Here is a 46,103-nt window from a genome sequence, read left to right as displayed (position 1 = left end):
CTCGAGGCGCTGCTCGCCGTGATGTCGACGCTCGACGACACGTGCCTGCTGCACCGCGGCGGGCCGCGCGCGCTCCAAGTCGCCCAGCGCGGCGCCGCGGCGGCGCTCCGGGCGGGCGGACCCGGCACCGCGGCCGGCCGGGCGGCGCTGCTCGCGCTCGACGCCGAGCTCCTCGCCCTGAACGTCTCGCCCGGCGGGAGCGCCGATCTGCTCGCCGCGGTCCTGTTCCTCGATGGCGTCGGCGCCGAGCTCGCGCCGCCGCGGAGGTGATGCATGGAGACCCTCGAGTTCCGCTACCCCGCCCGCGATCCCGTCGGGCGCCGCGCGCACGTCGGCGTCGTCGGCTCGGGCGACCTGGAGGTGCTCCTCGAGCCCTCGGGGGACGGCGAGGCGCGCGTCCGGATCCGCACGACCGTCGACGGCTACGGCCAGGTCTGGCGGAACGTCCTCGACCGGCTCTTCTCGCGCTACCACGGCGCGGCCGCCATCGAGGTGAACGACTTCGGCGCCACCCCGGGGATGGTGCTCCTCCGCCTCGAGCAGGCCATCGAGGAGAGCGCGCCATGAGCGCCCCCGTGACGGAGCCTCGACCCCTCGCCCGCGAGAGCTTCATCGAGCTCACCGCGCGCGAGCGCGTGCGGGCCGTGCTCGACGCGGGGCGTTTTCGCGAGCTGCTCTCGCCCTTCGACCGGCTCCACTCACCGTGGCTGGAGCGGCAGGGGGTCGTGCCCCAGGAGGACGACGGCGTGGTGCTCGCGCGCGGCCGGATCGACGGCGAGCCGGCCGTCGTGGCGGCGGTGGAGAGCGGGTTCCAGGGCGGCAGCATCGGCGAGGTCGCGGGCACGAAGATCGCCTGCGCCCTGGAGCTCGTGGCGCGGGACCACGCCCGCGGCGTCCCGACGCGCCCCGTCCTCCTGCTCGAGACGGGCGGCGTGCGGCTGCAGGAGGCGAACCTGGGGCTCGCGGTCATCGCGGAGATCCACGCGGCCATCGTCGCCCTCCGTCCTCGCGTGCCGGTGGTCGGGGTCGTGGCGGGGATGGTCGGGTGCTTCGGCGGGATGTCGCTCGCGGCGGCGCTCTGCAGCCACCTCGTCATGACTCGCCAGGCGCGCCTCGGCATGAACGGCCCCGAGGTGATCGAGCAGGAGGCCGGGCTCGACGAGCTCGACGCCTCGGACCGCCGGCTCGTCTGGAGCCTCGTGGGCGGCGAGCAGCGCCACGCGACGGGCCTCGCCGACGCGCTCGTCGAGGACGACGTCGCCGCAGTCGCCGCCGCGGTCCGCGCCGCGTTCCGGAGCGGGCGCCCGGCCCGGCACCGCACCGAGCAGGTGGAGCTCTTCCTCGATCGCCTCGCGGCGATCGACCCGGCCGGACCGCCGGAGCCGGCGGCGCTCCGGCAGGCGTGGGGAAACGAGGAGGGCGCATGAGCGGATCGAGCTGCAGCGCGAGCCGCGGCGCGACGTGGCTCGCGGCGCTCACCGGCGCGGACGGCGCGGTGCAGGGCGGCCCCGCGTCGGTGCGGGTGGTGGACGCGCCGCTCGGCGAGGAGCGCGCGCGGTTCCTCGCCGTGGTGCCGGACCCGGGCAGCCGCTTCCCGCGCGCGCGGAGCGGCGAGGTGGGCCTCGCGGAGGCGTGGGCGCTCGCCCGCCACGTCCGCGAGGCGATCGCCGCCGACGCCGACGGCGGGCGCCGCCCGCTCGTCGCGATCGTGGACGTGACGAGCCAGGCGTACGGACGGTGCGAGGAGCTGCTCGGGATCCACCTCGCCTGCGCGGCCGCCGTCGACGCCTACGCGACGGCGAGGCTCTCGGGCCACCCCGTCGTCGCGCTGCTCGTCGGGTCCGCCATGTCGGGGGCGTTCCTGGCGCACGGGTACCAGGCGAACCGGATCGTGGCCCTGGACGATCCGGGCGTCCTCGTGCACGCCATGGGCAAGAGCTCGGCGGCGAGGGTGACGCGCCGCTCCGTCGCGGAGGTGGAGGCGCTCGGGGAGAAGATCCTGCCGATGGCCTACGACGTCCGTGCGTTCGCGCGGCTCGGCCTCGTCGACGAGCTCGTCGGCGGCGTGAACGCCGACGCACCGACAGGCGACGACGCCGCGCGCGTCCGGCGATCCCTCGTCGCCGCCGTCGCGAGCGCCCGCTCCGGGGCGCGCCACCTCGGCTGCAGGCTCACCTCCGCGGCGGCGCGGGAGACGCGCGCCGCGTCGATCGAGGTGCGGCGCAGGCTCGTGGAGCAGTGGTCGGGTGCATGAGGGGCGCGAGGCCCGCGAGGTGGGAGGCATGAGTCACGCCGAGCCCGGCGGGCGAGCCGGCCCCGCGCGCCCCGAGGGGTCGGTGCTCCCGCACGATCTCCTCGTGCTCGCGCGCCCGGACGCCCTCGAGCCCGAGTCCCCGCTGCCGCCGTGGGCGCCGGCGCGCCTGCGCCTCGCGCCGCTCGTCGTCGTCCGGCGCGCGGCTCCACGCGGGACCGCGATCCCCGTGGGCGTGCGCGGCGCGGAGCGTCGCGAGCGCTTCGCGGCGTGGCTCGCGCCCCAGGCCGTCGCGGCCCGGGTGACGCCCGAGGAGCTCGCCCGCGCGGCGCGCTGGCGCGAGCGGCGTTCACGCCTGCCCGCGCTCGCGGCGCTCGACGCCGCCTTCGAGATCCTTGCGGCGACGGGGCTCGGGTGGGGACCCGTCGGCGCGGTCGGGTTCGAGCTCGCGAGCGGCGTCCCGTCCGTCTCGGCGACGAGCGACCTCGACGTGCTCGTGAGGGCCCCTGCGCGCGTCCCCGCGGCGAGCGCGCGCGCCCTGCTCGCCGCGCTCGCCGGCCTGGCGGCCCGCGTGGACGTGCAGCTCGAGACGCCCGCGGGCGGCGTGGCGCTCGCGGAGCTCGCGGCGGAGCCGCGGACGGTCGTCGCCCGGACCGCCGCCGGGCCGCGCCGCGTCGCCGATCCCTGGCAGCCCGGCGCGGGCGCGGAGCGCCTCCCGTGAGCATCGCCCTCCTCTGCCCGGGCCAGGGGGCGCAGTCGCCGGGGTTCCTGGATCGCCTCCCCCGCCACCCGGCGGTCACGGCGACGCTCGACGAGGCGAGCGCGGCGCTCGGGCAGGACGTCCGCTCGCTCGACGACGCGGCCGCGCTCGAGTCCACGGTCGCCGTCCAGCTCACCACGGTGGTCGCCGGCGTCGCGGCGGGCCGCGTGCTCGCGGCGGAGGACGGCGCGCCCGACGCGGTGGCGGGCCTGTCCGTCGGCACGTTCACCGCGGCGGTGCTCGCCGGCGCGCTGCCGCTCGCCGAGGCCGTGCGCGCCGTGCGCCTCCGCGCCGAGCTGATGGAGGGCGCGTTCCCGCGCGGCTTCGGGCTCGCCGCGGTCGTCGGTCTGCCCGAGCGGCGCGTCGCCGCGCTCGTCGCGGAGGTGACCGGGCGAGGTCCTTTGCACGTCGCCAACGTGAACGCGCCCGCGCAGATCGTCCTCGCCGGCGCCGACGCGGCGCTGGACGAGGTGCTGGACCGGGCCCGGGTGGCGGGCGCGCGCAGGACGGAGCGGATGGCGGTCGCGGTGCCGTCGCACTGCGCGCTGCTCGCGCCGGTCGCTGCGCGACTCGCCGCAGCGCTGCGCGACGTCGCGCTCTCCGACGCGCGCGTGCCGTACGTCACCTCCGGCCGCGCCCGCCCGACCCGCGACCGCGAGCGGATCCGGGACGACCTGGCCCGGAACGTGATGGAGCCCGTGCGCTGGCACGACGCGACGACGGTGCTCGTCGAGCTCGGGGTGCGGCTCTTCCTCGAGGTGCCGCCGGGGCGCACCCTCGCGACGCTCGCGGCCGAGGCGTTCCCCGAGGCGCGGGCGGTCGCCGTCGAGGACGCCGGCGCCGCCGCGGCGGCCGCGCTCGCCCGGCGCGAGCGCCGCCTGGAACCCCTCTAGCCTGGCACCTTGCGCGCCGCGCTGCGGGCCGCGGCCGCCATGCTCGCGACGACGTCCGCGAAGCGCGCGCCCTGGATCTCCACGTGGGCCCGGACGTGCTTCGCCGCGAGCTCCCCGTCGCCTCGCCCGATCGCCTCGACGACGAGCTGGTGCTCCGCGAACGACGACTCCATCCGCCCGGGCACGCGCAGCTGCAGGCGCCGGAACGGGCGCAGCCGCCGGTGCAGCTGCGTCGCCTGCTCGGCGAGGAACCCGTTGTGGCAGGCGGCGTACAGCGCGAGGTGGAACTGCTCGTTCAGCCGGTAGTACGCGTCGGGATCGTTCGCGCGCATCGCCTGCTCGCAGGCCGCGTGCGTCGCGCGGAGCACCGCCCGGTCCTCGTCGCTGCTGCGCCCCGCCGCGAGCCGCGCGCAGGCGGCCTCGAGCTCGGCCATGACGTCGAACATCTCGCGCAGCCGCTCGGGAGGGATCTCCGCGACGACGGAGCCCCGCCGCGGACGCATCTCCACGAACCCCGCCGACGCGAGCTGGATGAGCGCCTCGCGGATGGGGGTCCGCGACACGCCGAAGGTCTTCGCGAGGTCCATCTCGTCGAGGCGCGCGCCCGGCGGGTACTCGCCGACGACGATCCGCTCCTCGATCCGCTCCCGGAGCTGCTCCGAGAGCTTCGTTCCGATGACTTGTTCCAATGCGCCCCTCTCGCCGTCCACAGCATACAGAATACACGAATGGACGGGCGCACGTGAACTGCGGTGTCCGCAGCGCCACGCTCGGGGCGAGCTCCGCTCCCGGGGCGAAGCGCGCTCACTCTCCGTTCGCCGTCCCCGTCCGCGGCGACGGCGCGATCGCGGGCTTCTCCTCCGCCGCCTTCACCACCTGCCCCGGCGCCGGCGCGGCGACGCCGCTGCCGGGCTCGATCGTCGGAGCCGCCGGCTGCGCCGCCGTGGCCGCCGTGGCCGCGGGGACGCACTCCGGGACCTTCGCCGCGATCACCGTCTTCTTCGACGTCGCCTTGCGCTTCGTCGCGGTCGTCGCCGGCTGCGACGGAGCGGGCGCGCACGCGAGGGCGGCGGGCTCGGCGGGCGTGGCCGGGGCGGCGAGCCAGGGCGTCGCGTTCGCGAACGCCACGGGCGCGGTCGCCGGGCTCGCGCGCTCCGTACGCTCCTTGCTGTCCATCTGCGCACGCCCGTCGCTCGAGGCGGTGGCGGTCGCGGTCGCCGGCGGGGAGGCCTTCTTCGCCGCCTCGCCGAGCGCCGCGGCGAGCTGCTCGTGGCTCGCGTACATCCGGTCGTGCTCGAGCTCGGAGCGCTTGCGCAGCGCGTCCCGATCGCCGGCGACGTCCGCGAGGCGCTCCTTCGCGAAGGAGAGCCGCTCGTCCGCGGCCTCGAGCCTGCCCTTCAGCGCGTCGTTCTCGGCGAAACCGGCGCGCGCCGCGTCGCTCGCGCACGTGGCGAGCACGTTCGCCTCGCGGTCCTGCGGCATCGGCTCGCCGCGGCTCCACGCGGCGAGCGCCCGCATCTGCCAGCGGTAGTCCTCGCGGGCGACGCACTCCTGCACGAGGCGGGTGAGGCGGTCGTCCGACCAGGGGGACGCGGTCCGCGCGCAGGGGCCGACGTCCTCGCGGACCTGGCCGAAGATCTTCTCCGTCCGGCGCACCCAGCAGCCGTCCCGCTGCGTCACCTTCACCGAGGTGCAGCCGCTCACCGCGGCGACGAGCACGATCGCGCTCAGAGCCCTCATGTGCGCCCCCCATCGGCCGACCCGGACGGCAGCCGGCATTCATCTTAGGGAGCCGCCGGCACCCCGGGCAGCGCTCGGACTCCGCGTGAGACGCCACGGGCCCCACCGCGGACGCGCGGGCGCCGCGGCGGGGGAGTTGCCCGGAGACCCCCGCAGGCGGACGCGGCCGCGAGCGGGCAGTGCTCCGGCGAAAGAGTCCCTCCGGCCGACGGCTCGTCGCTCCGCCTGGTGAATCAGCGTCCGAGCTCGCAGCCGGGCCAGGCACGCGAGGTGTCGGGCCTCGCGCATCCAGGTCTCCTCCAGCCCGAGGCTGCATGACAGCGTGGCCAGGGAGGTACTCGGACGGGGCGACGGGCGGCGGAAAACCTGCTACCTTGAGGTGCTTCACATGCAGCGCCCCATCCTCGAAGCCGCGCTCGCCCCCGCTCCCGCCGTCCGGGAGATCCCCTTCAACTACACGTCCGCCGACGACCGGGCGGCGATCTCCCAGCTCCTCGGCCCGGAGCTGTGGGCGAAGCTCGAGGAGCTCCGCAGCCTCCGCGTCACCGGGCGCAGCGCCCGCCTGCTGATGCGGTTCTTCGGCGAGCTGCTCATCCATCGGCGGAACGCGTTCCTCTTCCAGGAGCTCGTGGACTCGGGGGCGCGCCGGCGCCGGTTCTTCCGCAACATCGAGAAGGACCTCGGCCTCGTCGGGCGGAACGCGAACGGCGAGCCGCGCGTGACGGAGGTGCTCGGCGCCTGCCGGAAGCTGCTCGTCGCCTTCCGCGCGGACGTCGAGGGCGCGGGCGAGCTGCGCGGCCGCATGCTGCGCGTGCTCGGCGCGGTGGTCGGCAAGGACAACGTCCTCTTCGACCCGTTCACGCTCGTCTCGCACGCGACCGACGCGACCGACTGGCGCCTCCACCTGCCCGTCGCCGTCGTGATGCCCGACGACGAGCGGCAGGTCGCGCCGCTCCTCGCCGCCATCGGCGGCCTCGGGCTCAAGGCGATCCCGCGCGGCGCCGGCACCGGCCTCACCGGCGGCGCCGTCCCCCTGCGGCCCGGCTGCGTGGTCGTGAACACCGAGAAGCTGAACCGGATCCGCGGGATCGCGGACCGGCCCTTCCGGCTCGGCGACGGGCGCGAGGCGACCGCCAAGGTGGTCGAGCTCGAGGCGGGGGTCGTCACCGAGCGCGCGATGGAGCACGCCGGCGAGCGCGGCCTCGTGTTCGCGACCGACCCGACGAGCGCGTGGGCCTGCACCATCGGCGGCAACATCGCGGAGAACGCGGGCGGCAAGGACTGCGTCCTGTGGGGCACCTGCATCGACAACCTGGTGTCGTGGCGGATCGCGATGCCCTCGGGCCGCCAGTGGACGGTGCGCCGCGTCGATCACCGCCTGCGCAAGATCCTGCCGGAGGACCCCGTCACGTTCGACGTCGTCGAGGACGATGGCCGGCTCGTGAAGCGGATCGCCCTCACCGGCGCCGACATCCGCAAGAAGGGGCTGTGGAAGGACATCACCAACAAGGCGCTCGGCGGCGTCCCGGGCCTGCAGAAGGAGGGCACCGACGGCGTCATCACCTCCGCCGAGTTCGTCCTCTACCCGGAGTACGAGGCGAAGCGCACGCTCTGCCTCGAGTTCTTCGGGCCCGACTTCGACGAGGCCTCGCGCGTCATCCTCCAGCTCGCCCGGGCCTTCCCCTTCCCCGACGGCGGCAAGGAGGCCCTCACCGCCCTGGAGCACTTCGACGACGAGTACGTCCGCGCCATCGACTACAAGGTGAAGGCGCCGCGGCCGGAGACGCCGAAGGCGGTGCTGCTCGTGGACGTGGTGGGCCACTCGGGCGAGGAGGCCGCGCGCGGCGTGGACCGGATCCGCCGCATCCTCGACGAGCACCCGAACACCGAGCTCTTCGAGGCGCGCGACGCGGCGGAGGCGAAGCGCTTCTGGGCGGACCGCAAGAAGCTCGGCGCGATCGCCCGCCGGACGAACGCCTTCAAGATGAACGAGGACGTCGTCCTCCCGCTCGAGGCGCTCGCCGAGTTCGCGCGCTTCATCGAGGCGACGAACGTCGAGGAGGAGCGGCACGCGCAGCGGCGGTTCGTCGAGCGCGCCGAGGAGATCCTGCGCGTCGCCCCGCCGCCGAAGGACGACCCCGAGTGGCTCGCGCGCAAGATCCCCGCGGCGCTGGCGCGCTGCGCCGCCGCGATGGCGGCCCTCGACGGCGCGGACGCGCGGGCGCTCCGCGCGCTCGAGGCGATCGAGGCCCTCAGGCGCGAGCTCGGCCAGCTCGTCCGCGGCTACGCCGGGCTCCTCGCCGCGCTCGACAAGGCGCACCGCGAGGTGCGCGACCGGCTCGTCGTGCTCGCCACCCACATGCACGCCGGCGACGGCAACGTGCACGTGAACGTGCCGGTGCTCTCGAACGACCGGCCGATGCTCCGCCGCGCCGAGGAGGTCATCGACGGCGTGATGGCCAAGGTGATCGCGCTCGGCGGCGTCGTCTCCGGCGAGCACGGCATCGGCGTCACGAAGCTCAAGTACCTCGAGCCCGAGCGCATCCGGGAGCTCGCCGCCCACCGCCGCGAGGTCGATCCGGGCGGGCTCATGAACCCCGGCAAGCTCGAGGACCTCGACGTCCTCGGCCAGGTGTTCACCCCCTCGTTCAACCTCCTCGAGCTCGAGGCGCGCATCCTCCAGCACGGCCAGCTCGAGGCGCTCGCGAAGGCCATCGCGCACTGCGTCCGCTGCGGCAAGTGCAAGGCGGACTGCTGCGTCTACCACCCCGCGCGCGGGATGTTCTTCCACCCGCGCAACAAGAACCTCGCCATCGGCGCGCTCATCGAGGCGCTCCTCTACGACGCGCAGCGCGAGCGCTCGACCCAGTTCGAGCTCCTCCGCTGGCTGGAGGAGGTGGCCGACCACTGCACCATCTGCCACAAGTGCGCGAAGCCCTGCCCGGTGGACATCGACTCCGGCGAGGTGTCGGTGCTCGAGCGCGAGATCCTCGCGAGCTGGGGCTACAAGCGCACCAGCGTGGCGACGCGCGCGACGCTCGCCTACCTCGACAGCCGGTCGCCCGCCGCGAACGCCGCCTTCCACGGCGGTCTCGTGCGGCTCGGCGGCGCGATCCAGCGCGCCGCCTGCGCCGTCGCGGCGCCGCTCCAGCCCGAGGACGCCCGCCGCGCCCCGTACGCGCTCCAGGTGCTGCGCTCGCCGGTGCCCCCCGTGCCCGCCGAGACGCTGCGCGACGTGCTCCCGCCCTGCGAGCAGGATCAGGTGCTCGTGCTCGAGCCGGAGGGCGGGGACGCCGAGCGGAGCGTCTTCTACTTCCCGGGCTGCGGCTCGGAGCGGCTCTACTCGCACGTGTCGATGGCCGCGCTGCACGTGCTCGTCTCGCTCGGCGTGCGGGTCGTCGTCCCGCCGCCGTTCCTGTGCTGCGGCTTCCCGGCCCACGCGAACGCGAAGGCGGAGCAGCACTCGCAGACCGTGCTCCGCGACACCATCCTCTTCAGCCAGATCCGCGAGATGTTCAGCTACCTCGCGTTCGACGGCTGCGTGGTCACCTGCGGCACCTGCCGCGAGGGGCTCGAGGCGATGGAGGCCGGGAAGCTCTTCGGCGGGCGCATCGTGGACGTCGCGCGCTACGCCGCCGAGCGCGGCCTCTCGCTCGCGCCGGCCGCTCCCGGCGAGGCGCCGGTCCTCTACCACGCGCCCTGCCACGACTCGCTCGACGGCGAGGCGGGCGCGGTGCTCGCGCGCATCGGCGGGTTCGGCAAGGTGGAGGCGGTGCCGCACTGCTGCTCGGAGGCGGGGACGCTCGCCCTCTCGCGGCCCGACATCACCGACGCCATGCTCCACCGCAAGCGCGAGGCGATCGCCGAGGCGATCGAGGGTCGCCCTCGCGGCGCGGTGGTGCTGACGAACTGCCCCTCCTGCGTGCAGGGGCTCGGGCGCAACGCCGCGCTCGGCGTCGAGCCGAAGCACCTCGCGATCGCGCTCGCCGAGCGGCTCACCGGGCCGGACTGGCGCGAGCGGTTCCGCGCGCAGGCGGCGCGGGCGGCGGCGGTGCATTTCTGACACGGGGGGACTGCGTCCCCCGCCCCTGCTCGGCGGGGCCCGTGAACCTGCGCGCCCGCTTTCGCGGGTGCGCGCAGGTTCCCCGCCGGAGGGCTTCGCCCCTCCCGCGCTTCGCGCGGGGCCCTCCCGCGAATTGTCCTGTGCTGCGTCCCCGCGGCGCCCGGCTCGGCTCGGGTGCGCTCCAGCGCGCACCGCTGAGCACGCACGCTTTGCATTCTCGCGGCGTGACCCCGGACACAGAGTCCGTGGTCGCCGCGCCTGCGATTCGGGCAGACTGCCTCGCTTCCGGGCAGGGATCGCGCCCAAGCCCCAAGGAGCAGTCAAATGGTCATGAAGGACGAGAAGCTGGAGTCGATCTACCAGGACGTGCTGCGTCGCAACCCCGGCGAGGCCGAGTTCCACCAGGCAGCGCGGGAGGTCCTCGAGTCGGTCGGACCCGTGCTGGCGAAGTACCCCGAGTTCCGCGAGCGCAAGATCATCGAGCGGATCATCGAGCCCGAGCGGCAGATCATCTTCCGCGTGCCGTGGCAGGACGACAAGGGCGAGGTCCACGTCAACCGCGGGTTCCGCGTGCAGTACAACAGCGCGCTCGGCCCGTACAAGGGCGGGCTCCGCTTCCACCCGTCGGTCTACCTCGGGATCATCAAGTTCCTGGGGTTCGAGCAGATCTTCAAGAACGCGCTCACCGGGCTGCCCATCGGCGGCGGCAAGGGCGGCTCGGACTTCGACCCGAAGGGCAAGTCGGACGACGAGATCATGCGCTTCTGCCAGAGCTTCATGACCGAGCTCTGGCGGTACATCGGTGAGCACACCGACGTCCCCGCCGGCGACATCGGCGTGGGCGGCCGCGAGATCGGCTACCTGTACGGTCAGTTCAAGCGGCTCACCTCGCGGTACGAGGCGGGCGTCCTCACCGGCAAGGGGCTCGACTACGGCGGCTCGCTCGTGCGCACCGAGGCGACGGGCTACGGCGCCACCTTCTTCGTCGAGGAGATGCTCAAGGTCCGCAAGGACTCGTTCGACGGCAAGCGCTGCGTCGTCTCCGGCTCCGGCAACGTCGCGATCTACACCGTCGAGAAGATCCACCAGCTCGGCGGCAAGGTCGTCGCCTGCTCCGACTCGAACGGCTACATCCTCGACGAGAAGGGCATCGACGTCGAGCTCCTGAAGCAGCTCAAGGAGCAGGAGCGCCGGCGCATCAAGGACTACGTCGAGTACCGCAAGCACGCGCGCTACGTCGACGGCGGCAACATCTGGGAGGTCCCCTGCCAGGTGGCCATGCCGTCCGCGACGCAGAACGAGATCAACGGCAAGGACGCCGCCCTGCTCGTGAAGAACGGCTGCATCGCCGTCGGCGAGGGCGCGAACATGCCGACCACGCCGGAGGGCATCCAGGTGTTCCTCCAGGCGGGCATCGCCTACGGCCCGGGCAAGGCCGCGAACGCCGGCGGCGTCGCCACCTCCGCGCTCGAGATGCAGCAGAACGCGTCCCGCGACTCGTGGACCTTCGAGTACACGGAGAAGCGGCTCGCCAACATCATGAAGAACATCCACCAGACCTGCTTCGAGACGGCCGAGGAGTTCGGCGCCAAGGGCAACTACGTCGTCGGCGCGAACATCGCGGGCTTCATCAAGGTCGCGAAGGCGATGGTGGCGCACGGGTTGATCTGATCTCACGGGGGCTGCGCCCCCGCCCCGTCGCCGGCTGACCGCCGTCGACGGGGTCCCCACCCCTGCTCGGCGGGGCCCGTGAACGGTCGCGCCCGCTTCGCGGGTTCGCGACCGTTCCCCGCCGGGAGGGACTGCGTCCCTCCCCGTCGCTTCGCGACGGGGCCCCTCCCTGCGGTCGTCGACGGCTGACCGCCGTCGACGGGGTCCCAGCGGTCATGCCGGGGGGACGCACGAGGCCGCGTCCCCCCGGTCCCCCGCTCGCTCCGGCGCAGCCTCATCCGGCTGCGCCTGCGCTCGCCAGTACCCCGGCCTTCCGCCCGCCGCGAAGGCTCCCGGCCGGGAAGCGCCCGTCGTAGACCGCCGGGAGCGGCGACGCTCACCCGGCGCGCAACGGCTCCTCGACGACGAGGACCCCCACGCCCACGATCGCGCCGCCGACGCGGACCGGGAACCAGCTCTCTCGCCAGCGGCGGCTCGTGCCCGGCGCGGCGGGGGTCTCCCCCAGCGTCACCGACTCGATCGACCGCCCGGTCTCGAGCACCGTCCTGAACCTGACCGCGAGCTGCTCTCCGGGGAGGCCCGGCAGCACCTGCAGCGGCGTCCGGCCCAGGTGCGCGGCCGCGGGGACGCCGTTCATCGCCTCGAGGCGCGCGTTCACGCGCGTGTAGCGCATCTCGCGGTCGAAGAGCGCGAGCGCCACCGGGGCCGCGCCGAACAGCGCGTCGAGCACCCCCGCGCTCCACTCGGTCTCGAGCCGGCTCCTCGCCACGGCCTCGTAGAGCCGGGCCCGCGCCAGCGCCTCCGCGCAGGGCGACGCGACGAGCCGCACGAAGGCGCGATCGTCGTCGTCGATCGCGCGCTCCTCCGGGAACGGCACGGTCAGCGCCCCGAGCGTCTCGCCCGACGCGAGCAGCGGCACCGCCGCCCAGGCGCCCTGCGCCTCTCGCGCCGGATCGGCGGCCTCCGCCGGGAAGCGCGCCTCGAGCTCCGCCCGCGACGAGAGCCACACCGCGCGTCCGGTGCGCACCACCTCGGCCGCCAGGGTGGGCGCGTCGATCGGGAAGACCGTGCGCGCCGCGCCGCCGCGCGGCACGTGCGTGAGCCGGTCGGCGCGGTCGAGGGCGTGCAGCTCCGCGCCCGCGGCGCCGATCGCCGCCATGGAGCCGGCGGCGATCTCCGCGACGTCGGTGGCCGTGGCCGCGCCGGAGAGCGCGGAGGCCGTGGACTGCACGCGCGCGAGCCGGCCTGCGAGCCGCCGCTGGGCGTCGAAGACGCGCGCCCGCTCGAGGGCCTGGGCGCACTGCTGGATGAGGGCGAGGGCGTCGTTGCGGGCGTCCTCGCCGAGCGGGCGCGCCACGTCGAGCCCGAGGACGACGACGCCGGCGTCCCGGCCCTCGACCCGCAGCGGCACCGCCGCCCACGGCTCCCCGGCGGGATCGAGCGCAGCCCCGAGCGCCGGCGACGCGGCCGAGATCGCCTCGCGACCCGCGATCCAGCGCGGCGCGTCCTCCGGTGGCGGCGCCGCCACGCGCGCGAGCGCAGCGCCGGCGACGCCCTGCGCCAGCACGAGCTCGAGCTCACCCGTCGCGCCCCGGTGGAGCACCGCCCCGCCGCGCGCGCCCATCGCGATGAGCTCGCGGAGCGCGATGGCCGCGACCTCCTCGGGCGTCACCGCCGCCGACAGCTCCGACGTCGCGCGCTGGAGGCGGGTGATGCGCTCGGTGAGCTGCCGCTGGACGTCGTACAGGCGCGCCCGGTCGAGCGCCTGCGCGCACTGCTGCGTCACCGCCTCGATGAGCGCGCGCTCGTCCGCGTCGAAGGCGCGGGGCCGCGAGAACCGGAGCCCGATCGCGCCCCGCCGGCGGTCCAGCACGAGCGGGACCGACGCCCAGGCACGATCCCCCTCCTCCGCCGCGAGGTCCGCCGCCGCCGGATACCGGGCCGCGATCTCCGCGGGGTCGCGCAGCCACACCGGCGCGCCGGTGCGGAAGGCGTCGACCTGCGGCACGGTCGCGTCCGGACCGACCCTCCGGTACCGGTCGCGGAAGCGCTCCGAGAGCCCGACCGAGGCGACGAGCTCGAGCACCTCCGGCTCCCGCTCCAGGAAGAGCGAGACCGCGCGGGCCCCGACGAGCGCGAGCCCGCGCTCGAGCACGATCGCGGCGACGTCCTCCCGGGTGATGGCGCCCGCGAGCGCCACGCCGAGCGCGTGCAGCTCCTCGTAGCGAGCGAGGCGCTGCGCCAGGGAATCGGACGAGTTGCTGGGGGAGCGCGGCACCACCTGCCGCAGGATTATCAGGTCCGTGAGAGGGCCAGCGGTCCTGATCGGGCTCTGCCCCCCGGCGCGCCCGCGCGGCGCGCGCCGCTCCCCGTCCCTGGCGTTACAGACCGCTCACCATGGCCTTCTACCAGGACCCACCTCGCCTCTCGAACGCGTACCTCGCGGACCCGCTGCTGCGCGAGCTCGTCGCCCGCGCGCTCCCCGGGGCGCTCCAGGACATCGAGCCCGAGCTCACGCACCTCGGCGAGCTCTCCGCGGGCCGGCTGTTCGCTCAGCAGGCCGCGGAGCGGCACCTCGAGCCGCGCGTCGAGCACTGGGACGCGTGGGGCCGGCGGGTGGACCGCATCGAGGTCACCCCGCTCTGGCGCGAGGCCGCCGCGCTCGCGGCGCGGCACGGCCTCGTCGCCGCGGCGTACGAGCGGCGCCACGGGCCGGCGTCGCGCGTGTACCAGCTCGCGCTCGTCCACGTGCTCGAGCCGTCGCTCGACGTGTACGCCTGCCCGCTCGCCATGACCGACGGCGCGGCGCGGGCGCTCCTCGACGGGGGCAACGCCGCGCTCGTCGAGCGCGCGCTGCCGCGCCTCACCTCGCGCGATCCCGACCGCATGTGGACGAGCGGCCAGTGGATGACGGAGCGCACCGGCGGCTCCGACGTGTCCCTCACCGAGACCGTCGCGCGCCGCGACGGCGACGGCTGGCGCCTCTTCGGCACGAAGTGGTTCTCGTCGGCGACGACCGCGGAGATGGCGCTCGCGCTCGCCCGGCCGGAGGGCGCGCCCGCGGGATCGCGGGGGCTCGCGCTCTTCTACCTGGAGACGCGCGAGGCGGACGGGACGACGAACGCTGTTTTCGTGAACCGGCTGAAGGACAAGCTCGGCACGCGGAAGCTCCCCACCGCGGAGCTCACGCTCGACGGCGCCCGCGCGGTGCCCGTGGCAGGGCTGTCGGGCGGCGTCCGCGCCATCGCGCCGATGCTCACGGTGACCCGCACCTGGAACGCGATCGCCGCGGTCGCCGGCATGCAGCGCGCGCTCGCGCTCGCGCGCGACTTCGCCCGCCGCCGGACCGCCTTCGGCGCTCCGCTCGCGCAGAAGCCGCTCCACGCCGACACGCTCGCCGGCCTCGAGGCGGAGCGCGAGGGGGCGGCCCTCCTCGCGTTCCGCGCGGCGGCGCTCCTCGGCGCGACGGAGGCGGGCGCGGCGAGCCCCCCGGAGCAGCTCGCGCTGCGCGCCCTGACGCCGCTCGCGAAGCTCACGACCGGGAAGCAGGCGGTCGCGATCGCCTCGGAGGCGCTCGAGTGCTTCGGCGGTGCGGGCTACGTGGAGGACACGGGGCTGCCGCGGCTCCTCCGCGACGCCCAGGTGCTCCCGGTGTGGGAGGGGACCACGAACGTGCTCGCGCTCGACGTCCTGCGCGCGCTCGCCGGCGAGGGCGTCCCGGAGGCCCTGACGGCGGAGATCGTCGGGCACCTCGAGGCGGCCCGGGATCCCGCGCTCCGACCCGCGGTGGAGGCAGGCCGCGCCGCCCTCGAGCACGCCCGCACCTGGCTCGGCGCCGCGGCAGGCCCCGCCCTCGAGGCGGGCGCCCGCCGGTTCTCGCTCACCCTCGGCCGCACCCTCGAGCTCGCGCTCCTCGTGTCCCATGCCCAGTGGTGCCTCGATCACGGGCGCGGCCCGCGCGCCGCCGCCGCGGCGCGTCGCCTCGCGCGGCACGGGGTGGACCTCGTCGTGGAGGAGCCGGGGGCGGAGGAGCTCGCGCTGCTCACCGGGCCGGCCGCGGACGGGGGCGCAGGCTGAGCGCGCGAAGACGCTCCCCTCTCGACCCCTCCTCGCCCCTGCTACGCTGGCATTTCCATGCCCGCGACCCGCTCCCCTCCTCGGGCCCCCCGCCCCGCGCCGCGACCCTCCGCGACGCGCTGCGCCGCGCGCTCCGCGCGGGCCCCGCCACGGCGAAGGAGCTGTCGATGGACGTGGGGCTGCGCGAGCGTGACGTCGCCGAGCACCTCGCCCACCTGGCGCGGTCGCTCGAGCACCGCGGGGAGAAGCTCGTCGTCGAGCCCGCGAGCTGCGTCGCCTGCGGCTTCGTGTTCGAGGACCGCTCGCGCCTCACGCGCCCGGGGGCCTGCCCGAGGTGCCGCAGCACCCGGATCGACCCGCCGGTGTTCCGGATCGAGGGGGCGGGAGAGGACGGATGAGCGGCCGGAGCGGCTACTCCATCGCCTCGCCGCTCGAGACGGGGTGCGCCGGATCCTCCTGCACCACCACCGCCTTCACGTTCACGAACTCGCGGATGCCCTCGCGCGCGAGCTCGCGGCCGTAGCCGGAGCGCTTCACGCCGCCGAAGGGGAGGCGCGGGTCGGAGGCGACCATCGCGTTCACGAAGGTCGCGCCCGCCGCGAGGTCGTCGATGAACCGGCGGCGCTCCTCGGCGTCGTTCGTCCACACGCTCGAGCCGAGGCCGAACGGGACGTCGTTCGCGACGGCGATCGCCTCGTCCACGCTCCGCACGCGGTACAGCGCCGCGACCGGCCCGAAGATCTCCTCGCGGTAGGCGGGCGACGACGGGGGGATGCCCGTGAGGACGGTGGGCGGATAGTAGGCGCCCCGGCGCGCGAGCGGCGCCCCGCCGACGAGCACGCGCGCGCCTGCCTTCACCGCCGCGGCCACCTGCGCGACGAGCTTGTCGCGCTCCGCCTGGCTCGAGAGCGGCCCGACGTCCGTTCCCGGCTCCATCGGGTCGCCCACCTTCAGCTCCGCCATGCGGGCGACGAACGCCTGCGCGAAGCGATCGAAGACGGCGTCGTGGACGATGAAGCGCTTCGCGGCGATGCAGGACTGACCGTTGTTGATGGTCCGCGCGGTCACGGCGGTCGCGACCGCGTGCTCGAGGTTCGCGCTCGGCATGACCACGAAGGGATCGCTCCCGCCGAGCTCGAGCACGGTCTTCTTGATGACTCGCCCCGCGGTCGAGGCGACCGCCGCCCCCGCCGCCTCGCTGCCGGTCAGGGTCGCGGCCGCGACGCGGTCGTCCTCGACGATGCGCGCGACGCGGGAGGAGCCGACGAGGAGCGCCTGGAACGCGCCCTCCGGGAAGCCTGCCTCGCGAAAGACCTCCTCGATCGCGAGCGAGCACTGCGGCACGTTCGAGGCGTGCTTGAGGAGCCCGACGTTGCCGGCCATGAGCGCGGGCGCGGCGAAGCGAAAGACCTGCCAGAACGGGAAGTTCCACGGCATGACCGCCAGGACCGGGCCGATCGGGAGGAAGCGGACGAAGGACCGCGTCGCGGCGGCCTTCACCTCCTCGTCGGCGAGGAAGCGCTCCGCGTTCTCCGCGTAATAGCGGCAGACCCAGGCGCACTTCTCCGCCTCGCCGACGGCCGAGCGGAGCGTCTTGCCCATCTCGAGCGTCATCGTCCGCGCCCAGTGATCCTTGCGACGGTCGAGCACGTCGGCCGCGCGGGTCATGAGCGCCGCGCGCTCCGCGAGCGGCCGGAGGCGCCAGCTCCGGAACGTGTCGGCGGCCCGCGCGAGCTTCGCCTCGAGCTCGGCGTCGGTGAGCTCGTCGAAGCGGGCGAGCACCTCGCCCGTGGCGGGGTTCACGGACGACATCGTGGCCATGAGATCCCTTCCTTTCCGCGCGTCGAACTTCGGCGGTAATGTCGGTGCGTGTCCCATAGCACGGAGCGAGCGACGTCGCCGCGCCCCTGGCACGTGATCGCGGCGTCGGCCGCGACCGCGCTGTGGGCCGGGCTCGTCGCCTGGAGCCCGCCCGACTTCTTCAGGATCGCGGCGCCCTTCAGCGTCGCCTGGATAGCCCTCTCCGCGACCGCCGCGCCGCCCGGCCTCTCCGCGCGCCTGCGGCCGCGCGCCGCGGACGTCGCGCTCGGGCTCGGGACCGGCGCGCTGCTGTACGGGCTCACGCGGGCGTTTCTCTGGGTGACGTGCGGCGGCCTCTCCGAGGCGCTCTGCAGGCCCCTCGTCGAGATGTACGTCCGGTTCGAGCCGCGCGCGCTCTTCCCGGCGCTCGCGCTCCTCCTGCTCGTCGCGCCCGCCGAGGAGCTGTTCTGGCGAGGGGTCGTGCAGGCCCGGCTCTCTGCGCGGCTCGGCGCGGGCCGGGCGGTGGCGCTCGCGACCGCGCTCGCGGTGACGGTCGCGCTCGCGAGCGGCGAGCCGTTCCTCGCCCTCGCGACGCTCCCGACCTACGCGCTCTGGGGCGCGCTCGCCGCGTGGCGCGGCAGCCTCGTGCCGGCCATCGTGAGCCACGCGACGTGGAGCGTCCTGGTCGCCTCGCTCGCCCCGCCCGTGTGATCACGAGGGCGGCGCGCGGACCCGCGGCGCCGCGCCGGGCCGCCGCGGGCGGCGTCACGCGGCGCCGCGCGGAGGGCCCGCCACCGGCAGGGTGAACCAGAAGAGGCTCCCCGCGCCGAGCCGGCTCTCGACGCCGATCCTCCCGCCGTGCGCCTCCACGATCGCGCGCGAGATCGCGAGGCCGAGGCCCGTCCCGCGGTACGCCGCGTCTGCGCCCCGGCGGTACGGCTCGAAGATCTCCCCGAGCTGGTCGGGGGCGATGCCGGGCCCGGTGTCCGCGACGGCGAACCGGACCGCCGCCTCCTGCACGTCGGCGCGGACCCCGATCCTCCCGCCCGCGCGCGTCACCTTCACCGCGTTCGAGACGAGGTTCCCGATGACCTGCAGGACGCGATCGTGATCCGCGCGGACGAGCGGGAGGTCCGGAGCGGCGTCGACGTCGAGCTCGACCCCGTGCTCGCGGACGACGGCCTGCATGGACTCGACCGCCTCGCGCACGAGCTCGCCGGGGCGCTGGGGCGCCGGCGCGACGGAGAGGCGACCCGCCTGGATGGCGGCCACGTCCAGCAGATCCCCGATGAGCCGCTCCATCCGGCCGGCGGACCTGCGGACGACCTCCGCGATCGAGCGCACCGCCTCGGGCGAGGCCGTGGCGGCGATGACCTTCAGGCGGTGAGCGCTCATGCTGATCGCGGAGAGCGGCGTCCGGAGATCGTGCGATACCACCGCGAGGATCTGCTCGCGCGCGCGCGTCTCGCGCCGCGCCGCCTCGAGCAGCCGGGCGTTCTCGATGGCGAGCGCGGCGCGCCGGGCCAGCTCGAGCGCGATCGGGACGGAGCGCTGGTCGAGGCGCCGGCCGGAGGTCGACATCCCGAAGGCGAACGCGCCGATCACGCCCGCCGGCCCGCGCAGCGGCACCGCCAGGTAGGAGCGGATGCCGAGCCGCTCGAGCATCGCCCGCCCCTCCGCGGTGGCGCCCACGCGCTCGGGGAAGCTCGGGTCCGCGTCCTCCACGAGCTCCGTCGTGCCCTCCCGCAGGACGCGCCCGAGCCCCCGCGGCGCCTCGAGGTCGATCGGGTACCGCTCCAGCACCTCGCGGGCGAGCGCGCGGCGGTCGGGATCGGCCGTGTACACGGCGACGCGCTCGAGCCGCGGGCCCGGCTCGAGGAGCACGAGGGCGCACCAGTCGGAGAAGTCCGGCACCGCGAGCTCCGTCGCCCGCTCGAGCCGGGCCGTGAGCTCCGGCTCGGCGGCGAGCTCGTCGCTCACCCGGGACAGCAGCGCGAGCTCCTGCGCGCGAGAGGCGAAGAACCGCTCCCGCACCTCCGCCGCGGATCGCGCCGCCTCGGTGACGGCCTCGTGCAGCGCCCGCTCGAGCGCCGCGAGCGGCTCCACCGCCAGCGCGCCCGCGTCCGCCCAGGCGCGCACGATGCAGCCGCGCAGCGCGGACAGCTCCGCGATCACCGTCTCGACGTCCACGCCCTGCGCGGCGCGGCTGCGGCCGTGCTCGCGGGGATCGCCCTCGGGTTCGCCGCCCGCGAGCTCCGCGGCGACTCGATCCAGGATCGACGGGACGTCGTCCCGCAGCGCGGCGCGGTCGAGCCCGCGCGCGCCGGGGAGCGCGCGCGCCGCCGCCTCCCACGCGCGCAGGATGTCCTCCCTCCGGGCGCGGAGCACCTCGCCGGCGGTCACGGCGACGCTCGCAGGTGAGCCGTCGCGAGGCATCGGGTCAGCCCCGACGCGGATGCGGGGTGGGAGGGGCGGCGGCGGCCGGCGCGGCGAGCCGGCGTTGCCGGGGCGCGAGGCGGTCGACGAGGGCCTCCTCGGCGGAGACGACCCACCCGCGCGCGCCCCGAGGGCGCCGCCCCGCGTCCGTCGCGAGCGCCCGCCGCGCGGCGTCCTCGAACCGCGTGCGGGGCGGGAGCGACGCGAGCGCCCAGTAGCGATCGTCGCGCGGGAGGAGATCGTGCGAGAGCCCCTGCACGAGCTCGCGCACCACCTCCCAGGGCGCGTCCGAGACGAGCTTGAGCCACAGCGCGGAGACCCGCGGATGCGGGAGCGGCGCATCGATGGCCGGCAGCGCGCGGCCGCGCAGGGCCGCGACGCGCTCGAGGATCTCGCGCACCGAGAGCACCTCGGGGCCCGGGAGGTCGTACCAGGCGCTCTCGGGGAGCGGTACGTCGAGCGCGGCGACGAGCGCCCGGACCACGTCCTCCACCGCGATCGGGCAGGACCTCGACCGGGCCCAGGCCGGCAGCACCATCACCGGGAGCCGCATCGCCAGGTCCCGCACGATCCGCCAGGAGGCGCTGCCCGGGCCGACGATCATGGATGCGCGGAGCTCGAGCGCCGGCACACGGCCGGCGCGCAGGATCTCGCCCACCGCGAGCCGGCTCGCAAGGTGCCTCGATGGGCGGCCACGCGGCGCGACGCCGCCGAGGTAGACGATCCGGCCGACGCCCGCGTGCTCGGCCTCGCGCGCGAACGCGGCGGCGGACCGCCGCTCCGCCTCGACGTAGTCTTCACGCCCGCTCCCCATGCCGTGGACGAGGAAGTACGCCGCGCCGACGCCGCGCAGGACTGCCGGGAGGTCCGCCGGCCGCATCACGTCCGCGCGCACCCACTCGACTCCCGGGGTGCGATCGACCGGGCGGGAGCGGGTCGTCGCGCGGACGGCGATCCCGGACGCGAGGAGCGCGGGGACGAGCGCCCGCCCGACGAACCCGGTGGCGCCGGTGACGAGGACCGATCCCCCATCGATCTTCGCAGGCCCGCTCACACGGGAACTCTGCGATCCCGGACCGCGGCGCGCATGCCTCACCCGGGCCCGTGGCGAGCGAGGTAGTGCGTGACCGCCCATTTCCTCGCGCTGCGCTCGCTCGACATGTACCGGACCTTCCCGAAGATCGGCCGCTCGGGTCCCCAGGGCCGGTCGTAGCGGCCGAAGCACCACAGCACCCCCGACGCCGAGTTCGGATCGCGACCGTCGAGCGCAAGGCGATCGTTCAGCTCGAGCGCGACCGCGAGGGCAGCGCGCGGCGTGGGCGACCACTCGAGGATCTTCTTTCCCCACAGCATACGCAGCGCGTTGTGGATGATCCCCTCGGTCCGGAGCTGGCGCTGCGCCGCGTTCCACAGCGGATCGTGCGTCTCGGCGGCGGCGAGGACCTCGGGGCCGTAGAGTCGCGGGCGCGGATCGCTCGCGTGCGAGGCGAGGGTCGACCGCGCCCACTCCGGGAGCGAGGAGTACTCGCGGTGATCCGGGCGCGCGGCGCAGGTCGCGAACCCCAGCTCGCGCCAGGTGACGAGCTGATCGAGGAACGCCTCCGCCGCCTCGGACACGCCCCAGTACCCCGCGCGCCCGCCCGTCGCGGCCGGCGCGAGCAGCGCCGGCGTCCAGCCCTCGCGCCGCAGCACCGCTCCCAGCACCTCGAAGGAGGACAGGTGCCCGAAGTGAAGCCAGGGGGAGAGCCCGCTCGTGACGCCCTCCTCGTCGGGATCGTTGCGGCCCTCCGCGTAGCGGGGCAGCCCGTCGCGGAGCCAGCGCGCGAGGCGGTCGCCGGCGGCGCGGGCGCCACCGCGCGCGGCGGCCCGGGAGACGTGGTGATCGATGGGCAGCGCCCGGAGCGTGCGCTCCGGCCGCGCGAGCACCTCGAGGTCCGCCGCCGGCCAGCGCGCGGTGATGGCCCTGGGGAGGGCGGCGAGCGACGGAAGGCCGGTCCGCGCGAGCGGGTCTGCCACGGGGAGCCGGTCCAGCCACGTCGGGAGGAGCCGCTGCAGGTGACGCCGGTACGCCCGAGCGGTCGGGAAGTCCTTGCCGGCGAGCCGGAACGGAACGATGCAGCTTCCGTCCACCGCCTCGAGGCGCACGTCGAGCCCCTCCGCGGCCGCGGCGAGCATGCGAGGGAGGAAGGAGGTCGGGAAGTCGTCCGTGACGACGACGCACGCGCGCGCGGCGAGCGCCTCGAGGAGGCCCACCCCCTCCCCCGCCGCGCCCTCGACGTAGGCGTGGTGGAGCGCGCGCCCGGCGACCCTCTCGGCGTTGTCCGCCATGCCCTGCATCACGAACGCGTGCAGCCGATCGCTCGCGTACGGGTAACCGGCGCTGAGCGCCTCGAGGACGGCGACGGGCTTGCCGAGCTCGCGGGCGAGCTCCACCGCGCGCTCGAGCGCGGGGTTGAAGCGCACGCGTCGGGCGACCGTCATCCAGTAGAGCACGAGCGTCCGCTCGCGCCGGACGGGGGCGGCGTTGACGGCGCGGACGCGCTCCAGGGGGACGGCCACGGCGTTCAGACCCGGTTCCGGAGCATGAGCTCCTTCGGATCCGGATCGAGGTAGGTCTGGCCGGCGAGGTACGCGACCCCCTGCCGGCGCACGTGGTGACGGATGAGCGTCTGCGGGACGACGAGCGGGACGAGGCCGCGCGCGTAATCGTGGACGACGTCCTCGAGCTCCTTGCGGTCGTCCTTCTCGAGCGCGTCGCGGAAGTAGCCGAGCATGTGCTGGAGCACGTTCACGTGCCGGCCGCGCGTCGCCGGCACCCGCAGGGCGTCCATGAAGCCGCGCCCGTAGGCCTCCACGACCGCCGCTCCGGAGGCCTTCGCCTGGCCCGCGACGAGCGCGCCGAGCCGGCGGTAGGCGGCGGGGCTGTGGGCGAGCAGCGCGAGCTTGTGAGCGGTGTGGAAGGCGACGAGCTCCCGGCGCCGCATCCCGGCCGCGACCGCCGCCTTCCAGCGGGTGAAGGCGAAGATCCGCTCGACGAAGCTCTCGCGGAGCGCCGGGTCGTTGAGCCGCCCCTCCTCCTCCACCGGCAGGAGCGGCAGCCGCTCGAGGAGCACGCGCGCGAACGCGCCGACGCCGTCGCGTCGAGGCGCGCCGCCCGCCGCAGGGTAGACGCGCACGCGCTCCATGCCGCACGAGGGTGAGTCCTTCTTGGTGACGAACCCGGCGAGGTCGAGCCCCGCGAGCTCCGCGACGCGCGTCTCGGCGAAGCGCCGCATCGCCGCCGTATGGTCCTCGCCGCTCCGCTCCGCGACGAGGCGCGGCGAGGAGGCGGCCCCCACGAGCCGGATCGGCTCGCGCGGCACAGCCATGCCGACCTCCAGCTCGGGGCAGACGGGCACCCACTCGACGAAGTCGCCGAGGACGTCCACGAGGAACGCGTCGCGCTTGTGCTGGCCGTCGTAGCGGACCTTCCGGCCGAGGAGGCAGGAGGAGACGCCGAGGCGGGGCCGGGCCGTCTTCACGGGCGGATCGTACGCGCTGCGGGCGCGGAGCGCACCTCCACCGGGCCGCGCAGCGGCTCGTCAGGACGGACGGCGCGCCAGCAGCACCCCGGCCGCGAAGCCGGTGGCGATCGCCAGGACTCCTCGCAGGCGCGGACGATCCTGCGGCGGACCCCCGCGTGCGTAGGCCGGTGCCGTGACCCCACCCCGGGCGAGCGCGCCCTCGGCGGTCGGCGCGACCCCGGCCGCCGCGGCCGCCCCGGGGGCGGCGCCGGTCGGGATGGGCTCCTTGCCCGGGAGGACGGCGGCCGGCGTCGTGCCCGTGTCGGACTTCCGCTTCGCGCCCTGCCGCTTGCCCTCCGGCGAGCGGTGCTCGATGAGGGCGTTCGCCTCCGCGCCGACGAGCATCACGAGCGCGGAGATCCACATCCAGAGCAGGAGCACGATGACGCCGGCGAGCGGGCCGTACGTCTTGTCGTAGCTGCCGAAGCTCGTCACGTACTTCGAGAAGCCCCAGGAGGCGAGCACCCACACGACCACGCCGAACACCGAGCCCGGGGTGATGAACCGGAACTTCTGCTCGACGTCGGGCAGCACGTAGTAGGCCAGCGCCCAGAGCAGCATCATGAGGAGGCCCGCCACCGGCAGGCGCAGCCAGGTGATGGCGGTGCCGATCGGCCCGCCGAGCCACTCCGCGAGCGGCGCCGCTGCGACCGCCACCAGCGCGGCGACGAGCGCGAGGGCGCCCGACACGAGCGTCATGAGGATCGCGAGGCCGCGCACCTTCCAGAACGGCCGCCCCTCCTTCACGTCATAGGCGGTGTTCAGCGCGCGCATGAGCGCGGTGACGCCGCCCGACGCGGCCCAGACGGCGGCGACGGCGCCGAAGCCGAGCAGGGTGACGTTCTGCTGCTGGCCGAGCTCGCGGATCCGATCGCTGATGATCTGCGTCACCGGACCGGGCGCCACGCGCCCGAGCTCCTGCACCATGCGCTCGGCGTCCGACGGCTGGATGACGAGGCTCGCGAGCGCGACGAGGAACAGCACGAAGGGAAACAGCGACAGCACCCCGTAGTACGTGACCGTCGCGGCGATGTCCGTGACCTGGTCCTTCGACAGCTCGGCCGCGAGACCCTTCCCGAACTCCTTCCAGCTCATTCCCTTTCCCGGCAGACGCACGGCGCACCCCCCCTCGACGCACCGGAAATCTGGTCATCCGCGCCCGCCGGGGTCGCGCTCGGCCCGGGCCGGCGCCCCGCACCCTGGACGCGGATCGCCCGGCCGCCGCGCTTGCCGGCGTGCGCCCGGACGCACCCCTCGGCGAGGCCCAGGCCGGCCCGGGAGGCGGCGCCGGCATCCCCGGGCGAGCCGTCAGCGCCGGCGAGAGCGTCCGCGCCGGCTCGCCGCGGACTCGACGAGGAACCAGACGAGGAACACGACCGCGACCGGCACGAACAGCCGCGGCTTCCGCGCGACGATCGCGATCACGGCGGCGACGAGCAAGGCGAGCGGCCAGCTGATGCGGAGCATGCCGCAGCATCATACCCGCGAGTCAGCGCGCGTCGGCGATGTCTGCGAGCAGCGCCCGCGCCGCCCGGAAGTCGGCGATCCTGAGCGGCGCCCGGCTGGGCCCGGGGCCCACGTGGACGGCCGCGCTCCCCGGCGGCAGCGCCGCGAAGAGATCCTCGTCGGTCCGGTCGTCCCCGAGCGCGACCACGAGCGCCTCCGGGCCGGCGCGCCCGATCGCGGCGGTGACCGCGCGGCCCTTGTGGATCCCCTGGGGCCGCACCTCGATGACCTTGTCTCCGGGGAGGATCTCGACCGGCACGTTCGCGAGGAGCGTCCGGAGGTCCAGCGTGAGCTCCTTCGCCTGGGCGGCGGCGTACTCGGGATCGGCGGTGCGGTAGTGCCACGCGACCCCGACGGTCTTCTCCTCGACCACGGAGCCGGGCGTCCGCTCCGCGAACTCCCGCAGGACGGCGAGCACGGGCTCGCGCCAGGCGACCGCCGGCACCTCGGCGCCCTGCCACTCGCCGCCGGGCGCGCGCGACCAGAACCCGTGCTCGGCGTGGAGACCCACCGGGAGCGCGCCGAGCCAGCGCTGGAGCGTGCCGCGCGTGCGGCCGCTCACGACGTCCACCTGGGTCCGCGGCCGCGCCGCCAGGCGGCGGAGCAGATCGAGCAGCGCGCCGTCCGGCGCGGCGAGCTCCGGCGTCGGCGCGAACGGGACGAGCGTGCCGTCGTAGTCGAGGAGCAGCGCCAGCCGCGGCGCCGCCCGGGCGCGCTCCACGAGCGACCGGACCGCCTGCGGCGGCGAGAGCGCGAGCGCCTCGCCCGGCGTGCCGACCCGCTCCAGGCGCGCCAGGAACGCGCGAGTCCAGGCGTGGACGTCGTAGCCGAACACCCGCTGGCGCAGGGCAGCCATGCGCGTCCTGCGCTCCTCCTCGGGCAGCGTCAGCGCGCGGTGGAAGGCGGCCGCCGTCTGCTGGACGTCGTAGGGGTTCACGAGGAGCGCCTCCGCGAGCTCGGCGGCGGCACCGGCGAGCTCCGAGAGGACGAGGACGCCGTCGCCGTCGGGCCGCGAGGCGACGAACTCCTTCGCGACCAGGTTCATCCCGTCGCGCAGCGGGGTCACGAGCACCGCGTCCGCCGCCCGGTAGAGGGCGACGATCTCGGCCTGGGAGAGCCCCCGGTACAGGTAGTGGATGGGGGACCAGGCGGGCGTGGCGAACTCGCCGTGGATGCGCCCGACGAGCGCGTCCACCTCGTCGCGGTACTCGCGGTAGGCCTCGACGTTCTCGCGCGAGGGGACGGCGACCTGCACGAGCCGGACGCGCTCGCGCAGCTCGGGGTGCGCGCGCAGCATCGCCTCGAACGCGAGCAGGCGGCGCGGGATGCCCTTCGAGTAGTCGAGCCGGTCCACGCCGACGAGGAGCTGCTCGCCGGGCACCCGGTGCGCGTGCGCGACGGCCCGCACCTCCGGGGTCTCCGCGAGCTCCGCCAGCTGCGCCGCGTCGATGCCCATGGGGAAGACCCCGAGCCGCACCTCGCGCTCGCCCCAGGGGATCCGGTCCACCTCGCTCGCGGCGCCGAGCAGGCGCAGCACCGACGACGCGAAGTGGCGCAGGTACGTGGCGGTGTGGAAGCCCACGAGGTCCGCGCCGAGCAACCCCTCGAGGATTCGCTCGCGCTGCGGCAGCACGCGGAAGATCTCCGAGGACGGGAACGGGATGTGGAGGAAGAAGCCGATCCGCGCGTCCGGGATCCGCTCGCGCAGGAGGCGCGGCACGAGCATGAGCTGGTAGTCGTGGATCCAGACCAGATCGCCCGGCCGGTGGTGCGCGGCGACGGCGTCGGCGAACCGCGCGTTCACCGCCTCGTAGACGTCGAAGTCGCGCACCTCCTGCGGGAGGCGCGCGACCGAGTAGTGGAAGAGCGGCCAGAGGACGCCGTTCGAGTAGCCCTCGTAGTAGCGCGCGACCTCCTCGGGGGAGAGCGCCACGGGGGCGAGGCGGAGCTCGGCGAGCCGCCGCTCCACCTCCGCGCGCCCGTCTGCCGAGAGCCCCGTCAGGTCCCCGGGCCACCCGATCCAGAGCCCGCCGAGCCGCTCGTGCGGGCCGCTCATGCCGGTGGCGAGCCCGCCCGTGCTGGGCGCGACGGACACCGCGCCGTCCTCGGCCTTGACGGTCACGGGCAGGCGATTGGAGACGATGAGGAGGCGGGGCATCCGGCGGCGAGGCGGCGCGACGGAGCGCGCCTTGCTGGAAAGCTAAGGCGGGCCGTGCCCGGCCGCCTGCCATCGCGAAGCCCCGCCACGGGAGGGCCGCGCGCGCGGGGTGCGTCGCCGGCGGGCCTCCCGAGGGCCGGGGGGCGCGAGTCACGTGCCTCCGAGAGGTTCGGGAACGCCCCCGGCGCTCGTCGCCCGAGGATCCGGCCCGGACGAAGAAGGGGCCACGCGGCAGCGCGCGTGGCCCCTTCGATCCCATCGCCTCCCGAGGCGAGGCTATTTCACCTGACAGCTCCCGAGCCCCAGGCTCACGAGCGCGTCCTTCGCCTGGACGATGCCGTAGCCGTAGCTCGTGTCGCGTCCGGCGGCGCCGACGTCCTTCGCGGTCGCGTCGAGCGCGTTGCGGATCTGCGCCGCCGTCCACGCCGGGTTGCAGCTCCAGACGAGCGCGGCCACCGCAGAGACGTGCGGGGTGGCCATTGACGTGCCGTCCCAGGCCTCGTAGCCGCTCGAGGGCGCCTCGAAGCTGCTCACGACGAGCCCGCTCGAGCCGGCGTGCCCCAGGGCGGCGGCGCCGTCCTGGCAGCTCAAAGTGATCGCCGGGAGGCTGGACGTGACGCCCGTGCCGAGCGTGCCGCTGAAGACGCCGCAGGTCGCGTCGCTCGTGACGTTGTTGTAGATGGCGGCCGCGACGCCGCCGCCGGCCAGGACGTTGCTCACCTTGTCGGCGAAGGAGTTGGTGCCCCGCTGGCACAGCACGACCCGGCCCGCCCATCCGCCGGGCGCCGTGCACTGGCCGCCGTCCACCACGTTGCCCGAGACGCCCGTCGTGCGGGCGGCGCCCTCGATGCGCCCCCCGAACCAGGCGACGCCGTCGGCCGCGAGCGAGTTCCGGTCGTACCACGGGACCGTGGAGAGGACCGCCACGCCGGGCGCGGCGATCTCCACGTCGCGATTCGTCTGGGAGAAGCTGGCGTGCGTCTCGTTCGCGTCCACCGCCGCGACCGACATCACGGAGTCGTAGCCGGCCGGGTAGGACGTCGTCTTGTTCCCGGCGTTCCCCGCCGCCGCGATGCTGAGCACGCCCTGCTTGTAGGCGTTCGCGAACGCGCGGTCCTCGGTGCGGCTGCGGGCGCCGCCGCCGAGGCTCATGCTGACCACGTTGGCGCCGGCGGCCACGCACTTGTTGAGCGCGTCGACGAGCGTCGAGGAGTAGGTCCAGCCGCAGTTGCCCCCGTCGACGAGCGCGTCGTCACCGAACACCTTCACGATGTGGAGCAGAACGCCCGGGTTCGCGCCCACGACGCCCACGTTTCCGGCGATGGCGGAGATCGTCCCGGCGACGTGCGAGCCGTGGCCGCAGCTGTCCTTGTCCCAGCTCCCCGAGCCCGTGTCGGTCGTGTTCGCGGTCACCTCGCCCGTCGTCGGGTCCTTCAGATCCTCGTGCTGCCAGGAGTAGCCCGAGTCGATGATGCAGACCTTGCGGCTCGCGGCGCTCGTCGAGGTGACGAGGTTCGCCTGCACCATCTGGATCCCGTACGGCAGGGTCTCGTTCCCCGTCGCGACGTCGTTCCAGAGCGCGTACGGCTCGCGGGTCGCGTCCACCTCGATGTACTCGATGTTCGGGTTCCGGCCGAGCGCGTCCACGGCGCGATCGGGGATCACCGCGGCGGCCGCGTTCTGGGGCCCGAGTGACAGCACGACCCGCGCCCCCGCCGCGCGCAGCGCCGCGTTCGCTCCGGCCGCGCTGCCCGGTCTGAAGGCGACGATGTAGCGGCCCTCCGCCTGGGCCGCCGACGCCAGGCCCGGACCGGCTGCTGCGAGGACCGCGGCGACGACTGCACCGCAGAGCTTGTGTCCGTTCACGTGTTCTCTCCTGTGAGGGTTTGCGCGCGAGTCCTGGCGACTCACCGAGGCGCTGCCGCGAAGCAGCGTCCGGGCAGTGTGACATGGGAGACGGCAGCGGACTCAATCCCCCCGCGCGGGGCCGATGCGCTCTGCGTGAACCCGATCGGACGCGCGCCTCCGGGAATACTCGCGACCGCGAGCCCGACCGGGCGACGCCCGCCCCCTACGTCACGCCCGGCGCCTGCTCCTCGGAGGCGCCGGCTTCGACGAGCCGCAGCCCCGCCGGGAGGCTCTCGCCGAAGATCCGCTGCTCCTCCTCCTCGGTGGCCTCCGCGACCTCGCGGACCGCGCGCGACGTCTCCGCCGGCGCGCCGCCTTCGGCGAGGGCCGCGAGCACGCGGGCGCGGAGCTCCTCGGGCACGTCGCGCACGCGATCGCCGCTGCGTCGGGCGAGCTGCGCGAGCGGGAACACGAGCTCGCGGCGCGGGACCGGGAGCGCGAGGAGCCGGGCGGTCCATGCGGCGGCGGTTTCGGCGGGCACCGCGAGGTGCGCGCTCGCGTGGAACGGCACGCGCGCGCCGAGCCGCCCGACGGACCAGAGGAGGTGCGGCGCCGGCCCCTCCGCCTCGACGCGCGCGAGGAGCCACTCCCCTGCCTCGACCTTTCGGCGAGGCTCCACCCGCTCGAGCGCGCCCAGGAGCCGGATCATCTCGTCCACCGCCTCCGGCTTCACGCCCGCCACCTTCGGCGGCGGCTTGCGCGGGTCGCGCGGCCGGACGAACGGCGCGACCGCGTCGAAGAGCCGCTCCTGGGCGACGGCGTCGAGGCCTCCCGCGATGCGCCGCCACATGACCCACCACGCTGCCCAGGCCCGCGGGTCGGCCTGGTACTGCAGGCCCTCGGCCCAGACGCTCCAGGTCTCGCCGGCGCGCCAGGGATCGAGCGGTGCGCCGAAGCCCGGGCGCAGGCAATAGCCGGTGAGCTGCAGCCAGACCCGCTCGTGGTCGGCGCTCCGCCGCCGCCGCGCCCGGCCCGCGTGCAGCGCCGCCCAGAGCTCGCGGACGAGCGGCGTGGACCAGGCCTCGCGCGGCCCGAGCAGCTTCTCGAGCGCGCGCGGCAGCCCCTTCACCTCCTTCTTCTCGACGGCCGCCCGCTTCCCGTAGAAGAGCTCGACCTGGGCGCGCGCCTCCTCCAGCTTGCGAGGCGCCTGCCCCACCTCGCTCCTCGCCTGGCTCGCGCCGCCCTCCCGCTCGTCCTCGGCCTGGCGGAGCGCCCGCAGCGAGAACTCGAGCTTCCAGCGCGCGTCGCGGTCGGTCGCCGCGCACCACAGCTCGAGCGTGCCGATCTCGGTCAGCGCCGCCTCGAGCCTCACCGGCACCTCGCCCGCCGCCGACCCCTCGGCGCGGAGCACCGTCTCGACCGGCGGCAGCGGGACGAGGTCGTCCGAGACCTCGACCACGTCGCCCGGGCGCTCGAGCCGCGCGCGGGCGGAGGCGAAGAGCGGGAAGCGCACCGGACGCCCCAGCGCGAGCGCGAACGGCCGCGGGACCGCGACCCGCGACCCCTCCTCCAGGTGGCGCGGCACGACGCACAGCGCGCGCTCGCCCTCCGGCGCGGCGATCCCCACGTAGAACGCCCGCGGGCTGCCGCCGCCGATGCGCAGGCCGATGCCGCGCCGGACGAGGGCGGCGTAGGCGGCGCCGCGGGCCACCGCGAGGTCGAGCGCGGGGCTCGCGAGCACCGTCACCGGCGGCGCGCCCGGGAACCAGGAGGAGACGATCGCGGCGAGGCGATCGCGCGCCTCGCGCGGCGTGAAGACCCCGCCGTTCACGAGGATCGCGTCGGGGCGCGCGAGCCCCCCCTTCGCGCCCGCCTCCGCGGCGTGCGCGGCGAGGAAGGCGGCGACGTGCCGGGGGATGGCCGGCTCCGGCTCGTAGGGCAGCCCCAGCTCGGCGAGGCCGGCGGTGCGCGGCGCCCGGCGAGGCCGCTCCTCCGCGCCCGTCCGAGGCAGGAACCCGTCGAGGAAGACGCGCCGCACCTCCTCGCGCGTGACCTCCGCGGACACGGCGCTCGCGACGAGCCGGCTGCCGCGGCCCACCACCGCGATCGGGAGCGCCTCCGGGCCGCCCTCCGTCATGAGCCGCTCCTTCGCGAGGCGGCAGGCGTGCACGAGCGAGGCGAACCGGCTCGCGTCGAGCCGCTCGCCGAGGCGCGCCTCCACGGCGCGCGCGAGCGCGAGGTCCACGTTGTCGCCGCCGAGCAGGAGGTGATCTCCCACCGCCAGCCGGGTGAAGACCGGGCGCCCGCCCTGGAGCTCCGCGCGCACGAGCGTGAGGTCGGTCGTGCCGCCGCCGACGTCCACCACGAGGACGATCCCGCCGCGGGCGATGGGGCGCACCTCGCCGGCGAGCTCGCCCGCGCCCGCGGCCGCCAGGGCGGCGCGGTGGCGGCTCGCCCAGTCGTGGAACGCCGCCGACGGCTCCTCGACGAGCACGACGCGCGGCAGCCCGGCCGCGCGCGCGGCGGAGAGGGTGAGCTCGCGCGCGACCTCGTCGAAGGAGGCCGGGACGGCGAGGACCAGCTCCTGCGCGGCGAGCGGCGCGCCCGGGTGGCCGTGATCCCACGCGTCGCGCAGGTGGCCGAGGTAGAGCGCCGACGCCTGCACCGGGGAGAGGCGCGGCACGCCCTCGGGCGCTCCCCAGGGGAGGATGGGCGCGGTCCGATCGGCGCGCGGGTTCGCGAGCCAGCTCTTCGCGGAGGTGACGAGCCGGCCCGGCACCCGCGCGCCCTGCTCGCGCGCGAGCTCGCCCACCACCACCGGACGCTCGCCCCACGGGAGCCGCGTCGCCTCCGGCGCGAGCTCCGGGCCCGGCAGGTAGGCGCACGAAGGCAAGAGGCGGCGCTCCCGGACCTCGCCGGGCGCGACGAGCTGCGGGATCGCGAACGGCTCGACCGCGTCCGCGAGGTCGCCGTCCCGCGCGAGATCCACCGCGGCGAGCGCGGAGTTCACCGTGCCGAGGTCGACGCCGACGAGGTAGCGCGCCTCCGCCATCGCCTCACGCCGGCGCGCCCGCCTCCGCCACGCTCGCGCCCTCCGGCGCCTTGCGCAGGTTCCACTCGAGGCGCCAGGCCTTGCCGCCGCGGTCCACGCACTCGAGCTCGAGGGTGCCGATCTCGGTCACGTGGGCGCGGAGCCGGACCGGGACGACCTCCCCCGCCGCGCGCCCGTCGGGCGGCAGCGTCGTCTCGACCGGCGTCCCCTCCTCCAGCTCCGTCTCGTCCTCGACCGCGTCGCCCGGCCGGTCCTCGCGGCGGCTCGAGGAGCCGAAGAGCCGGAACTGCACCGGCTCGCCCACGACGAGGCCCATCTCCTCGCCCGGCAGATCGGCGGTCGTCCCCTCCTCCATGCCCATCGGCGCGAGGCACACCGCGCGGATGGGAGGCGCGTGCCCCGGCACCGCGGGCGTCGCCGCCTCGACGCCGACGTAGTACGCCCGGGCGGTGCCGCCGCGGATGCGGATGCCGTGGCCGGCGCGCACGCGGCCGTAGGTCGCCGCGCCCTTCGCCACCGCGAGATCGGGATCCGCCGCCGGCAGCACCCGCGGCGGCGGCGCGCGCTCACCGGCGAGCCACCCGCCGACGACCTCGAGGAGGCGCCCGACGAGCGGCTCCGCCTTCATCACGCCGCCGTTGAAGAGGATCGCGGTGGGGTGCAGGAACGCCTCGCCGGCGAGCGGCACCGGGGCGCTCGCGCCCGCGAGGCCGGCGCGGTGGCGCGTCAGGAACGCCGCGAGGTGCCGGGTCACCGCCGGATCGGCGGCGTAGGGGAGCCCGAGGGTGGTGAGCCCCACGCGCCGCGCCGCCACGGGGGCAGCCGAGACGTCCACCCGCGGGAAGAACCCGTCCACGAGGACGTCGACGAGCTCCGCGCGCGTGAGCTCGGTCCGGAGCGCGCCCCCCACGAGCGAGGAGCCGCGGCCCGGCACGGCGACCGGCGCCGCCGCGAGGCTCTCGTCGCCGAAGAGCGCCTCCTTCGCCTGGCGGGCGCCGTGCGTGAGCGCGACGAGCTGCCAGCGGTCGAGCTTGCGGCCCTCGCGCGCGAGCTTCTCCGAGAGCGCGTGCGCGAGGGCGAGGTCCATGTTGTCGCCGCCGAGCAGGATGTGGTCGCCGACCGCCACGCGCTCGAGCCCGAGGTCCCCGCCGCGATCGACCACGGCGATGAGGCTGAAGTCGGTCGTGCCGCCGCCGAGGTCCACCACGAGGACGAGGTCGCCCGGGTGCACCGCCTCGCGCCAGCGGTCGCCCATCGCCTCGACCCACGCGTAGAGGGCGGCCTGCGGCTCCTCGAGGAGCACCACGTCCGGCAGCCCCGCCTGGCGCGCCGCCTCGACGGTCAGCTCGCGCGCCACGGCGTCGAACGAGGCCGGCACCGTGAGCGTCACCCGCTGCGCGGCGAGCGCCCGCGCCGGATCACCCTGCGCGACCGCGTGATCCCACGCGTCGCGCAGGTGCGCGAGGTAGCGCGCCGACGCGTCGAGCGGGGACACGCGCGGCACCTCCGGCGGCGCGCCCGCCGGGAGCGTCGCGGAGCGCCGGTCGACGCCCGCGTGGGACAGCCAGCTCTTCGCGGACGACACGAGCCGGATGGGCGTCTGCGCCCCGAGGCTGCGCGCGAGCTCGCCCACGGCGAACTCCGGAGGCTCGGGCGTCCACGGCAGGCGCGTCGCGCCCTCGGGCAGCTCCTCTGCGTGGGGGAGGTACAGGAACGAGGGGAGGAGCGCGCGGGGGCGCACGTCGCCCGGCCGGACGAGCTGAGGGATCTCGAACACCTCGACGGGGCCGTCGCCGTCGAGCGGCCGGTGCGCGAGCGCGGTGTGGGTCGTGCCGAGGTCGATGCCGACCGCGAGGGTCACAGCTCGACCTCGGCGGGGGCGACCAGCGTCGGATCGCCCCCGTCCTTCGCGAGCGGGAGCCGCACCTCGCGGGCGCGCCAGCCGTGGTGGCGGAGCGCGCCCTGGAACGGCGCGGCGCCCACGACGTTGCCCGTCAGCCGGATCGCGGCGGGATCGAACCCGGCAGCGACGGTGACGCGCGCGCCCTCGGGCTCCCGGAACACGGGCTCGAGGCGGAAGTACTCCTCGATGGCCCGCTTGCACCCGGCGTGAACGGTGCGCGCCGCGGCGCCGATCGAGGCGTCGGGGAAGCCGGAGAGATCCTCCTCGATGAAGTCCACGAGGCGGCCCTCTCGCTGGAGCACCGCGAGGAGCTGGAGCGCACCGCGAGGATCGGGCGCAGCGGGCGCAACGGGCGCGGCGACCGCGCGGACCGGCTCGGGGGCCTTCACCACCGCGGGGGCGGCCGGCTTCGCCGCCTCGGGCGCCACCTTCGCGCCCTCCGCCGGCCTCGGGGCCTCTACGGGCTTCGCCGTTGCGACGGGCTTCGGCGCCTCGACGCCCTTCGGCGGTTCGGCCGGCCTGGGCGGCTCGACGGTCTTCGGCAGCTCGACGGGCTTCGCCGCCGGCGCCGGGGCCGTCGCCTTCGCCTGCGGCGGTGCGCCCGCGGGCGCGGGCGGTGGCGCGGCGGGCGCGCTCGGCAGCTCCGTCACCCGCGGCGGCGTCCCCGGAGTCGGCTCGGGCAGCGGCGCGCCGGCTCGGCGCGCCTCGCGCACGCGGTAGAACGCGGCCGCCACGTCGGCCTGGAAGAGGATGGCGAAGAAGGCATAGAAGGCGAGGACGAGACGCTGGATGGGCGAGAGGTCGGGACCCTGCACGTGTGTTGCTCCGGGGAGTGGTGACGCGACCGCGGGCCGGCGCCGTCCGGCGCGAGCCCCCGAACCGCTGGAAGGCGGAGATCCGAAGAAAGCTGCACCGGCTCCGGCCCGGTGTCGAGCGTTTCGGGGGGGACCTACCGAGGGTCCAGCCGCCACCCGCCCCCCGCGGCGATCGGGCGCCTGCTCGCCAGGACGCTGCTCCGAGGGAGCCGTCCCGTCGCGAGGGGCGGCGGGGGCGCTCATCCCAGCGTATCGGAGAGCGATGCGCGTGCGCACCGGAACGAGCGGGTGGAGCTACCCCGCCTGGAAGGGGCGCTTCTACGCTCCCGCGCTCCCGGCGCGCGGGTTCCTCGGCCATTACGCCACCCGGCTCGAGACCGTCGAGGTGAACGCCACGTTCTACCGGATGCCTGTCGCGTCCACCCTCGCTCTCTGGCGCGCCCAGGTCCCCGCCGGGTTCACGTTCGCGCTCAAGGCCTCGCGGCTCATCACGCACCACAAGCGGATCGAGGGCGTCGGCGAGGAGGTGTCGCGCTTCTTCCGCGCCGCGGTGGAGCTCGGTCCTTCGCTCGGCCCGGTCCTGTTCCAGCTCCCTCCCACGTTCGAGCGGGACGTGGCGCGTCTGCGCGACCTCCTCGAGCTCGTCCCGCCAGGCGCGCGCATCGCGTTCGAGTTCCGCCACGAGAGCTGGCAGGCGGAGGACGTCCGCCGGACGCTCGCCGACGCGGGCGCGGCGCTGTGCATCGCCGACACGGACGACGCGACCACGCCGCTCGAGGCGACCGCGTCCTTCGGCTACCTGCGCCTGCGCCGCACCACCTACGGCGACGCCGAGCTCGCGGGCTGGGCGGAGCGGGTGCTCGCGCAGCGCTGGGACGAGGCGTTCGTGTTCTTCAAGCACGAGGACGCGGCGCGCGGCCCGGAGTACGCGCTCCGGATGGCCGCGCTCGTCGCGCCCGCAGAGCGGTACCCCACGGCTCATTTCTAACGGGGGCTGCGCCTGGCTGCGCCCCCGCCCCGCCGAGCGAAGCTCCGCGCGCTCGTGCGCGCGTTCCGATCGATGCCCCACCCCGACAGCCGGGTCCCGTGCGCCGCCGCGAGCGGCTTCGCCGCTTCCGCGGCGTCGCCCCGGCGGGCTCGCTTCGCTCGCCTGGTCGCGAATCAGGATAGCCGTTAGCTGATCCCGGCCGCGGCCGCGGGCCGCTCCGGGGCGTCGAGCGCGCTCCGCACGGCGCGGAGCAGGTCGTCCGGCGCGAACGGCTTCGCGAGGAAGGGAGCGTCGGCGGGCACGAGCGCGACGCCGGAGGCGTGGCGGGCATACCCGGACACGAACAGCACGCGCACCCCGGGGCGGCGCTCCTCGAGCGCGCGCGCCAGGTCCCAGCCGTTGCGGCCCGGGAGGATCACGTCCGACACGAGCAGGTGGAGCGGTCCCTGGAGCGCGTCGGCGGCGGTGAGCGCCGCCTCCGCGGAGGCCGCGTCGACGACCCGGTAGCCGGCTCCGTCGAGCGCGCGCCGCGCGACCGCCCGGATCGCGGGGTCGTCCTCGACGAGCAGGATCGTCTCGGGGCCCCCCGCCGCGGGCCCCGGGCGCAGCTCGCGCTCGGGCGCCGCCTCCTCCGCGTGCAGCGGCAGGAGGATGCGAAACTCGGAGCCCTGGCCGGGCGCCGAGCGGACGCGGATGGCGCCGCCGCTCTGCGAGACGATCCCGTACACGGTCGAGAGACCGAGGCCGGTCCCCTTCCCGAGCGGCTTCGTCGTGAAGAACGGCTCGAACACGCGCGCCCTCGTCGCGTCGTCCATGCCCACGCCGCCGTCCCGCACCGAGAGCAGCGCGACGGGCCCGGGAAGGAGCGCCCCGTCGTCGGCGCTCGGCTCGGGCGCGGCGCGCTCGTCCACCTCGATGACGACCCGGCCGCCGTCCGGCATCGCGTCGCGCGCGTTCACCGCGAGGTTCAGCACCGCGAGCTCGAGCTGGCCGGGATCGGCGACCACCGTCCCCGGCGCGCGGACGGCCACCTCGAGCGCCACGGTCTCGCCGAGGATCCGCCGCAGCATCGGCTCCATCCCGCGCACGACCCCCGCGAGGTCCACGACGCGCGGGGCGAGCCGCTGGCGGCGGCTGAAGGCGAGCAGCTGCCGGGTGAGCGTCCCCGCGCGATCCGCGGCGACGAGGATCTCGCGCACGTCGGGCTGGCTCTCGTGGCCCGGCGGGAGCGCCTCCTGGACGAGCCGCGCGAACGAGACGATGGCGGTGAGGAGGTTGTTGAAGTCGTGGGCGACTCCGCCCGCGAGCTGCCCGACCGCCTCCATCTTCTGGGAGTGGCGGAGCTGCTCCTCGAGCCGGCGCCGCTCCCCCACGTCGCGGAAGGCGAGCACGAGCCCGACGATGGCGCCGCCGTGCACGAGCGGGGAGGCGACGAACTCCGCGGGGAAGGCGCTCCCGTCGCGGCGCCGGAAGGCCTCGTCCACCCCGTGCCGGACCCTCCCGTCGCGCATCGCCGCCAGGACGCGGCACTCGGCGGCGGGGATCGGCGAGCCGTCCGGCCGGGTCGGGTGGACGACCGCGTGTCCGTCCTGGCCGAGGAGCTCCTCGACGCTCCGCCCGAGCGCGCGCGCCGCGGCGGGGTTCGCGAAGACGATGCGCCCCTCGCGGTCGACCCCCAGGATCCCCTCGTCGACGGAGTCCAGGATGAGCCGGTTCTGCCGCGAGAGCGACTCGAGCGAGTGGGCCATCTCGTCGAACGCGCCGATGAGCTGGCCGAGCTCCTCGCGCCCGGGCTCCAGGCCCACCCGCGCCGAGTAGTCGCCGGCCGCGATCCGGCGGGCCGCTGCCAGGAGGGCCCGCAGCTTGCGGACGAGGAGCCGCTCGCCGGCGATCCCCGCGGCGGCGAGCGCGAGCAGCGCGATCCCGCCGAAGGCGAGGAAGGTGCGCCGGAGGATGCGGTTCACCGGCGCGTACGCCGCGGCGATGGGGACGCCGGCCGCGGCGTGCAGCACCGCCGGCCCCGACCCCGCCCACACGTCGTGGAAGCCGTAGATCCGCTCCACGCCGTCGGGCCCGACCGCGCGGCGCGCGCGGTCCTCCATCGCTCCCGCGTGGAGCGCGGGGGGCAGCCTCGTCCCCACCTGCCTCACGTCGTACGGGCGCAGCGCGAGGATGGTCCCGTCGCGATCGAGCACCACCGCCGCCCCGCCCTCGGGGAGGTCCATGTCGTCGAGATCGCGCTGGAGCGTGGCCACGTCGAGCATCGCGATCGCGATCGCGGTGACCCGCCCCTCGTCGCTGCGCACCGGGAGCCCGAGCCCGACGCTCGGCACGCCACGCGAGCGGGAGACGCGGTACGCGCCCACCGAGAACTCGCCGGTCTCGAGCGGCACGCGGACGTTGTCGCGGTCGAGCAGGTTCACGCGCCGGCCGCCGCCGCCCCGGCAGAAGTACTCGCCGTCGAGCGCGACCACGCCGAGGTTACCGAGGTCGATCGCGTCGGCGACCAGCGGCGCGAGGTCGCGCGAGCACGCCTCGGCGTCGGCCGCGCGCACGCTCGGCAGCCGCGAGATGCCCATGAGCACCCCGCGCGCACGCTCGATCACGCGGCCGTTTCGCTCGGCGATGAGCCGCGCGATCGCGTGCGACTCCTGCTCGACTCCGGTTTCCAGCAGCCGACGATGCTCGCGCGCGGCGTAGGTCAGGATCCCGAGCGCGGGGACGACGGCGACGAGCACGAGGAACAGCAGGCGAACGCGCAGGCTCGCGAGCAACTTGGACACGGCACCCCCCCTGGAGCGCGTACATTCTGAGCGCTCGGCTCGCCGGCGCACAAGCGAGCAGCCGTGGGACACGAGGACCGGCCGCCGCCTGCGCCGGGATCGGCTAGGATGGCGGCGTGAAGCCCGACCAGCGCTCGCCTCCGGGACAGCTCCCCACGAGCGGCCCGGCGCGCGCGGCCGTCATCACCGCGCTCGTCGTGGGCGGCGTCGTCGCGCTCCTCGTGCCCGTCTTCTTCGCGGTGATGCTCTTCGGCATGCTGCGGTGAGGCGACGCGCGGGCGCCCGCCCCGTCGCCTCCCCCCCGGCGTGCGCGCCCTCCGCGGCGCGCGCATCGTGAGCCTCTCGGAGGGAGACCCCATGCACGCGAGACTCTTCGTCGCCGTCGCCCTGGTGCTCGGCGCCGCCGGCTGGACCCGGACCGCCGCCGCGCAGGGCAGCACGCCGGGCGCCGCGAGCGCCGCCCCGCGGCAGCAGCAGGAGGTGCGCGGGCGAATCGCGCACGTGGACGAGGCGCAGCGCGAGATCGTGCTCGACGCCGGCGACGCGACGACGCAGGTGAAGGTCGCGAAGGAGGCGAAGATCACGATCGACGGGTCCGCGGGGAAGTTCTCGGACCTGAAGCGCGGCGAGGAGGTACGGGCGTCGCTCGACCGGGCCGGCGACGAGCTGCAGGTCGTCCGGATAGAGGTCCTCCGCAAGCGCAAGTAGTCGGCGACGAGCGCATGGCCCACCGCTTCACGCCCCGGCGCGCGCTCGGCCGCACCGGCTTCGTCGCCACGGCCCTCGGAGCAGGTGATCTCGCCGATCGCTCCGTCCCGAAGGAGCGCTGCGTCGAGACGCTGCGGCGCGCGCTCGACGCGGGGTTGAACGTCGTCGACACCGCGCCCATGTACGAGGACGGCTACTCGGAGGAGATCGTCGGCGAGGCGCTCCGCGGCCGACGCGCGGGCGTCCTCCTCGTCGACAAGATCGACCACCTCGACCGTCCCGTCGCGCCGCAGCTGGACGAGAGCCTGCGCAGGCTCGACGTCGCGTCGGTGGACCTCCTCGTGCTCCACTCCTGCTCGGAGCCCGAGGCGTGGCGGCGCGCGAAGGCGCCCGGCGGGGCGATGGCGGAGCTCGCGGAGGAGATCGCCCGCGGGCGCGCGCGGTTCCGCGGGATCTCGTCGCACCACCCGGACGTGCTCGCCGACGCGCTCGCCTCCGGCCTGTGCGACGTGGTCATGTTCCCGGTGGGACCGTACTGCCACCCGCGCTACGTCGACGAGATCCTGCCCGCCGCGAAGGCGCGCGGCGTCGGCACCGTCTGCTTCAAGACCTTCGGCGCCGGGAAGCTCGTCGGCGACACCGAGGGCTACGGTCGCCCGCTCGCGCAGCGCCCGCGGGGGAAGGTCTCCTCCGGCGGCGCCGACACGGCCGCCCCTGCCCTGCCGCGCCTCTCCGTCGAGGAGTGCCTGCGCTACACCCTGACGCTCGACCCGGACGTGGCGCTGCTCGGCCTGTCGTTCCCGAACGAGCAGGACGCCGCGTTCGCGGCGGCGGAGGGGTTCCGGCCCATGAGCGCGGACGAGCGCGCGGACACGCGCAGGCGCGCGGCGGAGGCGATCCGCGGCAAGGGAGAGGTGTGGTGGGACCCGCGGCCTGCGCGGGAGCCGTGAGGACCGACGCGGTGGTTGCGGCGGGCGGCGGGCGCCCGATAAGACATGGTCCCATGCGCTCCCCCCTCGCCGCCCGCGTGGCCGCCGCTCCCGTGCGCCCCCTCGCGCGGCGGGACGCGGCCCCCGGACCGGACGCGCCGCGAGCCCGGCGCGCGAGCGCGCCATGAGCGAGGCGCCCGCGCCCGCTCGCGCGCCCGTGCGCGCCTCCGCCGTCCCGGTGCCCGCCCTCGCCCTCACCGGCGCCGGGAAGCGCTATGGCCGCCGCGACGCGCTGCTCCCGCTGTCGCTCGCGATCCGGGAGGGCGAGCGCGTGGCCGTCGTCGGCCCGAGCGGCGCCGGCAAGTCCACCCTGCTGCGACTGCTCGCCACCTCCCTCGCGCCGTCGTGCGGCGCGGTCGAGCTCTTCGGGCGTGACGTGGCGGGGCTCGCGCCGCGCGCGCTCCGCGCCGTCCGCGCGCGGATCGGCACCGTCCACCAGCAGCTCCACCTCGTCCCCCAGGCGAGCGTGATGCAGAACGTGGTCGCGGGGCGGCTCGGGCGCATGTCGCTCGCGCGCGCGCTCGCCGCGCTCGTCTCGCGCGCCGAGGCGGAGCGCGTCCGCGCGGTGCTCGCGGAGGTCGGCATCGCCGAGCGGCTCCACGAGCGGGTGGATCGGCTCTCCGGCGGCGAGCAGCAGCGGGTGGCGATCGCGCGGGCGCTGTATCAGGATCCCGAGATCGTCATCGCGGACGAGCCCGTCGCCTCGGTCGACCCCGCGCGCGCGGTGGAGATCGCCGCGCTGCTCGGGCGCGCGTTCGCCGGGCGCACGCTCGTCGTCTCCACCCACCGGCTCGAGCCGCTCCTCCCCATCGTCACCCGGGTGGTGGGGCTGCGCGACGGGGCGGTGGCGTTCGACGCGCCCGTCGCGGCGTTGACGCTCGACGACCTCTCGCGCCTGTATGCCTCCCGCAAGGGCGCGGCGGTGAGCCCATCCCCGGCGGCGCCCCGCACCCCGAGCCCGGCCGCGCCAGCCGGCGTCCTCGCCCTCGGCGCGTCCAACACGCCGGGCGAGTTCCTGCTGCCCGGCGCGGTCCGCGCGTTCGTGCGCGCGTACCCGGGCGTGCGGGTGAGCCTCGCGGTGAAGGACTCGGCGGAGGTGACCGCCGACCTCCTGGCGCGCCACGTGGAGGTCGGCTTCGTCGGCGCCCGCTCACCGCACCCCGAGCTCCACTTCGAGGACCTGGTCGAGGACGAGATCGTCCTCGTGGCCTCGCCCGCGCAGGAGGGGCTCCCGGCCGAGCCGATCCCTCCCGCGCTCGCCGCCCGGCTGCCGCGCGTCGAGCGCGAGGCCGGCTCCGGCACGCGCGCCGTCGTGGAGGACCACCTCGCGAACCTCGGCGTGCCGCTCGATCCCGCGGCGGTCGCGCTGGAGGTGGGGACGCTCGTGGGGCTCAAGGCGGCGGTCCTCTCGGGCGTCGGCGTGGCGTTCACCTCCCGGCTCGCCGTCCGGGAGGAGCTCGAGCGCGGGCACCTGCGCGCGCTCCGCATCGACGGGGTGCGCATCCCGAGGCGGCTCTTCGTGGCGTGGCGGCGCGACGCGACGCCGTCGCCGGCGGCGCGGCGGTTCGTCGAGGTCGCCCGGGCCGCCGTGAGGCCCGGCGCGGAGGGCGGCGCGTGAGGGCGCGGCGCCCGCCGCTCCCGGCGCTCCTCTCCTGGCCGGGGCTCGCGCTCGCGGCCGCCGTCGTCGTCTCCTATCGCATCGCGGGCGGCGATTGCGGCGCGCTCCTCGCGCCCGGGGCGCGCCAGGCGATGGCGGACTTCGCGCGCGGCTTCTGGCCGCCCGCCCACTCGGCCGCGTTTCTCTCCTCCCTCGCGCGCCCGCTCGCCGAGACGGTCGCCATCGCCCTCCTCGGCATCTCGCTCGCGCTCGCGCTCGCGGCGCCGCTCGCGTTCCTCGCGGTCTCGCCGCGCGTCCTCGCCACCCCGGGCGATCCGCCGGCCGCACCCCGCCGCGCCGCGTGGCTCGCGGCGCGCGTCCTCCTGAACCTCATGCGCTCGGTGCCCGAGCTCGTCTGGGCGCTCGTGTTCGTCCGGGCGTTCGGGATGGGGCCGCTCGCGGGGGTGCTCGCGATCGGGGTCGGCTACGCGGGGGTGCTCGGCAAGGTGATGGCCGAGATCTTCGAGTCGGCGCCGCGGGCGCCCGCCGCGGCGCTCTCCGCCGCGGGCGCGCCGCCCCTCGGCGCGTTCGCGTTCGGCGTGCTCCCGGGCTCGGTCCCGCTCCTCGCCTCCTACACGCTCTACCGGTTCGACTGCGCGCTCCGCGCCTCGGCGGTGCTCGGGCTCGTGGGCGCGGGCGGCCTCGGCGTGCAGCTCGAGCTCTCGCTCAAGATGTTCGCGTACGACGAGGTCGCCGCGATGGTGATCGCCCTGTTCGTGCTGGTCGCCGGCGTCGATCTCCTCTCCCAGCTCGTGCGCCGCCGCACCCACCGGAGCCGCGGCCTGTTCCCGCTCGGGCTCGGCGCCCTGCGCGCCCGTGCGCTCGGCCTCGCGGTCTGGGCGCTCGCCGCGTGGGGAGCGGCGCGGGTGCTCGACCTGTCCTGGCGCGACGTCCTCTCCCCCTCCGCCCTCGCGAGCGTCGGCGGCTTCGCGGCCTCGCTGTGGCCGCCCGACCTCGACCCCGCGTTCCTGCGCCAGCTCGCGCCGGCCGCGGTCGTCACCTTCGCGGTGAGCGTGCTCGGCACGGCGGTGGGCGCGCTCTTCGGGCTCCTGCTCGCGTACCCTGCGGCCCTCCGGCTCCACGTGCTCGCGGGCGGCGGCCGCCCCGCGTTCGCTCGTGGCGCGGCGCTCGCCGCCGTCGCGTGGACGGCCCGCGGCATCCTGAACCTGGGCCGGACGCTGCCCGAGCTGCTCTGGGCGCTCGTCCTCATCTTCGCGGTCGGGCTCGGCCCGTTCGCGGGGGCGCTCGCGCTCGGCGTCCACACCGCGGGCGTCCTCGGCCGCCTCTACGCGGAGGCGCTCGAGGAGGTCCCCACCGCGCCGTTCGCGGCCCTGCGGGAGGCGGGCGCGAGCGACGCGGCGGCCTCGGCGCTCGCGGTCCTGCCGCAGGCCTTCCCGCAGCTCGTCGCCTACACGCTCTACCGCTGGGAGGTGAACATCCGCGCCTCCGCGGTGCTCGGCGTCGTGGGCGCGGGCGGGTTGGGCGGGCTCCTGCACGTCTCCCTGAGCCTGTTCCACCACCACCGCACCCTCACGCTGCTGCTCGTGATCGTGCTGCTCGTCACGGCGGTCGACCTGCTCTCCGGTGCGCTTCGGCGGCGGCTCGTGGAAGGCCCTTCCGAGCGCGCCGAGGAAGGCCCCGAGCCGGCGGTCCCGGCGGTGGTGGACGCGTGGTGAAGGACCTTCCCGTCGTCGTCGTCGTCCCGGAACCCTCGTCCGGCGCGAGGCAGTCCGCCGCGCGCCAGGAGCCTTCCATGCACCTGCAAAGTCTCGGCCGCCTCCTCGCCCTCGTCCTCCCGCTCCTCCCGCTCTCCGCCGCGGGCGCGGAGCCGCTCCGCGTCTCCGCCATCCCCGACGAGTCGCCCACCGAGCTCCTGCGCAAGTTCGAGCCGCTCGGGAAGTACCTCGAGGCGGCCGTCGGCCGGCCGGTGAAGTTCACCCCGGTGACGGACTACGCCGCCACGGTCGAGGGCCTCGCCGCCGGCAAGCTCGACCTCGTCTGGTACGGCGGCTTCACGTTCGTCCAGGCCCGCCGCCGCACCGGCACCGCCATCCCGCTCGTGCAGCGCGAGGAGGACGCCCGCTTCCACTCCAAGATCATCGTCTCCGCCGCCTCGAAGGCGCAGAGGCTCCAGGACCTGAAGGGCGCGACCTTCGCGTTCGGCTCGGTGAGCTCCACCTCCGGCCACCTCATGCCCCGCTACTTCCTGCTCCAGAACGGCCTCGACCCCGACAAGGACTTCGCGAAGGTCGCCTACTCCGGCGCGCACGACGTGACCGCGAAGTGGGTCGAGGCCGGCAAGGTGGACGCGGGCGCGCTCAACGAGTCCATCTGGCAGCGCCTCCTCGACGAGAAGAAGATCGATCCCACCAAGGTCCGCGTGCTGTGGACCACGCCCGAGTTCCACGACTACAGCTGGACGGTCCGCGGCGACCTCGATCCGAAGGTCGTCGAGCAGCTCCGCGCCGCCTTCCTCGCGCTCGACTACGCGAACCCCGAGCACCGGAAGATCCTGGACCTCCAGCGCACGAAGAAGTTCATCCCGACGGCGCCCGGGAACTACGCGGCGATCGAGCAGGCAGCGCGCGCGGCGGGGCTCCTGAAGGACTGAGCGGGGCCCCGTCTCGTCCGCCCGAGCTCGAGCGCTCACCCCGGATCGAGCCCGAGGATCCACCCCTCCACCGCGCGCGCCTCCTGCTCGGGCTCGAACAGCGCGGTCCGGCCGAGCACCACGTCGAGCATCCCGAGCAGCGCGACCACCGCGTCGAACGCGTCCTCGCCGTCCGGGCGGCGACCGAACCCCTCCGCGAGCTGGGTGGACAGCCGGCGCGAGGCGGAGACCCCCGCCGCCCGGAGCCAGCGCCCGAGCGCGGCGCAGGCGGCGAGCCGTGAGGCCGGATCGCGCTTCGAGACCGGCGCGGCGCTCAGGCGGCGCCACGCGTCGGCCGGGTAGATCTCCGCGAGCACCACCGCGCCGGGTCGCAGCAGCGTCGCGAGCTCGCCCTGGAACGGCCAGATCGCGGCGCGGGCGTCGCGGAGCGCGGGCAGGACGACGTCACGCCAGCCTGCGAGCGCGGCCTTTCCGACCTGCTTCCCGCCCACGGTCCAGAAGAGCGCCTCCGCCGCGCGCCGCCCCGGGCGGGCGCGGTCGCAGGCACGCCGGAGCGCGTCGAAGCCCGGCACCCCGAGCGCGGCGCAGAGCTCCGCCTGCCGGACCACGCCGGCGCGGCGGGCGCGCTCCGGATAGAACGGTCTGTGAAGCGTGATCTCGGCGGCGGTCGCGGCGGGCGTGAAGAACGCCTCGTAGGGCGGCGCGCCCAGGCCGGGCGCCCACGCGAGGAAGGAGTCCGCCCCGACGCGCGCGGCGTACGCCGCGGGGACGCCGATCGGGAGGTCGAGGCCGAGGAGCGCGCGCCGCCGCGCCCCGGCCCGGCGCGCGAGCCGCGCGACGAGCGTCTCGGCTCGACCGACCGGGCGCGCCCCTCCCGCGCGCCAGCGGCCGTCGGCGCCGCGCTGCGCGAGGGCGAGCCAGCGCTTCCGCTCGCTCACGCTCCAGTCGGCGGCGGCGAGGAGGTCGACCGGAAGCGGGGCGGGCACCCCGCGGTTCTAGTCCGGCGGCCTCACTCACGCCTTCCGAGCTTCACCGGCCGCGCCCCGCGGAGCACGCCGAAGTCCCCGGACTCGAGCGGCGTCGACCGGGCGAAGAGCGCGTGCGCCTCCCGCAGCGCGGCGCGCAGGGCGGCCCGCCGCTCTCCCTCGCTCGCGGCGGGGCGCTCGAGGAGGAAGGCCTGCATCGCGAGCCCGAAGCGTTTCATGAGGTGGAGCCGGCTCACCGCGAGCACGCGCGAGTCGAACGGCACGCCGAGCGCCGCGAAGAAGTCCTCCGCCGACTCGAGCCCCTCGAGCTCCGGCAGCCCCGGCAGCGCCGCGCCGGGGGCCTCCTCCTTCTCGCGCGGGCTCACGCGACCTCCGCGCGCGGCGCCGCCGCGACCGCCGGCGGGGCGTCCACCTCGCCGAGGGCGACTCGCGCCGCGAAGCCCTCGAACCAGGCGAGCGCCGCCGCCTCGATCGGGCGGAACGCCTGCTCCGTCACCGGCTCGATGCCCGCGGCGGCGAGCTGCTCCCTGGGGCAGCGCCCGACCTTGGCGACGAGCACCGCGCGGCACCCCTCGAGCGCGCGCAGCATCGTCGCGAGCGCGTCCTCCTCCCCCTCCCCGCCGACGCAGTACCGGTCCACCGCGCGCCGCCCGACGAGGCGCGCGCCGGCGCGGCTCACGTCGTAGACGAGCAGCTCGCGGGCGTGCCCGAAGTGCTCGTCCACCTGGCCGCCGGTGCGCGTCGCGACGGCGATGCGCGCCGAGAGCCCCGCGGGCACGGCCGAGACGCGGTCGAGCGCGGCGTCGCGCGCCTCGGCGGCGCGCGCGCGGACGCGCGCGACGGCC

The 46,103-nt window shown here is 75.9% G+C and carries 37 protein-coding genes; 18 read left to right on the top strand and 19 right to left on the bottom strand.

What is annotated here, in order from left to right:
* The 6 genes from MNZ39_RS11855 to mdcH all read left to right on the top strand — a co-directional run.
* A partial coding sequence (locus MNZ39_RS11855) for a triphosphoribosyl-dephospho-CoA synthase (RefSeq protein WP_242338657.1) occupies positions 1 to 270 on the top strand: 270 nt, incomplete at its 5' end.
* Between the two features lie 3 nt (positions 271 to 273).
* Positions 274 to 567, top strand: coding sequence for a malonate decarboxylase subunit delta (locus tag MNZ39_RS11850; protein ID WP_242338655.1), 294 nt, complete (start codon positions 274 to 276; stop codon positions 565 to 567).
* Positions 564 to 1,427: a biotin-independent malonate decarboxylase subunit beta gene (locus MNZ39_RS11845; RefSeq protein WP_242338653.1), complete on the top strand. Its 864-nt coding sequence runs from the start codon at positions 564 to 566 to the stop codon at positions 1,425 to 1,427. Before MNZ39_RS11850 ends, MNZ39_RS11845 begins: the two co-directional genes overlap by 4 nt.
* On the top strand, positions 1,424 to 2,254 hold the full coding sequence (gene mdcE / locus MNZ39_RS11840) for a biotin-independent malonate decarboxylase subunit gamma (RefSeq protein ID WP_242338651.1): 831 nt from the start codon (positions 1,424 to 1,426) through the stop codon (positions 2,252 to 2,254). Before MNZ39_RS11845 ends, mdcE begins: the two co-directional genes overlap by 4 nt.
* Before the next feature lie 28 nt (positions 2,255 to 2,282).
* Positions 2,283 to 2,972, top strand: coding sequence for a malonate decarboxylase holo-ACP synthase (locus MNZ39_RS11835; RefSeq protein ID WP_242338649.1), 690 nt, complete (start codon positions 2,283 to 2,285; stop codon positions 2,970 to 2,972).
* Positions 2,969 to 3,904, top strand: a complete 936-nt coding sequence (gene mdcH / locus MNZ39_RS11830) for a malonate decarboxylase subunit epsilon (RefSeq protein ID WP_242338647.1) — start codon at positions 2,969 to 2,971, stop codon at positions 3,902 to 3,904. The genes MNZ39_RS11835 and mdcH overlap by 4 nt, the downstream gene beginning before the upstream one ends.
* On the opposite strand, the gene MNZ39_RS11825 is transcribed toward mdcH, so the two are convergent.
* Positions 3,901 to 4,593 (bottom strand): GntR family transcriptional regulator, encoded by a 693-nt coding sequence (locus MNZ39_RS11825; protein WP_242338645.1) that lies wholly within the window; start codon positions 4,591 to 4,593, stop codon positions 3,901 to 3,903. The two genes, mdcH and MNZ39_RS11825, sit on opposite strands and share 4 nt — an antisense overlap.
* Before the next feature lie 115 nt (positions 4,594 to 4,708).
* On the bottom strand, positions 4,709 to 5,644 hold the full coding sequence (locus MNZ39_RS11820) for a hypothetical protein (protein ID WP_242338644.1): 936 nt from the start codon (positions 5,642 to 5,644) through the stop codon (positions 4,709 to 4,711).
* A gap of 388 nt (positions 5,645 to 6,032) precedes the next feature.
* Between MNZ39_RS11820 and MNZ39_RS11815 the strand changes: the two genes are divergently transcribed.
* Positions 6,033 to 9,707 carry a DUF3683 domain-containing protein gene (locus MNZ39_RS11815; protein ID WP_242338641.1) on the top strand — a complete coding sequence of 1,225 codons (3,675 nt, stop codon included), beginning with the start codon at positions 6,033 to 6,035 and terminating at the stop codon, positions 9,705 to 9,707.
* A 324-nt stretch (positions 9,708 to 10,031) separates the two neighbouring features.
* The gene (gdhA, locus tag MNZ39_RS11810) at positions 10,032 to 11,378 is read left to right on the top strand and encodes an NADP-specific glutamate dehydrogenase (protein ID WP_242338639.1); all 1,347 of its coding nucleotides are present in this window, start codon (positions 10,032 to 10,034) and stop codon (positions 11,376 to 11,378) included.
* A 376-nt stretch (positions 11,379 to 11,754) separates the two neighbouring features.
* Here gdhA and MNZ39_RS11805 read toward each other — a convergent pair whose 3' ends face one another.
* Positions 11,755 to 13,656: a GAF domain-containing protein gene (locus MNZ39_RS11805; protein WP_242338637.1), complete on the bottom strand. Its 1,902-nt coding sequence runs from the start codon at positions 13,654 to 13,656 to the stop codon at positions 11,755 to 11,757.
* A 119-nt stretch (positions 13,657 to 13,775) separates the two neighbouring features.
* Here MNZ39_RS11805 and MNZ39_RS11800 point away from each other — a divergent pair, with 119 nt between their 5' ends.
* The gene (locus MNZ39_RS11800; RefSeq protein ID WP_242338636.1) at positions 13,776 to 15,455 is read left to right on the top strand and encodes an acyl-CoA dehydrogenase family protein; all 1,680 of its coding nucleotides are present in this window, start codon (positions 13,776 to 13,778) and stop codon (positions 15,453 to 15,455) included.
* Positions 15,456 to 15,622: 167 nt separating this feature from the next.
* Positions 15,623 to 15,853 carry a transcriptional regulator gene (locus MNZ39_RS11795; protein ID WP_242338634.1) on the top strand — a complete coding sequence of 77 codons (231 nt, stop codon included), beginning with the start codon at positions 15,623 to 15,625 and terminating at the stop codon, positions 15,851 to 15,853.
* Positions 15,854 to 15,866: 13 nt separating this feature from the next.
* On the opposite strand, the gene MNZ39_RS11790 is transcribed toward MNZ39_RS11795, so the two are convergent.
* Positions 15,867 to 17,276, bottom strand: coding sequence for an NAD-dependent succinate-semialdehyde dehydrogenase (locus MNZ39_RS11790; RefSeq protein WP_242338632.1), 1,410 nt, complete (start codon positions 17,274 to 17,276; stop codon positions 15,867 to 15,869).
* A 48-nt stretch (positions 17,277 to 17,324) separates the two neighbouring features.
* Here MNZ39_RS11790 and MNZ39_RS11785 point away from each other — a divergent pair, with 48 nt between their 5' ends.
* Positions 17,325 to 17,966, top strand: a complete 642-nt coding sequence (locus MNZ39_RS11785; protein WP_242338630.1) for a type II CAAX prenyl endopeptidase Rce1 family protein — start codon at positions 17,325 to 17,327, stop codon at positions 17,964 to 17,966.
* Positions 17,967 to 18,020: 54 nt separating this feature from the next.
* On the opposite strand, the gene MNZ39_RS11780 is transcribed toward MNZ39_RS11785, so the two are convergent.
* The 11 genes from MNZ39_RS11780 to MNZ39_RS11730 form a co-directional block, all read right to left on the bottom strand.
* Positions 18,021 to 19,691: an ATP-binding protein gene (locus tag MNZ39_RS11780; RefSeq protein ID WP_242338628.1), complete on the bottom strand. Its 1,671-nt coding sequence runs from the start codon at positions 19,689 to 19,691 to the stop codon at positions 18,021 to 18,023.
* Between the two features lie 4 nt (positions 19,692 to 19,695).
* The gene (locus MNZ39_RS11775) at positions 19,696 to 20,745 is read right to left on the bottom strand and encodes an NAD(P)H-binding protein (RefSeq protein WP_242338626.1); all 1,050 of its coding nucleotides are present in this window, start codon (positions 20,743 to 20,745) and stop codon (positions 19,696 to 19,698) included.
* A gap of 38 nt (positions 20,746 to 20,783) precedes the next feature.
* Complete coding sequence (locus tag MNZ39_RS11770; RefSeq protein ID WP_242338625.1) at positions 20,784 to 22,250, bottom strand: deoxyribodipyrimidine photolyase; 1,467 nt, start codon at positions 22,248 to 22,250, stop codon at positions 20,784 to 20,786.
* A 5-nt stretch (positions 22,251 to 22,255) separates the two neighbouring features.
* The gene (locus MNZ39_RS24935) at positions 22,256 to 23,212 is read right to left on the bottom strand and encodes a DUF523 and DUF1722 domain-containing protein (protein ID WP_242338623.1); all 957 of its coding nucleotides are present in this window, start codon (positions 23,210 to 23,212) and stop codon (positions 22,256 to 22,258) included.
* A 60-nt stretch (positions 23,213 to 23,272) separates the two neighbouring features.
* Entirely contained in the window at positions 23,273 to 24,370 is a 1,098-nt protein-coding gene (locus MNZ39_RS11760) for a YihY/virulence factor BrkB family protein (protein ID WP_374109404.1), read from the bottom strand.
* Between the two features lie 192 nt (positions 24,371 to 24,562).
* Positions 24,563 to 24,721: a hypothetical protein gene (locus MNZ39_RS11755; RefSeq protein ID WP_242338619.1), complete on the bottom strand. Its 159-nt coding sequence runs from the start codon at positions 24,719 to 24,721 to the stop codon at positions 24,563 to 24,565.
* A 22-nt stretch (positions 24,722 to 24,743) separates the two neighbouring features.
* Positions 24,744 to 26,918, bottom strand: a complete 2,175-nt coding sequence (locus MNZ39_RS11750) for a bifunctional alpha,alpha-trehalose-phosphate synthase (UDP-forming)/trehalose-phosphatase (RefSeq protein WP_242338617.1) — start codon at positions 26,916 to 26,918, stop codon at positions 24,744 to 24,746.
* Between the two features lie 276 nt (positions 26,919 to 27,194).
* Positions 27,195 to 28,784 (bottom strand): S8 family serine peptidase, encoded by a 1,590-nt coding sequence (locus MNZ39_RS11745; protein WP_242338615.1) that lies wholly within the window; start codon positions 28,782 to 28,784, stop codon positions 27,195 to 27,197.
* A 205-nt stretch (positions 28,785 to 28,989) separates the two neighbouring features.
* A complete protein-coding gene (locus MNZ39_RS11740) occupies positions 28,990 to 31,818 on the bottom strand; it encodes an Hsp70 family protein (RefSeq protein ID WP_242338614.1) in 2,829 nt (942 codons plus the stop codon).
* A gap of 4 nt (positions 31,819 to 31,822) precedes the next feature.
* Positions 31,823 to 33,679, bottom strand: a complete 1,857-nt coding sequence (locus MNZ39_RS11735; protein ID WP_242338612.1) for an Hsp70 family protein — start codon at positions 33,677 to 33,679, stop codon at positions 31,823 to 31,825.
* Positions 33,676 to 34,536: a DUF2760 domain-containing protein gene (locus MNZ39_RS11730; RefSeq protein ID WP_242338610.1), complete on the bottom strand. Its 861-nt coding sequence runs from the start codon at positions 34,534 to 34,536 to the stop codon at positions 33,676 to 33,678. Before MNZ39_RS11730 ends, MNZ39_RS11735 begins: the two co-directional genes overlap by 4 nt.
* A gap of 262 nt (positions 34,537 to 34,798) precedes the next feature.
* Here MNZ39_RS11730 and MNZ39_RS11725 point away from each other — a divergent pair, with 262 nt between their 5' ends.
* Positions 34,799 to 35,524, top strand: coding sequence for a DUF72 domain-containing protein (locus tag MNZ39_RS11725; RefSeq protein ID WP_242338608.1), 726 nt, complete (start codon positions 34,799 to 34,801; stop codon positions 35,522 to 35,524).
* Between the two features lie 185 nt (positions 35,525 to 35,709).
* Here the strand turns inward: MNZ39_RS11725 and MNZ39_RS11720 are convergent, their stop codons facing one another.
* A complete protein-coding gene (locus tag MNZ39_RS11720; protein WP_242338606.1) occupies positions 35,710 to 38,307 on the bottom strand; it encodes an ATP-binding protein in 2,598 nt (865 codons plus the stop codon).
* A 116-nt stretch (positions 38,308 to 38,423) separates the two neighbouring features.
* Between MNZ39_RS11720 and MNZ39_RS11715 the strand changes: the two genes are divergently transcribed.
* The 6 genes from MNZ39_RS11715 (at position 38,424) to MNZ39_RS11690 (ending at position 44,272) form a co-directional block, all read left to right on the top strand.
* Positions 38,424 to 38,573, top strand: a complete 150-nt coding sequence (locus MNZ39_RS11715) for a hypothetical protein (protein WP_242338605.1) — start codon at positions 38,424 to 38,426, stop codon at positions 38,571 to 38,573.
* Between the two features lie 91 nt (positions 38,574 to 38,664).
* Positions 38,665 to 39,015 (top strand): hypothetical protein, encoded by a 351-nt coding sequence (locus MNZ39_RS11710; RefSeq protein WP_242338603.1) that lies wholly within the window; start codon positions 38,665 to 38,667, stop codon positions 39,013 to 39,015.
* A 14-nt stretch (positions 39,016 to 39,029) separates the two neighbouring features.
* Positions 39,030 to 39,965, top strand: coding sequence for an aldo/keto reductase (locus tag MNZ39_RS11705; RefSeq protein ID WP_242338601.1), 936 nt, complete (start codon positions 39,030 to 39,032; stop codon positions 39,963 to 39,965).
* Positions 39,966 to 40,128: 163 nt separating this feature from the next.
* A complete protein-coding gene (locus tag MNZ39_RS11700; protein WP_242338599.1) occupies positions 40,129 to 41,622 on the top strand; it encodes a LysR substrate-binding domain-containing protein in 1,494 nt (497 codons plus the stop codon).
* Positions 41,619 to 43,337 carry an ABC transporter permease gene (locus tag MNZ39_RS11695; protein ID WP_242338597.1) on the top strand — a complete coding sequence of 573 codons (1,719 nt, stop codon included), beginning with the start codon at positions 41,619 to 41,621 and terminating at the stop codon, positions 43,335 to 43,337. The genes MNZ39_RS11700 and MNZ39_RS11695 overlap by 4 nt, the downstream gene beginning before the upstream one ends.
* Complete coding sequence (locus MNZ39_RS11690) at positions 43,334 to 44,272, top strand: putative selenate ABC transporter substrate-binding protein (protein ID WP_242338595.1); 939 nt, start codon at positions 43,334 to 43,336, stop codon at positions 44,270 to 44,272. The genes MNZ39_RS11695 and MNZ39_RS11690 overlap by 4 nt, the downstream gene beginning before the upstream one ends.
* Positions 44,273 to 44,307: 35 nt before the next feature.
* On the opposite strand, the gene MNZ39_RS11685 is transcribed toward MNZ39_RS11690, so the two are convergent.
* The 3 genes from MNZ39_RS11685 to MNZ39_RS11675 form a co-directional block, all read right to left on the bottom strand.
* Positions 44,308 to 45,258: a hypothetical protein gene (locus tag MNZ39_RS11685; protein ID WP_242338593.1), complete on the bottom strand. Its 951-nt coding sequence runs from the start codon at positions 45,256 to 45,258 to the stop codon at positions 44,308 to 44,310.
* 23 nt (positions 45,259 to 45,281) lie between these two features.
* On the bottom strand, positions 45,282 to 45,623 hold the full coding sequence (locus MNZ39_RS11680) for a nitrogenase-stabilizing/protective protein NifW (RefSeq protein WP_242338591.1): 342 nt from the start codon (positions 45,621 to 45,623) through the stop codon (positions 45,282 to 45,284).
* A partial coding sequence (locus MNZ39_RS11675; protein WP_305037328.1) for a NifB/NifX family molybdenum-iron cluster-binding protein occupies positions 45,620 to 46,103 on the bottom strand: 484 nt, incomplete at its 5' end. The genes MNZ39_RS11680 and MNZ39_RS11675, both read right to left, overlap by 4 nt.

The organism is Anaeromyxobacter sp. SG66 (genome assembly GCF_022690805.1).
Lineage (GTDB): Bacteria > Myxococcota > Myxococcia > Myxococcales > Anaeromyxobacteraceae > Anaeromyxobacter > Anaeromyxobacter soli.
The sequence above is the reverse complement of the archived record's forward strand: the minus strand, read 5'-3'. Positions and strand labels throughout refer to the sequence as shown.

What these genes read in the sequence shown, in the direction of transcription:
- MNZ39_RS11850 (WP_242338655.1), top strand. Translation starts at nt 274, where the DNA reads ATGGAGACCCTCGAGTTCCGCTACCCCGCCCGCGATCCCGTCGGGCGC.
- MNZ39_RS11845 (WP_242338653.1), top strand. Translation starts at nt 564, where the DNA reads ATGAGCGCCCCCGTGACGGAGCCTCGACCCCTCGCCCGCGAGAGCTTC.
- mdcE (WP_242338651.1), top strand. Translation starts at nt 1,424, where the DNA reads ATGAGCGGATCGAGCTGCAGCGCGAGCCGCGGCGCGACGTGGCTCGCG.
- MNZ39_RS11835 (WP_242338649.1), top strand. Translation starts at nt 2,283, where the DNA reads ATGAGTCACGCCGAGCCCGGCGGGCGAGCCGGCCCCGCGCGCCCCGAG.
- MNZ39_RS11820 (WP_242338644.1), bottom strand. Translation starts at nt 5,644, where the DNA reads ATGAGGGCTCTGAGCGCGATCGTGCTCGTCGCCGCGGTGAGCGGCTGC.
- MNZ39_RS11815 (WP_242338641.1), top strand. Translation starts at nt 6,033, where the DNA reads ATGCAGCGCCCCATCCTCGAAGCCGCGCTCGCCCCCGCTCCCGCCGTC.
- gdhA (WP_242338639.1), top strand. Translation starts at nt 10,032, where the DNA reads ATGGTCATGAAGGACGAGAAGCTGGAGTCGATCTACCAGGACGTGCTG.
- MNZ39_RS11800 (WP_242338636.1), top strand. Translation starts at nt 13,776, where the DNA reads ATGGCCTTCTACCAGGACCCACCTCGCCTCTCGAACGCGTACCTCGCG.
- MNZ39_RS11795 (WP_242338634.1), top strand. Translation starts at nt 15,623, where the DNA reads ATGGACGTGGGGCTGCGCGAGCGTGACGTCGCCGAGCACCTCGCCCAC.
- MNZ39_RS11790 (WP_242338632.1), bottom strand. Translation starts at nt 17,276, where the DNA reads ATGGCCACGATGTCGTCCGTGAACCCCGCCACGGGCGAGGTGCTCGCC.
- MNZ39_RS11780 (WP_242338628.1), bottom strand. Translation starts at nt 19,691, where the DNA reads ATGCCTCGCGACGGCTCACCTGCGAGCGTCGCCGTGACCGCCGGCGAG.
- MNZ39_RS11755 (WP_242338619.1), bottom strand. Translation starts at nt 24,721, where the DNA reads ATGCTCCGCATCAGCTGGCCGCTCGCCTTGCTCGTCGCCGCCGTGATC.
- MNZ39_RS11750 (WP_242338617.1), bottom strand. Translation starts at nt 26,918, where the DNA reads ATGCCCCGCCTCCTCATCGTCTCCAATCGCCTGCCCGTGACCGTCAAG.
- MNZ39_RS11740 (WP_242338614.1), bottom strand. Translation starts at nt 31,818, where the DNA reads ATGGCGGAGGCGCGCTACCTCGTCGGCGTCGACCTCGGCACGGTGAAC.
- MNZ39_RS11725 (WP_242338608.1), top strand. Translation starts at nt 34,799, where the DNA reads ATGCGCGTGCGCACCGGAACGAGCGGGTGGAGCTACCCCGCCTGGAAG.
- MNZ39_RS11710 (WP_242338603.1), top strand. Translation starts at nt 38,665, where the DNA reads ATGCACGCGAGACTCTTCGTCGCCGTCGCCCTGGTGCTCGGCGCCGCC.
- MNZ39_RS11705 (WP_242338601.1), top strand. Translation starts at nt 39,030, where the DNA reads ATGGCCCACCGCTTCACGCCCCGGCGCGCGCTCGGCCGCACCGGCTTC.
- MNZ39_RS11700 (WP_242338599.1), top strand. Translation starts at nt 40,129, where the DNA reads ATGAGCGAGGCGCCCGCGCCCGCTCGCGCGCCCGTGCGCGCCTCCGCC.